Raw genomic sequence first — 57,671 nt, 5'->3', positions numbered from 1 at the left:
AGCACCTCGAAACGGTGACAGTTCTCCATGTAGATGCCGCTGATTTTACCACAGCCGATAATACCAACTTTCATTGTTTTCATACTCTTGCTCCCTTCGCCGTGGATCAAATATAGGGTAGTAAAATCCTGCATAAATATCTTTCAAGTCGGCAGATTTTAGCCCATCGTACAACCTCAACTAGATATGATTACAAATATTCCAAACGTCAAACCTGCCACGGTCAGATTACAGGTAGAATGTCAGCCTCAGGTTTGGTTGTCGGCCATGCCAGTGTAAGCCTCGGCTGCACCTGTTGATCTGCTTTTCGCCAGCTCTTTGCCAGCTGCTGTCCAGAGGAAACCACTGCGCATCATCTCGGTTACCGGCTTCATATCTACGATATCCGCATGATGTCCGAGCGAGTTGTAGAATACACGCCCTGCACCCCAACGCTTCGTCCAGGCTACAGGCATATCGACTGGCCCGTTTGCTGCGTGAGGCCCTGATACGATCGGGAAGCGAGTGGTTGCCAGTACCTCCACAGCGGGATCAACGTGCAGGTAATACTGCTCGCTTTTCACCTGAAAATCCTCGATATGATCAAACAGCGGGCTGGAGCCGCGTTTGATATTGACCATGTATTCCACACCGTCATTTCCCGGATGAGCTACCCACTGTCCACCCGTCATAAACTGCCAGTCTACGTTCGTACGGAACGCATCACACATGCCGCCATGCAGCCCGGCCAGACCTACACCGCTCTGTACAGCTGCCGAGACGTTATTGACGAGCTCTTGCTCAATCTGTCCCATCGTCCATAGAGGTACAATCAGATCCAGACCGCGCAGCTTCTCCGCATCCGCATAGGACTCCAGCGTGTTGGAAACCTCAACCTCAAACTGCTCTTCCTTCAAGATACGCTCAAAAATAGCTGCTACCTGCTCCGGCTCATGTCCATCCCAGCCGCCCCATACAATCAATGCTTTCTTCATCGCTTGATCACTCGCTTTCTGTTTCATTCAATTTGATTTGCGTCGTTCATTATTACATCTCTTCAAGCGTAACCCAGCGACGCTCAGCGACCGAGCGTTCTACCGCTTCCAGTACAGCTTGACACGCAACTCCATCATGGAAGCTTGGCGACGGCTGACGGCCCTCGGAAATTGCCGTAACAAGCTCCAGCATCTCATGTGTGAAGGTGTGCTCAAAGCCGATCGTGTGACCGGCAGGCCACCAGGCTTCGGCATATTTATGCGCAGGATCGGTAGCCAGTACGCGGCGGAAGCCCTGAACATCCTCATCGTCCGTTGTGAAATACACTTCCAGCTCGTTCATCCGTTCAAAATCAAAACGCACACTGCCCAGGCTGCCATTAACCTCAAAAGAATTTGTGCTGCGATGACCCGCCGCAAATCGTGTCGCTTCGAAGCTGCCAAGTGCTCCGCCCGCAAATCTCGCGAGGAATAGCGTAGCATCATCCACCGTTACTTCACCTTTCGGTGCATCTGCACTTGAACTGCCTTTCGCGCTTAGACCTGTCATCTCGGACGCAAGCGGACGTTCTTTGATGAACGTTTCACTCATGCCGATGACTTCCTGAAACTCGCCAACGAGGAAACGGGCCAGATCGATCAGATGTGCTCCAAGATCACCATGTGAGCCAGAGCCGGCGACTTCTTTTTGCAGACGCCATACGAGCGGGAAGTTCGGGTCCAGAATCCAGTCCTGAAGGAAAAACGCACGGAAATGATAGATTTTGCCCAAACGTCCGCTCTCGATCAGATCCTTTGCCAGCTGCACGGCTGGAGAGAAACGATAGTTGAAACCGACCATATGAGTGATGCCCGCTTCTTCGGCGGCCTGCAGCATTTCACGGGAGTCAGCCAGCGAGAGCGCAAGCGGCTTCTCACAGAACAGATGCTTGCCTTGGCGAGCAGCCTCAAGCGCAATCTCTTTATGAGCATCACTTGGAGCATTGATATCAATCAGGTCAATATCATCCCGTTTCACCAGTTCACGCCAATCTGTAACACTCTCGGACCATCCAAACTGGCTTGCCGCCGCCTGCACGCCCTGCTCATTGCGCCCGCAGATGACAGACATTTCGGGCTGCAGTGGAGCAGAGGGGAAAAACATCGGTAAACTGCGATACGCATTGCTATGGGCCTTCCCCATAAATTTGTATCCAACCATTCCTACACGAAGACGTTTTGACATGAACATTTCCTCCTCAAATAGAATGTATAAAATCAATCTCATATCTACATAAGTTGAAGTTGAACTAAAGATTTTACACAATCCACTCCGATGACAGAATAACCTTCCCATCGCTGTTATCCCCAGATTTTTTCGATCCCCTTTTCCAAAGGGAAAAATCCGGTGATGTGTAAAAGAATCGTTCAACTTATCTACATCACGTTTCGACTGGATGAGGCTCGAACAATCAATTCAGTTGGCAGAAGTGTCCTAGGAGACTGCGACACACCAGCAGGATGCATCAATTTGGAGACCGCAATCTCGCCCATCTCGAAAAAAGGAACTCGTACACTGCTTAGTGCCGGAACGGCCATCTCTGCTGCATCGGAATCATCATAACCAACGAAGGCTGGGAAATCCTCGACCCGTACCCCCCGTTCACGCAAGCCATGCATCACCCCGATCGCCATCCGGTCATTCGCTGAAAAGACCGCATCAATCTCATGCAAGCGTTCAGCAATGATTGCTGCTGCCTCGATCCCGCTCCGTCTGCTGTAATTGCCTTCAAGCAGCAAACTCGGATCAAGCTCCATGCCAGCCTGCTGCAGACCCAGACGTACACCTTCCATCCGTTCCTGACTGTTCGAGTAACTGTCTGGTCCGTTCAGAAAAGCAATGCTGCGATAACCCTGATCGGTGAGATGACGTACAGCAAGACGGCTGCCCTCGACATGATCAGCATCCACTTCAGAGAATGACTCCCCTGCAAAATGCTGGTTCATCACGCAAAATGGATGTCCTTCCCGGTCCAGCTGCTGGATTGCAGCCAGCTCATCATGATCGTGCCTCGCACCCAGAATGATACAAGCATCAATCTTCTGTCTTCGGAACAGATCGGTATAATTCATAACTTCACCCGGTGTTTGAAACATGACCAGCAGATCGAGACCGTTGTCTCGCGCTTTGCTTCCAATGCCACTTAACATTTCCGAGAAAAAATAGGCCGAAAACAGATGTGCCTTAGGAACATAGGGCAGCACGACACCCAGATTACCGCTTTTGCTTCTGGCAAAGCTGCGGGCAAGTGCACTGGGCACATAACCTAAACGCTCGGAAGCTTCAAGCACCCTGCGGCGAGTCTCCTCCCTGATCGGTCCAACGCCGTTGAGAACCCTGGATACCGTTGCCTCGGATACCCCTGCAAGCTCAGCCACTTCTCTGCGAGAAGCCATGTCCTTCACTCCCTTCAGATGAACTGAGCAATTATAATCAGCTGTAATATAATTATGTACGCGCGTACATTTTCTCATGGCATGTAACCGTTGTCAATGCAAAAACAACAAAAAGAATGAGGAATTCAGGATTAACCTTTTTCCTCATTCTTGATTTGTCTATAACACAGCTCATAATGGCTTCTATTATAAATGAAACTTTATTGTACAGATAAAGATAAAGATGAGATAGAGATAGAGATAGAGTTTTATGCCTTTGCTGCAGCGCTAGGTTCCTTGGCGGACTGATTAAATTCGGCCTGCTCCTTATCCTTGCTAAGCTTGCGCACACGATCCGACGGTTCAGCCGAAGCTTGAAGCTTGCGAACTTTATGCAAGACCTCCTTATTAGGTAAAAAGTGCTGGGACCGAATAAAACGAATGGTTTTGGTTTTGGCACGCATAACGATGGAATCCGTCTCTGCCCGGTCATCTGCAAGATAACGCACTCCACCAAGGATCTCACCCGGTGTTACTCCCGTAGCGGCAAAAATAACATCCTCTGTCCCGATCATGTCTTCCATCGTTAACACCTTGTATGGATTGTCGATCCCCATCTGCAGGCAGCGCTGGAACTCATCTGCATTGGCAGGCATCAAACGACCTTGAATCTCACCTCCCAGGCAGGATAAAGCTGCTGCTGCGAGCACCCCTTCAGGTGCTCCGCCTGATCCGACATACAGATCGATGCCCGCTTCCGGGAAAGCAGGAGCCATTGCTCCGGCAACGTCGCCATCACTAAGAAACTTGATCCGCACACCCACTTTGCGCAGTGTCTTAATCGTGCTCTCATGCCGTACACGGTCAAGTATCATGACTGTCAGATCGGATATATTTTTGTTCAGGGTAGCGGCCGCCTTTTCCAGTGTCACCTCAACCGGGTCTTCAATGCTGACCTTGCCCACAAGTGCAGGGCCAACAGCCAGCTTCTCCATATACATATCCGGAGCATGCAGCAGATTGCCTTTTCCCGCCACAGCAATGACTGACAACGCGTTATTCAGACCTTTGGCTACAATCTCTGTGCCCTCCAGAGGATCAACGGCCACGTCAACCTCCGGCCCTTCCGCATTGCCTACTTCCTCACCGATGTACAGCATCGGGGCTTCATCCATCTCGCCTTCCCCAATGACAACGGTTCCGCGAATAGACACGGAATCGAACATGGCCCGCATGGCCAAAGTAGCTGCCTCATCCGCACTGTTCTTGTCGCCTCTTCCCATCCACGGGGCTGAAGCTAGTGCTGCCAATTCTGTTACTCGTACAATTTCCAACGCCAGTTCACGTTCCATGCCTGCCACTTCCCTTCTGGTTTTTCACAGCATATCGTGAAGGGCGGCCGAAATCTATCGCAAATCCATATGAAATCAATCTATAATCAGCGCAGCGACAGCATTTTCGCTTCGTTTTACTTATTTTAACATTTATTAATTGAACTATTTTTTCCGTTTCAGAGCATTTCTTTGCAGCTTGATTTTGTTCCTTTCCTCCCCTTCAAACATTAATATTTTTTCCAATTTTACTGGCCATTTTTGTGCCTTTTGTTCGGATGGCAACACTCCTCTCTTCAGTGAAGCACGAACTTCCTCTAACCCAAGAAACATCACATTTTGCATCCACAATCAGAGCTGGGCCTGCCCGAATTCTGAAAAAATCGAAAACGATTTTCGGGAATTCTCATCTGCTTCAATATGTGCTAATAAAATGGAAGTATCGAGTCACTTATGAGCATATTTCAGCCTTACAAAAATGACTGCAAAGAGAATTATTTTTTAGTATTAATCAGGACTTTAGCCTTTGCTAATTTCATAGATACAGTCTATATCGGATATCGAAAAATATGAGTTTACATAATATTAATTACGTTATATTTTTCAGATGATCAAACCATTATTTTCTACAAATTTAAAAATACATCTCACGCATCGATCTCATCCAGCTAAAAAAAGACCAAATCAGCTTCTTCACTGACTTGGTCTTCTATCTATTTCATGTTCATTAAGGTTCAATGCCCCACACTAACTGATCGTTTACATATCCGGTAACCTTATTATGGTTCGTATACTGACTCCCTGATGCCATAAAGGAATAGTCGTCTGCCTGATTGTAATTGGACCAGTTATTTTTGGAGAAGCGTGCCTGAATCTCTGCGCTTCCGCCAGGCTTCAACACTCCGGCACTGCTGGTGAAGCCCAGCTCCACATAATAGTCAGCTCCGGCAGCCTGTGGTGTCATCTTTACAAATATACTGGTGACGTTGGCACTTCCAATACTCGACCAATCCGTCCATAAGGTCTGCGCTTCCTCACCATCGATCGTATAGTAGTACCGTACCTTCACATCGCTAAGTTGAATGTCCGTATCGCCGGAATTAATCAACTTGAACTTGGGAGCAATGCCATTGGTAGAGGCACTTGTATTGCCATTATACGCCTGAATCGTTAACTGAGCGTCTGTTGGAGCAACCACCGAGCTATCCGTTACATTCACTTTGAGTACAGCAGCTTTCCCACCATCAAAATGAAAAGTCAGACTTGACTGGCCCACAGGCAAAGTGGACAGGTAAGACGAGTTAAAAACTACCGCTGATCCCGATGCTGTATAATCCTGACCGGATACAAGATGCACACCACCCTTTGAAATGTTCGTGAGCTGATGCCCGTTCAACGTAAGTGTAATCGTAATATCCTGACCAGCCCCTGCTGCTTTATCAAAGCTTGCACTTTCGGGTGAGATAACTGCGCTTGGATTCGGCTGATTCACCTTCAGATCTGGCAGCTCATCCAGGCTAATCACGTAGTCGCTCTGATAGAGCGTCTTCAGTGTAGCCGGATAATTGAACGCATCGCTCATCAGATGTTCGCCGTACCACGGACAGAAATAGAGCCAGCCCGCTTTTTCCTCCGTCAGATTCTTCACACTTGGAACCGTATCATTTTCTGTCATGGCCACCATTTTCTTGCCATTTGTCAGCTTCACCAGCTGATAGAAAATGGAAGATATCGCATCCTCATTCGGTACACCGGATAAACCGTCATACCGATTGTAGATCGTATTGTATTTGTCATAACCGACCAGATCCACCTGATCATCTCCCGGATACCAGGCTGGAGAAGTGCTGTAAACATAACTGTTGTACGTCCAGATCAGATTGTGCAGGTCATAGGTTTCAGTCAGCTCCGTGTAGAGCATATCCCATAACTTTTTATAAACATCCGCTCCAGCAGAGGCCCACCAGAACCATGCGCCTTCGCCGTTCAATCCTCCGTTCCCTTCTGCCTCATGATACGGACGGAAGATGATGGGCACATCGTTATCCTGTAAAATCTGCAGCTGCTCCGCCAGATCGGCAATCGTCATCATGACATATTGATATTCCTTCGTACCGGGAACAACCGCTTTGGCTGTATCAAAATTTGTCTCGGTCGGTTTATAGGTTGCCTCCTTCCAATCTACGAAATCGCCCAGCTGATACGTAGTAAAGTTGCGTGGTACAGTAATATGCCAGGAAGCCGTTGCAATACCACCACGGTTGTTAACCCAGTCAATCATCCGATTGGTGGTTCCATCCTCCCAGCCGTAGAGCGGATTATAATTCAGGAAGTCGAATCCACGGATTGCGGGATATTTACCCGTCAGATCATGTATCCATTCGAACTCCAGCTCAGCATTTCCATCATTCCCTCCTCCATAAATCTCCTGTTGTCCCGAAATAATGTTGTGTCCATATACCTCCGTCAAGTAGTTCATTAATATTTGCGTTTCCGGTGTAGCCTGAGGGTCGGTCAGTACAGGCTGCACATTCAGCGGATCAAGATCGGCATAATCCACCGTGAACGTATCAAAATAAGCGTAGCCCCAGCCAGCCTTCAGCTGAATCGAGTTGTTACCCTTGTTCAATTTGTGAAAACCAAAGTCATAATCCGACCATGTCGTCGTGTAAGGAAGCATATAGGAGCCTTTGGTCATTCCGTTAACTGCCAAATATTGCAGCCGACCATCCATGCTAAGCTCCTGCATATAACGTGTGGAGATGCTGTACATGCCTGTTTCCGGCACAGTCACGTTTAAAGTAATCGTTCCCGAGCCCTGCATCCAGACGAACCCGCTCCCTGAATATCCGGGCTTGGGCTGTCCATAAATCTCAGAAACCACTTGTAGTTCGGGGCTTAACTCAGCATCCTCGCCTTCAATGGTCAACAGCGGTGCATCCGCATGAGCTGTATCAGGTACTGCTAATGCAAGCAAACCTAGCAGGAGAGTACCCAGCAGCATAGTACCTGTCAGCATCACGGCAACTGTTTTCTGAAGCCTTTTCCTCCATCCCGTATTCATTCCGATCTTCATTTCCATCTCCCTTTCCATATTGAAATGTGAGAGCGAAATGTGCATAAACCTGATCATGATGACGCTTTCAAAGTAAACATACCACGAGCGAGAAAGGTTGTAAATATATGGTTATTTTGATTTCGAAAACGATTCATTTTAGCCCTCGCAGCTCCTAATGCTTCTAGTGTTATGTACAACTAGCTGCCTTCATCTATTTCTGTATTTCATCTGAGCCTCCAACGCAAAAAAAATAATAAAGAATTTCTGCGTTCTGAGCTTGCTTCATCACTCGATTCGCAGAACATTCTCTATTATTCATAATATAACCATAATACAATTACTGGGGTAAAAAATTCAGTTATTTCACATTTGCATAATCAGCAAGCAGACAGCGAGATCGCCTAGACTGCGTTGTTTTCTGATTTTTTGATTAATTAGCGGACTCTATAGCCGTTTCGGTTATCGCTGTGCCGCTTTTCTCTCTTCCACCATATCGCTCACTTGCTTTGTTCACCGCTCTTATAATTCCACCATAGCCTGTGCAGCGGCAAAGGTTACCGCATAGTCCGGTTTCGATCTGCTCCCGAGTAGGGTTCGGGCACTCATCCAGCAGCGCTTTTGTTGAGATAATCATGCCAGGTGTGCAGTAACCACACTGGAATCCCCCCTCTTCTACAAAGGCTTGCTGAATGGGATGCAGCTGTCCCTCCTGCTCGCCGCCCAGCCCTTCGATCGTTGTAATTTCGCAGCCATCACACTGATAAGCCATGACAAGACAGGCATTCACAGGCTCACCATTCAGCAGGATCATACATGCGCCGCACCGTCCAACCTCACAGGACACTTTAGTGCCTGTCAGCTGTAATTCATTTCGCAACATATCGACAAGCCGGGTTCCGGGAGCTACAGACAGCTGTCTGGAATGTCCGTTCACTTCAGCGCTCCATTCCTGTTCAAGTGGCAGGTTTTTCATGATGGCCTCACTCCTTCCGGCAAAAAAACATTAAAGGCTCTGGTCAACTCTTCCCTCGGCACTGGAAGATGGCTAACCCACACCCCTGTAGCCTGATGGATCGCTCCAGTAATCGCAGGAGCCAGCGCTACAGAACCAATCTCACCAATGCCTCTCGGTCCGAATGCATCACCTTCAGGCAAATCCTCAATGGCTTCTACTTCCAGATGTGTGTGAATGTCCTTGATGGTTGGAATCAAATACGTGTCCAGATTGCACGTCACATAGCGGCTGTTCTGCATAACAGCATCCTCGGTCAGCGTAAATCCAAGAGCCATCACACTTCCGCCTTCAATCTGTCCTACGTACCCCATCGGGTTAATGACCGGGCCGGCAGCCACAATATGCCGTGTATCCAGAAGTTTGGTTTCTCCCGTCAGCATATTTACCTCCACCTCCGCGGCTACTGCGGCATACGTATAGAGGTAGTGACCGCCTACAACATGATCGGGTGTGGTAGGATAGTGAAAGGTCGTATCAAATATCCAATCCTTCGCTTCACCACGCTGTACAAGCTCCGCATAAGCAGCCACCAAGCGGGAAGAAGACAAAGATGACGAATCCTCTTCTTTCGTCCATATCCCCCCGGGTCCAGTCATCAGATTATCGGCAGGAATACCTGAAATCTCGGAGGCCACGGCGAGCAGCTTCGAACGGAAGCCATGCTGCACCCGTTGCAGAGCCATCCAGGCCATTGTCGTGGAACGGGAGGCCGTACTGGAGCCGCTATGAGGTACACGATCCGTATCTCCAATGACGATGCTCAGATCAGAGGTGTGGCACTGAAACAGGTCACAGAGCATGATCTCCAGTGTAGCAACGAGACCCTGCCCGAATTCCTCATAGCTGAACGCTACTTCAATCTTACCCTCGGCGTTCAAGGAAAGACGTCCCCCTGCCGGGTCTGGAATACCATACCCCAGCCCTGCACCATGCATTGCGATGGCTGCCCCGACCCCGCGTTTTATCCAGGGTGGACGTGACGTTTCCTCTTCGGGATGAAGATGCTTCTGCCATAGATCGGAGCGATCCAAAGCCTCCCACACTTGAGAAAGTCCATCCGTAGGCAGAATCTGCTGATTCAGCGGCCCCGGATCCTGCTTTTGCCGCAAATTACGTCTACGAAATTCCCATGGGTCCATATTGATCATCTGTGCCAGCCGATCCATCTGCCCTTCCATCGCAAAAATCGCCTGATTGCCGCCAAAACCGCGAAATTCGCCAGATAACCCGTTATTCGTATATACAGAGATTCCCTCTACATCAACGTGCGGAATCACATATGGCCCCATGCAGTGCTCGGTGCAGAAATTCAGCACCGGGGCTCCAAGGGTAGCATAGGCTCCCGTATCTGCGGTAATCCGAACACGGTGCGCCTGCAAAATGCCTTCACGGCTTATGCCCGTCTGCATCTCGATCTTCATCGGATGGCGTTTCAAGCCGGCCCTTACCGATTCCTTACGGGAGTTATGCATCTTGACAGGACGACCGCACTTCAAAGCAAGCAGTGCTCCATAAGGCTGCACATTCAGCTCATCCTTACCTCCAAATGAACCGCCAATAGGGGAAGATACGACCCGAATATGCTCTTCTGGACAGCCGATAATCCGGGCCAACTGCATGCGGTCTTTATATCCATGCTGCGTAGCCGCATATACATTCAAGCGCCCGGCTTCATCTGGTACAAAAAGACCACCCTCTGTTTCCATATATGCATGCATCTGTCTTGGCGTATAATAGGTCTCTGTTACAACATAAGCACAAGAGGCGAAAGCTTGCTCGGCGTCTCCCCGTTTAACCTCTGTGCGGTGCAGAACGTTACCCGGGCCGTGCGGATGCAGCTCAGGCGCATCGGGAGCAAGTGCTGCATCCGTGCTGTCCAGCGGCTCAAGCTCTTCATATTGCACCCGAATGGCAGCCAGAGCCAGCATGGCCCGTTCGGGAGAATCGGCAGCAACAGCGGCAATGGCATCACCGACATACCGAACGAGATCCTCACAGAACACCGGCTGATCCGGTGTGGCGATGCCAAAACGGTTAAGCCCGGGCACATCCTTGGCCGTTAACACGGCATACACACCTTCCATTGCTTCGGCTTCCGAAGTATCGATGGACAGCAATCTTGCATGCGGATAATCACTCCGCAGCACTTTGCCATAAATCATATCAGGTGAGCTCATATCGGTCAGATACTGCAGCTGCCCCGTAACCTTCGGAGGGCCATCCGGCCGCAGGTGCCAACGTTTTCCACTCTGTTCTCGGTTAAGCAGCATGCTCTATCTCTCCCTTCATTGCTCGATAGTTATATTGATCCATTAAGCCACATCTCTCATGCTCCATTAAGCCACAGTTATCGTTTTTCCTTTACGGCATCCCTATGAAAATCTTATGGTTGGAATGCCTGCCACAGCTCAGCTCCAAGCATATTGCCTGCCGCCTGCTTCCTGTAGTCTTCTGTTGCAAAAGCATCGGTGTAGGTTGTAAATTCAGCCATAACCTGAGCAGCAAGCATGGGGGCCTGAGCAGCCTCCGCCGGGCCGGATCGAAGCAGCTGCTCCGACTCTGTCAGTCTCATCGCCAGGCCTGAACCGCCGCCAACCGCAATCGCAATTCGTTCCCAGCGTCCATTTTCCAGATTAATCTCTCCGAACAAAGCGACCGTTACAAGTGAGGCCGTGAATACCTCCCTGCGACCCAGTTTGCGGTAAAAGGCGATCTTACGCTTACGATCTGGCACAGGGCTGCTGCATGCTTGCGAATTAAGTGAGCTGCCTTCTCGATCTCGATGCATCGGAATATGAACCGATACCAGTACATCTTCTTCGCTTCGTCCGCGAATACCGCCATCAAGAAGCCATGCGGTGACAGGCTGCATCTCCATGCCACGGCAGGTCATCCATTGCAGCTCAGCGTCATATACAAGCAGTGCAGGCAGCGTATCCCCGATCCCTGATGCAATATTACCTCCAATGGTTGCCAGGTTTCGTACAGAAGGAGCGGCAATAGCCAGAACGGCTTCGTGCAGAATGGGAAGCTGCTGTACCAAGGGGGATGCTGCACATGCCTTTAATCGGGTCATAGCTCCAATTACAATGTAATCCCCTTGTACAGTGATTTCGCTCATCTCGGGAATGCAGCTCAGACTAACCAGATGTTGAGGCAGAGCTTTCAATTCTGCTTCCCATTGGGTGCGCAGCAACGTGGCTCCAGCGGTATAACACCACGCCCCTTCAAGCTGTTCTCTGATAGATTGCAGTTCCTGTAAACTATGCGGCTGCCATACAAAAGGCTGCGCTCCTGATCCGTATGCTGGTGCTGCCATGGCTTCCCCCTCCTTTCTATATGGGTTGTTTATATGCAATCAACGTTAACGTTGGCTAAAATCCATCATCAAGCCTCTCTCCACATCTGTCCTTCTGCATAATTCAGAATTTGCTTCAACTGCGGCTCCGTATCTGCATCCCAGAAGCTTTCCCGCGACAAGGGGACCTTTACGCCTCTGTATATGGAGTTACGAAGTATTTTGCGAGCACCTTCGTCACCCTGAAGAGATAACAGCGGGCCGAACATGCGGGAGCGAAAAGCAACCGGCGGCTTCGCATCCGCATCGTCGGCAGCCGCCGCATAATCAGCATCAGGATGGGAAGCCAGTGCGTCCAGAACACCATTAATATGCTTTGCCGTTATTAGGGGTTGATCTGCCATCAGCATCAGCACACCCTCTGGCCTGTACTCCATGGCTGTCCAGATACCGCAGCGTATTGAATTAGCCATACCGTCAGCATGATCATCACAGACTGCAATACGCAGTCCGGGTGCAGCAGTATACCTGCCAGTGGCTGTTCGCAGGCATTCTTCTGGCAGCCATTCGAGGTGATCTCCAGGTTTAACAACACAGATAATCTGGTCCAAAGTTGAGCTCAAGGCAGCCTTCAATGTCCAGGCCGCAAGTGCGATTCCATCCGGCATCTTCACCGAGAGTTTATTCCGTCCGAGTCTGCTGCTGTTACCAGCTGCCAGAACGATACCTGTCGTTTGCATAAGCATCGCTCCCTTTTTCAATCATTGCTGTGGAAATCCCGGAGTCTTTCTGAATTTTACGTCGACACGCGATCAGCTCAGCAGCAATACTTATCGCAATCTCTTCCGGCCCATCAGCTCCGATCGACAAACCAACCGGGCTATGCATATGCTTCAGAGGTGGCATCCCATCCAGCAAACGTGTTGTTCGGGTGCGTGAACCCATAATGCCAAGATAGGTATAAGCACGATTCGCCAGAAGGGCCAGCCATTCACGCTCCCGTGGAAATTGGTGACTCATCAGAAGAATATAATCCTGCTCATGAATGTTCAGTTGACCATAAATCTCCTGGGGAAAACCTAACATCAGCTCTGCTTCAGGAAATCGTTCAGCTGTACATAAAGACTCCCGCCAATCTGTTACAAGCACCCGGAACCCGGCCAATCGGGAGAGCTTAGCAACAGGCATAACGTCATTTCCCGCTCCTATGATGATCAAACGCGGCTTAGGTTCATACACCGATGTTAACTTTTGAGGAAGGTTCCACTCATCTCGATCGCTTCTATTCTTTTTGTCGTTTCTATTCTTTCTATCATTTCGATCCTTTTTATCCCTTTTCATCGGAACAAGCGGTCTTCGGCCGGATTCCAGCTTGAAGCATTCATACATAACTGCCTGCCAGTCTTCATCGAAAGACCTGATCAATGAAACCGATGCGCCGGTATCCAAACATAACTGCATCTGCTGCATCATCGTTCGCAGTTCTCCACAGACAGGCTCCAGCAGCACAATGACAAGTCCACCGCAGCCAATCGTTTCTCCCCAGGAGAGATCATCCTCCGGCCGCATATCGTAGGCAACCAGCTCCAGCTGTCCCGTCTCCAGCACACGGCTTACCCGCTCCTGGAGATCACTTTCCAGACAGCCCGGACTGATACTGCCATATACGCAGCCGTCCTCGGTAAGCAGCATCGAAACTCCCTGCTTGCGGTAAGCATGACCCTCAACCTTGATGGCTGTGGCGAGCACGCTTCGTGCTTCCCGCATCGCAATTGCACACAGATCATGCATCTCCATCTGAGCCGCCGCCTTTCCCTGCCATCTTTTTAAGATCGAGCCAACAAACCCACATCAAACAGACTAATATCAAACAGATCTTGTGCGGTCGTTACATTCGCTTCATCAGACGTGCAATGCTTTTATCCGACTCCCGCAGCACAATACTGCGGTCAATCGTTTGTATTTTGCGGTTGCTCAGCACAATGCTGCCATCAATAATGACTGTGTCCACACAGCTTCGGGTTGCCGAATAAACGACACGGGAATATATATCTGTTTCATAGGAAGGGTAAGTGTGAAAATCATCGAGATCCAGCAGAATCATATCCGCCTTTTTGCCTGCTTCAAGACTGCCAATCTCTTTGGACATGCCCAGCACCTCTGCACCACCCATCGTTGCCATGCGCAGTACCGTTCTGGCATCCATCACCGTCGGTCCATGCGGCACCTTCTGAATCAGCGCCGTCATTCGCATCTCCTGAAACATATCCAGATTGTTGTTGCATGGGGCCCCGTCTGCACCAATACCTACGGCAATCTGCCGATTCAGCAGATCGGGAATCTCTGCAATCCCGGAGGAGAGCTTCATGTTTGAACCTGGACAGTGAGTGACCTTGACTCCGCGCTTGCGGATAATTTCCTTCTCTTCCTCACTCAGCCACACACAATGCGCAAGCACCAACCGGGGTGTAGCCAGCCCGATGTGATCGAGATAAACGATGTTGCGCATGCCTCGTTCATGTTCAACGAGTTCAATCTCGCCCCTGTTCTCTGAAGCATGGGTGTGGACCTTGACGTGATATTTATTGGAGAGGTCACGCACCTCCACCAGCAATTCCTCCGTGCAGGATACGACAAACCGTGGACAGAACGCATATTGAATGCGGCCGCCGCCGAATCCGTTCCACTTCTCCAGCAGATCCACGCTTTGCTGCAGCGACTCCGCTGTATTTTCACGCAGAGGTTCAGGCACCTCATCTCCATGATCCATCATTACCTTGCCGGAGATGACCCGAATACCGCTCTGTGCCATGGCTTGAAAAGCAGATTCCGTATGATGCACCGTTTCCATATCCAGAATCGTTGTCGTGCCGCTGGAGATCAATTCACCAAGTCCAAGCATCGCCGAGTAATAAACAGACTCCTCATCATGTGCGGCTTCCAGCGGCCAGATACGCTTGCGCAGCCAATCCATCAGCTCCATATCATCTGCACGTCCGCGAAACAATGTCTGACACAGATGAATATGTGTTTGGATAAAGCCGGGCAACAGCACCTTGCCCCTCGCATCAATCACCTGATCCGCCTGACTCTCTTCAATATTCACTGCAATTTCCTTGATTTTGTTATCTTCTATCAGCAGATCTCCCGTAAATACGTCTTCCTCTGCATTCATCGTGACCAGCTGTGCGCCCTTGAGCAAAATCGTACCCATGCCAATCTCCCCCATCCGGTTCTGTGTTCTCTACTTGGTAATGTTCACTCTCTACGGGATGTCGGAAGACCCGCCTTCATCTAATGACTACAAACCTACAAACCAATAGCCATGCCGTCTCCTCTGGGGTCAGCCGCACCGCTGATTATGCCGTCCGCTCGAATAACGATGCCCTGTGCGTGCCCCATAACTCCATCCCACGGCGCTCTGGCTTCCACTTTATGTCCCCAGCTCGCGAGAGCAGCACACACGTCGTCGTGATACCGATTCTCCACACGCAGCGTATCACTTTGTTCTCCCCAGGTACGTCCATACAGCCAGCGCGGCAGATTAATCGCCTCCTGTATACTCATTCCATAGTCCACTACACCTGTGAGGACAGATAGCTGTGTCTGCGGTTGCCCTTCCCCGCCCTGCGTGCCAAATAGCATATAAGGCTTTCCGTCACGTGTGACCAAAGCAGGCATAAGCGTATGAAAAGTACGTTTACCCGGCTCCAGTACGTTGGCTTCCCTCGAGTCCAGTGAAAAAAACGAACCTCGGTTCTGCATCAAAACTCCTGTATTACCCGGTACATAAGCTGCGCCAAAATCAAAATACAGGCTTTGAATAAAGGAAACCGCATTGCCTTCGGCATCCACCACCGCTGCATACGCAGTATCCTGACCCATTGCTTGGGACAAAAACGGTTGAGCTGTAGTCGGATGTGACTGGATTTCGTTCCATAATTCATCTGCATAGCTTTTGCATAACAGACGATCCAGAGGAATTTCTCTGAAATCAGGATCGGTCAGATACCGATCCCGGTCTCGAAAGGCCTTTTTCACCACTTCCGCCATCAGATGGTAAAATTCAGGGGACGTACGTGCTACGGCAGCCATATCTACCTGCTCCAGCATATTTAACATCATCAGCATGGAGAAGCCCTGTGTGTTAGGCGGCAATTGATGAACCTCATAACCACGATAATTCGTGCTGATTGGCTTCACCCACTCGCCCTGATGCGCCGCAAAATCGCTTGCCGCGAGCATACCTCCATCCTCCTGAATTGCCGTAGTTATCTGTTTAGACAGCTCCCCCGTGTAGAACGCCTCCCGTCCACCCGATTGAAGCTGTCTCAAGGAGGCAGCCAGCTGCTTCTGAATGAGCAGGTCTCCTTCCTGCAGAAGAGTACCCTCCGGGGCAAATACTGTTCGCAGCGGCGTATGTCCCATAATCAGCTCCGCATCCTGCTCCAGCCATAACGACAGATCGCGCGATACCGGGCAGCCTTGGTCTGCATACTGTACGGCCGGTTCAAGCAGCTGCTCCCACGCCAGTCTGCCGTAACGGGACCAGACTGCCCACCATGCATCCACCATCCCCGGTACGGTAATCGCACTAAGCACCCCGCGCCGAGGAATGTCGCTCATGCCCATCTTTTTGAATGTATCTGCATGAAGGCAGGACGCCGAGCGGCCGCTTCCGTTGTACGCCGTAATCTCGCCACTCGCTCCATCGTGAATCAGAAAAAATGCATCGCCGCCTATTCCGGTCATATGTGGATAGACCACACCAAGTGCTGCACTTACCGCCACCGCAGCATCATAGGCATTGCCACCCTGCTGCAGTATAGAGCTTCCAACAGCACTTGCCAGATAATGTGGTGTCGTCACCATGGAGCTTGTTGCCATTGGCATCTGGTTCAGCATAATACTCCCTCCTTCCCTTTCCCTGCATAGACGTCCAGAGCCGCCTGCACCGCTTCGCCTGAGGATACACTACAGCCGTGGCGCCGCAGCACCGCTTCCAGAGCACCCAGCACATGAAGCACGTTTTTACGCTGACAGCTGAACCCCATCGTGCCGATGCGCCAGATTTTCCCTTTTAATGGACCGAACGAACTTGCAATTTCGATACCAAAATCATACAGCAGCATCCTTCTGACGCTTTCCCCGTCGATGCCTTGAGGAATATGAATACAGGTTACCACCGGCAGCTTGCTGGACAGATTACCATACAATTCCAGTCCCATTCCCTCAATGCCTGCCATTAGTGCCTGCTCATTGATTCGATGTCTCTGATAACGCGCCTCCAGTCCTTCCTGAAGCACAATGCGCAGCCCTTCATATAGACCATAAAGCATGGATGTAGCCTCCGTATGATGGTTCAGCCTTGCTGGCCCCCAATAATCCTGCAGCTGACTCAGATCCAGATAATTGCTTGCAATCGTTCGCTCTCCAGCAGGGGTACCATCTGCATCCCGAAGTCCACGTTCGATCGTTTTCCGGCTCATCAGCTGCTGCTCTACACGACTGTTGTAGGTGATCGGCGCCATGCCTGACGGCACGGACAAACATTTCTGTGTTCCACCAATGACGGCGTCGAGGTACCACGCATCCGCCTCGACAGGCGTACCGCCAATGGTTGCAACGGCATCCACCACCAGCAAAATATCCAGTTCCCGGCATACCTTGCCAACGTCAGCCAAAGACTGCATCTGACCCGTTGAGGTTTCGCCGTGCACCACAGCAACGAGCTTTGGCTTGTGCAGATGAATGGCCTTGATGATTTCATCCGGATCGAAGACCCTCCCCCACTCTGTTTCAACCAAAACAACCTCGGCGCCACATCGCTCGGAGATTTCCACAAGCAAATGGCCAAATCTTCCGTAGACTGGCACAAGCACCTTGTCTCCCGGCTGAATCAGACTGACCAGCACCGCTTCAATGCCGGATCGGGACGTACCGTCCACCGGGTAACTCCATACGTTGCTTGTCATATATAGCTCACGAAGCATGGCCATCGTGTCATTCATAAGTGAAGTGAATTCGGGATCGAACTGCCCGAGAACGGGGAAGGACATCGCTCGTAATACACGTGGATCAACTTCAACAGGTCCCGGGGTCATAATGGTCCGCAAGGACGGGGATAACTCTTTATAGACAGCCATCTTCATTCAGCTCCCGTAACCGTATTTGTAGAGCAGTCTGACCAGTACCCGAAAGCCCCGCATCAAATCTTCCTCCGCTGTGAATTCAAGCGGATTATGACTGATTCCGCTGCGGCTCGGTACAAATACCATCGCCGTCGGACAGGCAGGCTGGAAAATCTGCGAATCATGACCGGCACCGCTTGCCATCGTGTGACTGGACAGCTGCTCCTGGAAACAGATTTCCTGAATGTCCTGGATAATCCCGGTATTCATAGCTATAGGGGCAACTGACAGATGCTCTTCCCAATCCACCTCAAGCTGCTGCTCCTCTGCAATCGTTGTAAATGCCTCAAGCATCTGCTTCCAGCATTGCTCTATGCTCTCCTGCTGAATATGCCGAATGTCGAGCGAGAACACGGCCCGCCCTGCCACCACATTGCCCACACCCGGATCGGGAGTAATCTGTCCTACCGTTGCCACAAGCGGCTGCCCTGCCTGCAGCGCAATTCGTCTGACTGCACTGATCATGTCGGCAGCCCCGGCAAGTGCATCCTTCCGCCAGATCATCGGTGTTGTGCCTGCATGATTGGCTTCTCCACCAACCGTCACACTGAACCGCTTCTGGCCTACAATAGCTGATACGATACCGATGGAATGCCCCAGACGTTCAAGCACCTGTCCTTGCTCGATATGAAGCTCGATAAACGCTCCAATCTGGCGCTCGGCTGCCCTATAATGGCTACCAGGTCCAAATCCCGCCTGAGTCATTGCGTCTTCAAACCTCACCCCGGCAGCATCCTGAAGCTCACGCACATCCTGCAGATGAGCTGCACCCGTTATGCTGCGCGAGCCCCAATAGGCAAAGGGGAACCGGCTGCCCTCCTCCTCGCAGAGCGAAACAACCTGGAGCGTACGCCGAGGGGCTCCGAACTGCTGCTGCAAATATTCCAGAGCCAGTATTCCTGCCACTACGCCGTAGGCCCCGTCATATTTGCCGCCGTGTACTACGGAATCAATATGAGAGCCAGTAACGATGGGCAGAGCGTGTGCACTCGCAGCCGAAGAGTCAGGATCAGCCTGCAGTGTGCCAAACAGATTGCCGGACTGGTCGAACTCGGCCGCAAGCCCCTTCTCCTGCATTTTGACAGCGAGAGCCTGCTGTGCATCACACCAGGCCCTGTCATATAACAACCTCGTTACACCGCCCTGTTCATCCGCTCCATAACCAGCCAGCCAATCTAACATGGCTTGCAGTTCTACCTTCTCTACATCCGGAAGACTTATGCCTTTTGCGAGGAAATCGTTTGTATTGAAAGAGGCATATCGCCCGGACTCATTCATAGCGTCTTACCTCCGTCCCTTTACACATAACCCTTCTCATAGCTGTTATTGCTTCATTTCAGATTTCCTGTTATTCCGTGATTTCTTATTTTGTTGTTCTTTATTTTGTTCTTGATCAGCCTCATCAGCTCCCCCGATATGTGCTGTATCCTCCCGGAGCAATCAAGAGCGGAATATGGTAGTGACTTGTCGCATCGGATACAGCAAAACGGATCGGCACCGCAGTCCACAAGCAGCTTGGCGGATTATTTTTGTTACTGTGTGCGAAGTATGGATGCACGTGAAAAAGCAGCTCATATTCACCCGTTTGAAGTTTTCCATCCGCAAACATAGGCTGATCCAGTCGTCCATCTGCATTGGTCAGCATTTCTGCCACCTTGGTGCTGCTTGCCTCTGCTCCTGTTCGTTCTATAAAATACAATTCAATCCTGATCCCCGCAGCAGGCACACCTCTGGACATATCCAGCACATGAGTCGTAATGCGACCGTTATGCTGCTCCATCAGATATCACCTTCTTCCGGGATCTTCTCAGCACGGTTTGTATACGATACGTTCATTGAAGAAAACGGCTTAGAAGAACTCGGCCCGGATTCAATTTCCTGCCCATGTTCTTCGAGCCATTGCTGCAGACGTATCCCGGCTATCTTGAAGACTTCCTTCAATGCCGTCTCAAACTCCTGCCGCGAGGCTCGCCCTTGTCGCTGTCTCATCAAATCAAGAATCGATTCGGTTGTATGTCCCTTCACTGCAACTATAAATGGAAAGCCATATTGGCTTGTGTATGTGCTGTTTAACTGCTGCATCTCCATAAATTGCTCCGGCGTGAGCGAATCAAGACCCGCACCGGCCTGCTCCCGTACCGAACTGCTGCTCATGCTGATCCTTGCCCCCAAGTCGGGGTGCTTGCGAAGCAGCTCCAGCTGTTCTTCATACTCCGAGCCTAGAACTTGCTGTATCATGGTCTGCATCATCTCTTCGAAGGAATCGAAGGGTCTCAGCGGGGCAGAGTGTTCTGCAATCCAGGCTGAATCTTCAAATAAAGAACCAAAGGTCTGTACAAATTGTGATTCAGACCAGCTGTTAACGAGATGAAGAAGATTGTGCATGTTAACCCTCCCGGTCTTTTTATAGCGATGATTTTTCCTTATTTTAAGCACTACCTTGTTCTGCGGCAATATTATTTACGCAAATTTGTTATATAACATAACATAAAACCTGTGGATTGTTATTCATGCACGGGTTAGCGTGTGCTTTTCCTCTTTCAATGTCAATAAACCGCACCTCAAATTGCAAAGTGCGGTTTATTCTGTGGTTGATACATTGTTATACTTCACACGGTCTGATGGGTGAAAAACTTTAATCCTGGTTTTGGTTTCTATCCCACATCATTATTTTTAATCCACCATTTCTGAATCCTTCATTTGTTAGATGCGGGGTCTGGCCGATGCTTTATCACGCACAAACTTACGGAAGGTGAACACCAGCTTCAGTTTGAGCAGATCATTCGTTTTTTTGAAATCCATTTGCAGCAGGCTGCCGATCTTTTCCATACGGTAGGTTACGGTGTTGCGGTGCACAAACAGCTGTTTGGCTGCCTCATTAATTAGTCCATCGTTCTCGATAAAGGATTCCAGCGTGTTCATAAGCACCTGATTCGGATCACCATCTCTGGCGAGTAAAGGCTCCAGCACCTTATTGCAGTAGTTCTCCATAATCTGCTCCGGTACATGCTGAAATACATATGCAAACTCAAGCATTTCAAATTGCAGCGCGCGATCCTTCATTCCAAATCTGTTAGCAAGCTGACGTGTATCCAGACATTCATGATACGCTTCACGCAGCGACACGGGTTCATGTTTCATTTTACTGATCCAGAAACGGGGCCCCGGCGCTCCTTTTGCCTCCTGTGCTGTGAGCACATCCCCGAATCGATTCAGTAGAAAAGCAGATAACTCATCCCCATAATCCCGTCCTGTTGGACAGGTATAGATGGACAGAATGCCTTCATTCATCTGAAAATGCTGGGACGCCGTAAATTGCATCAGCGGATTGTACTGCAGCTCCCGGTGAATCTGCTTGAGGAGTTTACCCTCAGCAAAAACGTTCGGCTCCAGCGTGGTCAGCACACATTGATACGTGCCCTGGAACAAATGCATGCCTTTATTTTCACTTAAAGTGATCAGTTCCTGAATGGTCAATTTCTGATCCACATATTGTGTAAGCAGCGTACGCATCTCATCCTGAACCGTCGGATTTATATGCTCGCGATAGGTCATATCCATGTAAAAGGCAAGCACATCAGCCGCCTGCTGAAACAGCTCCTCCTCCGCTCGCAGAGACAAGGCCGAGTCCGTATATACCAGCAGAAAACCGAACTCCTCATCACTTTGCCTGATCGGTACCCGATGACAGCTGCCCTGATTCCATTTCACGCGATGCATAACCGATTTCCAGGGCCAGCCCTGTGTGACTGCATGCTCCCCCATTCCCTCATTGCCATAGAGCACATGCCCGCGCGAGCCGATAACTGCGATCGGATAATTCAGGATGCTCGACATTTCCGCAAACACGTTGCGGTGGTGCTGCTGCTGCAGTGCAAACTGCATGAGCTTTTTCTGTTTCTGCACCACTTCATGCAGCAACCGGTGACTCCGTTCATGCTCCACCTTAAATAAAGCATTCATCTGATCAGAGAAAGTGAATTGGAACGGAAGCTCCAGCAGTGGTAGGCGAAGCCGATCCGCCTCTTCTATAATTCCGTCGGGAATGGACTGCCAGAAACGTCCGAGTTTAATGCCCAGTCCCGCACACCCACGATCATTCAGGCGCCGCATCAGATGCAGTGCATCCGTCTCGCTATCCTTCATAATAAAAGCGGTTGTAAACAGCATCTCTCCAGACTTGATCCAGTCCGCAATATCAGGAGCGTCCATGACGTTCACGGATTTCATCATGCGCGAAGTCCCTTCTCCGCCCGCCACCAGTTTGGCCTCAGACAGCGGGTATACCTGTAAAGCCTCTTTAACGGTAAGCTGCACGGACAACACCTCCCACATACTTTACATATAGTGTAAAAATCTAAATATAAATCTACTCTTTTTCATTATCATATTTATTCAATACATGCATCAGACAAAGAAATTGAATTTGTTGTTAAGTATTATAACATCATTTTTCGAAAAGAAGCTGACATGAAAAAAAATAAAACCTATGGCCTACAGACCGCATCATCATGCGATCCATGGCATAGGTTCAATAAGTCGATTGAAGCATGCTCATTTTTGAAATAAGCCGCTCCACAGAATAGATGGATAAATACATCCGATTACTCTAGATCTCCATTTTTTCGTGAGTCATCCATAATTTCATTCGGGACAATACATCTTTGACATTGAGCGGTTTGCTCAGATAGTCCGTCGCTCCAGCGGCGATGCTTTTTTCCCGATCTTCCTTCATCGCTTTGGCCGTGAGCACAATAATCGGAATGTCGGTCAAGCCCAGCCGCTCCCGAATCTGGCGAGTTGTTTCATTTCCATCCATCTCCGGCATCATAATGTCCATCAGAATAACATCCGGCTTCAGTCCACCATACTCCAGTAACTCCAGACATTCGGCACCATTCTGCGCGGAGATCACATGCATACCATAATGCTCCAGTGCATTGGCAAGCGCATAGACGTTGCGGATGTCATCATCCACGACAAGAATTCTACACCCACTTATCATTGCTTCCTCAAGCGGTGTGAGCCAAATTTCAGGGCTTTCCTCTGGTGTCTGGGACAATGATGTCGTCGGGGAGGCGGAAGCCAGTGAAGACAAGGTCTGATCTTCTGATGCTGCACTTGTACCTGCCGCTTCGCTCACAAACAATCTGGCATTAGGCTCATGCGATATATCCGAGCCTTCTCTGTACAGCGGGAGGAACAGTGTAAACACACTGCCCTGCCCCGGACGGCTTACTGCCGAGATGGAACCACCCAGCAGTGATGCGAGCGATTGCGAAATAGACAACCCTAGCCCCGTGCCCCCATATTTACGCGCTGTTGCCCCGTCGGCCTGTTTAAAGGCTTCAAACACCTGGAGCAGCTTGCTATCCTCTATCCCAATGCCAGTATCACTCACACTAAAAGCGATGACTTCTGTCGCTTGACCAGCCCGATCGGCATGATCCAGAGTCATTTGAGAGATGGTCAGTGCTACCTCACCCTCACTTGTGAATTTGAACGCATTAGAAAGCAGATTCCGAAGGATTTGATGCAGCCGCATCTCATCCGTTTCGATGGATTCCGGGAGCGGACTTTGCAGCTGAATGCGGAAATCCAGATTTTTCTGCTCGGCGGTCTTCAGGAAATACTGGTTCATTACTTCGGGCAAGGTATCCAGATATACTTCATTAAACTCCACCTCCATCTGGCCTGCCTCCACCTTGGAGAGATCCAGAATATCATTGATGAGATGCAGCAGGTCTTTGCCTGATCTGTGAATAACGGAAGCGTAATTCTGTTCTTCACTGCTCAAGTGATGATGTTTGTTATCAGCCAAAATTTCCGACAAAATCAGCATACTGTTCAGCGGTGTACGAAGCTCATGTGACATGTTTGCGAGAAATTCGGATTTGTAGCCCGAGCTTGTGCGCAATTGATCCGCTGCATTCGCAAGTTCTTTGGCTGAACTCTCGGCAGCACCCTTCTGAGCCTCCAAACGTTCATTCAACATATACAGCTCTTCCGTCTGCATTTGCAGTTCTTCGGTCTGGGATTGCATTTCCTCCGTTTGAAGCTGCAGCTTCTCGGATTGCGCCTGTAACTCTTCATTCAGAACCTGAGATTCATCGTAAAGGTGCTGCAGCTCCATTCGTGTAGCCGTAGAATGCAGAGAGACACCGAATATAACTGTTAATTCATCGATTAATTTCATCGCCTGCTCCTGTAATGGTTTCATGGAAGCAAGCTCAAGAACAGCAATCGTCTTGCCCTCAAACAACACAGGCACAACCGTTAGCGAACTTGCCGATGCAAAGCCAAGGCCAGAAGAAATCCGAATGTAATTTTGAGGTAGATCGTTCATTCGCAGTACACGCTTCTCCACAGCACATTGCCCCACCATGCCTTGACCCGGTGCAAGCGATATTTGTCCAAGTGAACGTCCCTGCTCACCATCTCCTGCATAAGCAGCTACACGCAACAAACGATTTCCTTTCCAGTAATACAGCACACCATATGGAACCTCCAGCAATGCGGCAAGCTCACTCAGAAACAAGCGCGATAACCCTTCGAGTGTCGTTGGATTTTGCAAAAGCGTAGCAATGCCTGTAATCTGATCCTTTACACGGTTCTGCTCCTGTACTTCATCCAGCAGTTTATTGGTTTCATAGCCGAGATCAGCAACTTCATCCCGTGTCCGCACACGTATACGCTGCTTCAGATTTCCACCTTTGGAAATATCACTAATGGTCTGCTTCACTTCCAGCAGTGTTTTCACAATGTTACCGGAGACGATGAAAGCTGCGGCAATAGACATTGCTGCAATCAGGCCCCACAGCGTGTACATGATCGTCAACAAGGTGGAGCTGCGGTTCGCCAGATCGGTCACCCTCGCTTCCGTCAGCATAGTCTCGGTATTGCGAAAGGCCGCAAGCTGAGAGCGAAGCAGATCGATTTCAATTTTACCCGGATCGGATTCAAAAAAAGCGATGACCTTGTCCTGATCTCCTTCTTTCTTGAGCTGTACCGATGGTTCACCGGCAATCTCTATCCAGCGATTAATTTGAGATTTAATGTTTTGCAGACTTTGCTGCTGTGCCGGATTGTCGCTGATAAGTGCAATGAGCTGATTATAATTCGAGTCCCATTCAGACAGCCCCTGAGTATACGGTTCGAGATAGGTTTCATTCCCGGTAAGCATAAATCCGCGCTGCCCGGTTTCCATATCGAGCACATTTTTTTCGATCGCATTTGTCAGATTATGTACATCCAGATCATGGTGACTAATAAAATCATTTTCCTTTTGTAGTACATTAATTTGGGCCGAAAGTACCAGAAGTACCACACCAAATAAAAGCACAACTACAAGATAGCCCAATACAATTTTGGAGCGTATCGTAAATCTTCTCGTTTTAAACAACGCGTAACCCTCCAAATTTAGACGAGTGCTGTATCTGTACATGAATTCAGTTGCATAAGTATTTTATATGCGTGGATACCATCTGACAAGCATAAATATTACGGTGGCATAAGAAAAACGACCCACTTTCGCAGGTCGTACTTTTGAATCATATGTTGGTGGATCCGTATGAAAAAATCAGGCTTTCGGTGCAATCATTTTGGCCGGGTCTACATATTGATCAAACTGCTCTTCTGTAAGCAGTCCTGTTTGTAACGCAGCCGCCTTCAGAGATAACCCTTCCTTATGCGCCAGCTTGGCGATTTTGGCTGCATTCTCGTAACCGATGTACGGATTCAGTGCGGTAACGAGCATGAGGGAGTTATCCAGGTTATGCTTGATCTGATCCAGATTTGGCTCAATGCCTACCGCGCATTTGTCATTAAACGCAACGATAGAATCAGCAAGCAGCTGTACGGATTGCAGGAAATTATAAATGATAACCGGTTTGAACACGTTCAGCTCAAAATTACCCTGGCTCGCAGCGAATCCGATTGCTGCATCATTACCCATGACCTGCGTCACAACCATCGTGATTGCTTCGCTTTGTGTAGGATTCACTTTACCCGGCATAATGGAGCTTCCTGGCTCATTCTCTGGAATACGAATCTCGCCGAGACCACTGCGCGGTCCACTTGCGAGCCAGCGCACGTCGTTGGCAATCTTCATCATATCGGCTGCAAGTGCTTTGACTGCACCATGGGCGTACACCACTTCATCATGGCTTGTCAGTGCATGGAATTTGTTCGGCGCAGATACGAAATCTTTGCCTGTATGTTTACCAATCTCTTTGGCTGTAAGATCACCGAATTCGGGATGTGCATTGATTCCGGTTCCGACAGCAGTTCCGCCAATCGCAAGTTCCTTCATATATTGAACGCTTTCACGAATCATTCGCTCGCTCTTGCCCAGCATCGCTTCCCAGCCGCTGATCTCTTGACCCAGCGTAATCGGTGTTGCATCCTGAAGGTGAGTACGTCCAATTTTGATGATATCCTTAAACGCTTCCACTTTTTCCGCAAAAGTCGCTTTCAACACCGCAATCGCTGGCAACAACTGATCTTCCACAGCTAGAACACCCGCTACGTGGAGCGCTGTCGGGAATGTATCGTTTGAGCTCTGCGACATGTTTACATCATCGTTCGGGTGCAGACGCTCGTCGCTTCCCTTCTGTTCCAGCAGCTGATTACCGAGGTTGGCAATGACTTCATTCACATTCATGTTAGACTGTGTTCCACTGCCCGTCTGCCATACTACGAGCGGGAAATGGTCGTCAATGCGTCCTGCAATAATCTCGTCTGCCGCATAAGCAATAGCGTCTGCCTTTGCCGCTGATAACTTGCCTAATTTATGGTTGCTGGCCGCAGCACTTTTTTTCAAAATAGCAAGAGCGCGCACGACTTCCATTGGCATATGCTCGCGCCCGATCGGGAAATTCTCCTTACTGCGCTGCGTTTGAGCGCCCCACAGCCTGTCGGCTGGTACTTTCATTTCGCCTAACGTATCTCTCTCAATGCGGTATTCCACTTGCTTGTCCTCCTCCAAAAAGTTGGTCTGGGTATCTACAAAGCTTGTGTATCTCGTCATATTATACATGATTTACGAGCAGGTTTTCACCTTTTCGACAAAATTGTAAGCGTAGCGCAAAACGAATTGAACCTCCAGCCCGCTTAGCCTGTGAAACGATGGAAGAGCAATGAAAACTATTTCCGAGCAGCTATCGGATACAAACGGCTGGTCTGCTCGAACAGTTCCCCCGGCTGTAGGCCAACAAGACCGATCTCTTCCGCAGAAACACCTTCTACGTTCGGTGCATTAACCAGATTCATCTGCGGCTCAGGGCAGAAAAACTCATTACAAGCGTTATTGTTCCAGATCATCCAGTGTTTATAGGATGTGCCCACATCGTAAACTAGCTTGTCACCCGTGCGGTGATCTGTTAGCTCCATGTAGTTACGGCCATTTTGCGGCTCCGCTGTGTAGTGATTGTCCATTGCTGCAAAAAACGGACTTACTCCGTTCGCCTTCATCTGCTCTTCGTCTGGTGTAAGCGGTTGAAATTGTCCTGTCGGCAGAGAGCGCTCATTTAATTCACGGCGCTGACCGATCGTCACTTTGGCCGTATAATCCGAAGACTGACTGTCCGGGGCAAAAGGCACTTTAATCGCTGTATGGAATGCAAACAGATTCGGCATGTACTCGGTACCCGTATTGTTCACAATCAACTGCTGCTGAAGACCCTGACTGCTCAAGGAATAACGAAGCGTTACAGTGAAGGTGAACGGCAGATATTTGTAAAATGCGTGTCCTTCCCCGATGCTTTGGCTTAGCGTAACATAACTCTCCTGATCATTGGAGCCATATCCCTCAACCGTCCAAGCCACATCATGCAGAAATCCGTGCAGGTGGTTGCCAGTAGCAGGTTCATTAATCGGCAGCTGATAGACTTTGCCATTCCACGGGAAGCGACCGTCTTCGTACCGGTTTGGCGGGGATAGAATCGGAATACCATACACGGCAGGGGCCGCCAAAAACTCCTTCATATCGTCCTGATTCGGCTCGCGCAGATAGCGATATCCTTTTTCTGTATCCCGGAACGCAACCAGGTTGGCCCCAACACTAGGAATGACCGCCGCTTCAAATGCACCAAATCGCAGCCACACCGCCGGAATGCCTCCAAATTGTTCTTCAAATGCTGTATTCTGTTGTGTCATCGTTATATGTACCTCCTGCATACTAAGGTTATATGATACGGCTCGACTATATCATGACTGCACATAAAATAACAATCTGAGATCGAGAACAAATTAAACATTCCTGAACAATGGATAAAATTGATGACAATTCATCACAACCGCTTGCAAAACAAAAAAGACAGCTGCTCATTCCGCGCTGTCTTGGCCTGCTGCCCGCTCTACCTCCTAAGCCGGGCTTTGACATATCAATCCACATACTTGCCATGCTTCGGCACCGTATCCTCTTCAAAATTGTCATCCAGCTGCCGGAGCGATGTGTACAACATCTCCCCGCTTAACTTATGCCCATGACCGGTCACGGCTACACTTGGCTCCAGCTGCCTGATATTGTGAACAGATTGATGCGCCGCATTCCAATCGGTTGTAAAATAAGCAGGCGGGCCATGCAGCTGTTTGTCCTGAAGCAGAACACTCCAGAGAGATTCCTGCTTCACTGTAACGATGGCATCGCCAGCAATCAGCATGCGATCCGATTCGCGAAATAAAGACACATGCCCGGGTGTATGACCAGGCGTATGCACCCAGCGCCAGCCACTCAGGCCAGGTACAGAATGATCCGAAGGCAAACTAAACACTCGATCATCCAGATTAATCGCTTCGTTCGGATACGTGAAAGATAACCTCGCCATCAATTCTCCTCCAACGGAGGGATCTGCCGGGGGGTAATCTTTCAAACCTGTCAGATACGGAATTTCCAAGGGGTGCGCATATACAGGAACTCCCCAGAACTGCTCCAGCTCAACCACAGTCCCCACATGATCAAAGTGACCATGCGTTAAAATAATAGCCGATGGCGGTCCCTGGAAACGCTCGGATGCCACATGGACAATGTGTTCCGTGAAATTGGGCATGCCTGTGTCCACAAGCACCCAACTCCTGCTTCCCGGCTCTCCAATGAACACGACATTCACAAAAAGGGTACGTAAACTCAGAATATCAGAAGCCGCTTCCTCAAATCAGGTCATTCCAGATGTAATCAGATTGTCAAATGCCATTCACGGTTACCCCCCATCAGGCGAATTGTCTCTGCTTATGTTCATCTCGTAGATTTCCCTTTTCTGGTTCATCTATTCGTAATCAGAATAAAATAGACGGCGCACGCCCTGTTAAGGCATACACCGTCTAGTATAGTCATACAGATCGGACAATAGAACAAGAACATGCCCGGCCTATTAAGCCGGGTATGCATCCAGAGCTGCATCCAGCAATTGATTGTACAGATCATCGTCATTTTCAAGCAGCTCGTCCATTTTCAGCAGCTCTTCCTCATCACCGGATTGCTCCGTAAAATGCAGGCTGTAGTCCCAATCCTTGCCGTTCTTGCTCATAAACGTAATTTCATATACGGACTTATCACCCTCTGTTTTGAACACAGTACTCCCTACAAAGCTTTTTTCGTCCTCACGGCGCATTTCAGCACGAATAATTTCAATACTCACTCTCATACTCTCCTTTTACTCTCTCGTTTGAAGCGATTCTCCTACAGTCACTCATGTAAAGCTTTCGGTGAAATCTTTGGATTTACAACTTTTCTCCAACTTTCTGGTAAAGCTGTTTGGTAATTATTATTGGTTAATTGTACAATATATATCGTAGCAACGTATACATTATTCAATGAAGGACCTTAATGACTCCTTACACTATGGTAATGAGGACTTTGAAAAGCCCGCCAGCTACGTTATTCATATCACATTGGAGGAAAAAATAGCATGAACAATTTTGAATCGAAATTGCAGCAATATGCTGAGCTGGCTGTCAAGGTCGGGGTCAATGTTCACCCTGGACAGACCCTTGTGGTGAACGCGCCGATTACAGCAGCACATTTTGTACGCCTGATTGTCAAAGCCGCATATAACACGGGTGCCAAGCTCGTCAAAGTCAACTGGAGCGATGAGACCGTTACACGTCTTCATTATGATCTGGCTCCGGATGAAGCATTCTCAATTGAACCCAAATGGTTTGCGGGTGAAATGACAGAGCTCGTTGAAGAAGGTGCAGCCATTCTGCACGTCATTGCGGAAAATCCTGACCTGCTCAACGGTGTTGCTCAAGAGCGCATCGTGACCAGTCAGAAAGTGCGCGGCAAAGCGCTGGAGAAATATCGCGCTTATCAGATGGCTGACAAGTTCAGCTGGTCCATTGTGGCTGTTCCATCCCCTGAATGGGCTGCCAAAGTATTCCCGGATCTGCCCGAAGCGCAGCAAGTGGATCGCCTGTGGGACGTTATTTTCAAAACCGTACGCATTGGTGAACAGGATGCTGTCGCAGAATGGAAAACTCACCTGCATAACCTCGATTCCCGCGCCGATCTGCTGAACAGCAAAAAATACAAAAAGCTTCACTACACCGCTCCGGGTACAGACTTGACCATTGAACTTCCGGAAGGCCATATCTGGGTATCTGGCGGCAGTGTGAACGAGCAAGGTCATGTGTTCATTGCTAACATGCCGACAGAGGAAGTCTTTACGGCTCCGCTGAAAACGGGTGTAAATGGTACGGTTCGCAGCACCAAGCCGCTGAGCTACGGCGGGAATCTGATTGATGGCTTCTCCCTTACCTTCAAGGATGGGCGCATTGTCGATTATACAGCCGAGCAAGGTCTGGACGCGCTGAGAAACCTCGTCGAAATGGATGAAGGCGCACACTACCTGGGCGAGGTTGCTCTGGTTCCGCATAAATCCCCGATTTCGGACACCAACATTTTGTTCTACAATACCTTGTTTGATGAAAATGCATCCAATCACCTGGCCATTGGTAATGCCTATGCCTTCTGTCTGGAGGGTGGCAAAACGATGTCCAAGGAAGAGCTGCTTGAACGCGGTATGAACTCCAGTCTGACACATGTCGACTTCATGATTGGTTCGGGCGAGATGAACATCAACGGTGTAACCGCAGAAGGTGCGGAAGAGCCTATCTTCGTGAATGGAAACTGGGCCTTCTAATCAGCCTTAGCATATAAAGAGAGGAGAAATCTCCTCTCTTTTCCTGTGTCTAAATAAGTTGAACTATTTATTTACACGTGAACGGAGAGGACAGAAAAAACCTGAAAAAGCGGAGCGGTCGCCTTTATCTCCGGATTTTACCCTTTGGAAAAGGGAATCCAAAAAATCTGGGGATAACAGCGATTAGAAGGTTGTTCTGTCATTGGAGTGGATTGTGTAAAATCTTTAGTTCAACTTAGATAGATAATCTACCTTGAAAATGATGGAGGGATTTCCATGTTAACTTTTGAACAGAAGCTGGAGCGTTACGCCGAGCTGGCGGTCAAAGTTGGAGCCAACGTGCAGCCAGACCAGATATTTGTCATTAATGCCATGATTGACGCGGCCCCGCTCGTGCAGCTGCTCGTGCGCAAAGGATATGAAGCCGGAGCAAAGCAAGTCATTGTGAAGTATTCCGATGAGACCGTTAACCGCCTTCGATTCGAGCTGGCTCCTGAGGAATCCTTCAATGAACCACCCAAATGGCATGCAGCCGAGATGGAAGAGCTTGCGGCCAACAACGCCGTTTTTCTGACCATTCTATCCTCCAGCCCGGACTTGTTGAAGGGGATTGATCCAGCCAGAATATCGGCGCATCAGCGCGCCTTTGGTCAGGCGATGAGTACATACCGGCAGTACCTGCAGGCAGATAAAATGAGCTGGACCGGCATCGCTTGCCCTTCACCGGATTGGGCCGCCAAAGTGTTCCCGGACCTGCCTGCAGCGGAGCAAATGAATCAGCTGTGGAACGCGATATTTGCGGCTGTGCGCGCTGACGTTGATGATCCCATTGCTGCGTGGGACCAGCACATCGAGCACCTGGAATCCCGAGCTGTCGCGCTCAATAACAAAAAATATAAAGCACTGCATTACCTCTCTCCCGGAACCGATCTGACCGTGGAGCTTCCAGACGGACATATTTGGGCTCAGGCAGGAAGTGTAAACGAGAAGGGTACTCCGTTTGTAGCCAACATTCCAACCGAGGAAGTATACACGGCTCCGGCGAAATTCGGTGTAAATGGCAAAGTGACCAGCACCAAACCGCTGAGTTATGGCGGCAGCATCATTGATCGCTTTACTCTTACGTTCGAGAAGGGACGGATTGTTGATTTTCATGCAGAGGAAGGTCTGGAAACGCTGGAGCGTCTGATCTCCATGGATGAAGGCTCTCATTATCTGGGCGAGGTTGCTCTGGTGCCATTCCACTCCCCCATCTCCGAAAGCGGCATTCTGTATTACACCACGCTGTATGACGAGAACGCATCCTGTCATCTTGCGATCGGCAGCTCTTACGCTTCCAATATGGAAGGAGGCAAAACGATGTCTCCCGAGCAGCTTGCAGCCCGCGGCATGAACGCCAGCATTACACATGTCGATTTCATGATGGGCTCTCCCGAGACAGACATCTACGGCATTACAGCGAATGGTGAGCGTGAGGCTATCTTCCTGAATGGCAATTGGGCTTTCTGATTCCAGATTTGAACAAGCCGCTTGGCAGTACTCTTCAACAGACGATTTTGCAGCCACTTATTGAACAGAGGTTCTTTAATCTCAACTGGTGGTTTGCAGGAACGTCTGTTTTTTATTTTTCAGCAAACCTCAGACAGGGCCAGAACTCCTTATTTTCAGGATGTTAATCAGGTCTAACGGACATTGTAACGTTTCCATAATCTGTTGTAAAATGTAATGATACCAATGTTTGTGGACTGTTGACCAGAAAGGAGAACATCATGGCCAATCGGCTCCAGCTTTTACTTGCTTCAGATTTTCATCAATTAGGACCTGTACTTCAGGAAGAAGTGTATTATGAATATTATAATATGGTATATGGACTGATCGTATATATCATCAAGGAACGAGCAGCAGCAGAGGATGTTATTCAGGAAGCTTTTATCAAAATCATTAAAAACAAACCCCTTTTTGAGGATGAGGTCAAACTTAAAGCCTGGCTCAAGGTCGTTACCCGGAATACCGCAATTAATTATTTAAGAAAAAATAAAAATAACCGTAACCAACTGGACACGGATAGTGTTTTTATAGATATAGAAACGATGAATCAAACCGCTGCTTCGGTTGAAAGCATGGTTGAGACACAGATGATGCAGGAATCCATCGAGCTGTACCTCTCACAATTAAAGCCGGAATACCGCGTGCTGGTGGAGCTTCGCTGGAAGGAAGGTTTCTCTTATCGGGAGATTGCAGAATTGCTGAATACTACGGAAGACATTGTAAAACAACGTTTATTCCGGGCCCGAGGTAGTATCAAGAAGAAATTACATAAGGAATGGGGTGGAAATGTTGACCAAAGGCAGGCAAAATAAGCTTGAAGAACAATGGGATTCAGGCCTGGAGGACGAATATTTTGATGCGGCTTTTGAGCAGGCCTTTGATGAAGCTTTCCAGCAGGCTGTCTCCGCCCCTTCTGTCTCGCGCAACGAATCCATGCACCAATCCTGGCAAAAGGTACAGCAAGAGATCGAAAGACTGGGCGCTCGGAAACGGAGAATGCGTACCTTGAAATTGTCGACTATTGTTGCTGCCTCCGTGATGGTTGGAGCTGTTATCTTCAGTCTACCCTCCGGGACACAAGCCGTATCCCCCATTGTGCAATCTATTAAAAATTGGAGCAATGGCATGAAATCCATCATTGTTGAAGATCAATCGGTACAGCTTGCTCCAGACCCCTCTACCGCCAAAACACCTCCACCGCCCGACAGGGAATTCAGCGCGATTCATGAGGAAGAGGGACAGTTCCCTGCCTTTGAGCTGGATAAACATGTGTTTCGTCCTGTTGCGGTGACAGAACAGGTTGCTCGGGGCGGATTTATGGGAGAATTTATCGTACCCAACGTCATTCCTGCCCGCTTTGACAAAATAAAATATATGCTAATGCTGGATACGGAGAACCCGGTGAATGAAGACGATTACTACGAATCTGACCGGATGAGAATCCGCTATACCGTCACAGGCAAAACGGAAGACGAAGAACTGATGATGTTCGATTATGAATATGTAATGCCTGGGCAGTCTATTGAGAAAACGTCGCTGCGTGAAAGTGAAATTGTGAAGCTCATCGATGGTAGTGAAGCACTAGTATATGTCGGAGAACCCTTCAATTCCATTCAGTGGATGACAGGATCACTCAGTATGAGTCTGTTTGGAACGATAACCCGGGAAGAGATGATTGCGATTGCGAATGATTTCCTGGAGCAAAGCTCTCCCACCAAAGCTAATTAAATTAAAATAAAATACTGTTTGAAGTACGTGTGACCTGATCTGTCACCTTTCCATCATAAGCCGTATGAGTACTAACCACGCGATAATAATAGCCGGCAAGGACATCCCAATCTGAACCTGCATATAGCACACTCGTTTGGGTCTGAGAGGAGGAGCTTGCTTTGTAGGTTACCCACGCTGTTCCTGTCCAGCGCTCTAAGCGATATTGGGCGGAAAGAGTCTTCATGTTCTTGTATGTCATTGTTGTTGTTTTTATGATAGCCTGAAGCCCCTCTCCACGGGTTAAGGTACTCTCTGCTTGAAAGATATGTACGGGGTTGGCAGCTCTAGCTCTGGATTGAATGGAATGATCCTGAGAATCGAGCGGCGGCGGAGCCGTTTTTGCACCGGATATCGCGTTATTCATGGGACTCGCTGTAGCCGAATGGACTTCGGGCAAGACCATAACGGCCAGGGTTGTCAATGCGAGCGCGATGGCTATTTTCGGAATAGGTGATCGGCTTCTTTCTTTACTCCATACACGGTTAGTATTCATCATTTTTCCTCCTCTGCATGCTTCTTTTTATTTTGATGTAATCTATTAAACGAACTAACCAAAGAACTGGTTTCAAAAAAAACAGGACGCACCGATAATACAGCGGTAGCGTCCTCTTACAATTTTCGGGGGACAATGTCCCTGAAACCTAAATGTTTCCAAACCGTATGAAGAACCAAGTAAGGTGTTATTCGTTACCTGATTTGAACGATTTTTTTATGCTCTATAGCATATACCTGATTAGCAACATTTTCGACTAACCGGGCATCATGCGAGATGAAAATAATCGTACCCTCGTAGCTTTTCATCAAATGCTCCAGTGCTTCCATTGCAGGCAGATCAAGAAAATTACCCGGTTCATCCATAAGCAAAATGTTGTATCGCCCCAGCAGTATTTTTGCCAGCTGCAATTTCATGATCTCTCCACCGCTTAATGCCGCCAAAGACTTGCGTACATCATGCTGGGAAAATCCCAGAGATGCCAGTACAGCTCGAATTTCAGGCACCTGATAGTCACAGTTTTCCTGCATAAATTCCATGACTGCATGATGGTGATCAAACGTATATGCATGTTGTGCAAAATAACCAATCTCTGCTTTGGGCGATAGTGTAATGCCGTCTTCATGATTCAAAATCATGTTGAAAAGGGTTGTTTTCCCTGCACCGTTTGGGCCTGTCAGAGCAATCTTCCGGCCAAGCGGAAATTGGAAAGAAGCATTCTCCAAAATGACTTTATTACCGTACGTTTTGTTTATCTCTTTTCCGATGATGGGAAACGGATTGTGCAGCTCTAATGCTTTACTCTGCCGAAAGTGAATCGTGCGAATCGCCTCTGGTGCTTCTATAATTCCCAGCGCTTCGATGCGCTGTTCCATATTTCTGGCGGCTTGATGAAGCTTTTTCTGTTTACTTCCAATCGACTTCTGATGGGCAAGCCGCCCGCCTTGATCGGAGCTGTTTTTCCTTGAAGCACCTTTATCTTTCTGATCCATTTTCTGGGCCTGATTCTTTTTATCCGCAATTGCTTTTTCCAGCCGCTCTCGTTCAGTTATATATTGCTGATACTGAACTTCCTGCTTTTTCTGAATTTCATTTTTCTGGGCTATATAATCAGAGTATCCGCCCCAATACTCGGTAATTTTTCCATCCTTCAGCTCCCAGATTTTATCGACCACCTGATCCAGAAAATACCGATCATGACTGATGACCAGCAGCGCCCCTGTATAAAAAGAGAGCTGATGGATCAGAAAATGGATCCCCTCTGAATCAAGATGACTGGTCGGTTCATCTGCAAAAATGCCATGTACTGACCTCGACAAAGCCTGAGCAATTTTCAGTCGTGTTTCCTGTCCGCCACTCATCTTCTCTCCTCTGCCCTTGTCTACGCCAAGCTTGCCTGCTAACGCATAATCCACTTCTTCCTGAGTCCCGCCCTGCTCCAGCTGCGGAATATAGGCAAAACTTCCGTTTCTTACAATGCTCCCGCAGGATTCAGGCATTTCACCCAGCAGTACTTTTAACAATGTGCTCTTGCCCGCCCCATTGGCTCCAACCAGGCCGATCCGGTCATATTCATAAAGCTCCAGATGTTCTATGTCTAATATGTCACGGCCCGAATATTCCACAAATATCTCATTGGCTTTAATCAATGCATTCATTCAATTTACCTCCCTCTAAAATCGCAGTTTTCACGCTCGCAGGATCACCTGCGATTAAAGAAGGGGATTATATAAAGAAATACCAGTGCATATACCTCATAAGTCTTAGCTCCTTTCTGGATTTTACATGTTGGCAACAAACAAAAAATGCAGATCCAGGCCCACATCAGGCTTGAATCTGCATTACTCACGTATAGAAGGACACGTCAATATAAATACAGCTAAATAAGCTTACCCATATCGCGATCTATGTCTCTCCATACGTAAAATAAGCAAATCAAAAAAGCCCACGATTGTGGAAAAAATCAGCTTTTTGACTGCTTATTATCGAAGACGCATGGAATGAGTCATAGAAACGAGCCTCCTCCTCTTTTGTTGAGTTGAATAATACCATGAGATTCCCCAGGGCGTCAACCCGGAACGAGAACTTGTCGGGGTGCAACAAAAAAGCCGCTAATCGTTAGCGGCTTGTATGCCATAAATCTTTCTTTATAACTAGAGGGCGTTATGCCCCCTCCTCTTCAACCAGCATTTCCATCTTCACTACATTCACACGTGAAATCCGCTTCTGTTCTGTCTCCTGGATCACAAACAGATACCCGCCATATTCAACGGATTGACCAATCTCAGGCGGAATAGCATCCACTCTGGAGTATAACCAGCCGCCAATCGTATCGTAGTCAGCCCGATCCATCTCGATGCCGAAACGTTCACTGACTTCTTCAATGAGCATTAATCCATCAATGGAATATTCCATCTCATTCACTTGCTCAATCGCTGGACGCTCCTGGTCAAATTCATCCTGAATTTCACCAACAATCTCTTCCATGATATCTTCAAGCGTAACCATGCCGGAGGTTCCTCCGTACTCATCGATCAGCACTGCAATCTGTGTCTTGCTGCGCTGCATACGCTTGAGCAGATCACTGATTAATGTCGTATCTGGCACAGCCAGAATCGGACGAATCACGGAGATCGTATCGGTGAGCTGCGAGCGCATCAGATCTTTAATATGAATAAAGCCGATAATATGATCCTTGTCGCCGTTATATACCGGATAACGGGTACGCATGCTTTCACTCGCAATCTCCATATTTTCCAACATGGACTGATTGGCATTGAGACAGATCATTTCTGTTCGCGGAATCATGATTTCACGTGCGGTTGTATCCGTAAAATCAAATATATTATCAACAAGTGCTAATTCAGTGTTATCAATTAAACCGCTCTTATTGCTTTCTTTCATGAGAATACGTATTTCATCTTCACTATGTGCATCGTCCAGTTCGGAAGCAGGTGCCATCCGAAACAGTCTGAGCAATCCGTTCGCCATGCCGTTCAATGCCCAGATGAAGGGAAACATTAGTTTGTAAAAGAACGTTAGCAATGCTGCGGACCACAGTGTAATCGTCTCCGACTTGCGAATTGCCATCGTTTTGGGAGCAAGCTCACCCAATACAATATGCAGAATCGTAATAATAACAAAGGCGATCGCAATGGAAATGCCATGCACATATACCGGACCCAGTCCAAATGCCGTAAATAAAGGCTCTACCAGGTGTGCGATTGCTGGTTCTCCCAGCCACCCGAGTCCAAGTGAAGCTAAGGTAATGCCGAGCTGACATGCAGACAGATAAGCATCCAGATTACGTACAATATTAGAAGCATAGACCGCATTTTTGTTGCCAGCTTCCACTAATGCCTCAATCCGGCTGCCCCGCACTTTCACCATCGCAAATTCTGCCGAAACAAAGAAACCATTCATTAATACCAGTAAACCAATTAAAACCAAATTTAATATACTCGGTAAGGGGTCACTCAAATGTTCTTCCTATTCGCCGTTATTCTTCGGCAAATAGGTCCACCTCCTTCGAAAATGTAGGATATTAGCCATTCTGCCGTTCATATGCAATTTCAACTTCCCAATGCTTCCACCTCCTGCCGTTTGTGCCCAAATAACATGGATATGCTTCTTTTATTATATAATTCTACACTACACAGTCAATCCGTGTCCTATGACACTTAAAAGGCCAAATTAGCACATTTCGTTTACAAAATCAGCGATTACGCTGTTTTTGCTGCACATTTTAATGAATCAGGCAGTTTTCTCTATTTTTTTACCAAATACCTCTTGTGCTACTGTAAGAAAGGCCTGTACAGCAGGAGAAACATACTCCGTATTCGGGAAAGCAAGCGCTATGCTTCTGCAGTTTGATATCGTTAAAGGCCTGATATGAATATTCATCTGATCTTTAAGGAACAATTCAGGACCGATGGTAACGCCGAGTCCCTCTTGTACCATGCTTGCTATCGTGTTGCAATCCTGTACTTCAAAACGAACATTCGGTTGGAAATTCATTTGAGAGAAAATCTCATCGACATGAGCACGGTAGACATCTTTAGGCATAATAAATGATTCTCTTTGGAGTTCTGTCACTTCGATGATTTCTTCGGATTGAAAACGATGGCCAGCAGGAAAAGCAACAACCATTCGATCTTGCATAAGCGTCAACGCGTTTAGTTCCTTGCCTGGCTGCTCTACAACAACGCCCAGATCAATAATTCCCGTTTCAAACCATTCAAGAATTTCCTCGTACGTTCCCTCGAAAAAACTGAACGTGATATTGGGGTATTTCTTTTGAAATGCAGCGATAATTTTAGGCAGCACACATGCTGTAGCACTTGAGAAACTTCCAATTCGAATCGTTCCTGCTTCTATATTGGATGTAAAGGCAACAACCTGCTTGATCTGTTCCATCTGATTTAGAACTTCCTGCATATGGATCAAAATTCGCTGACCTGCCTCTGTAAGAGCAAATCCCTTTTTGCGATCCCGCAGCAATAGCTTGATCCCGAGTTCTGTCTCCAATCCAGCGACTGCATGACTTACAGCAGATTGTGTCATGTTCAGTTTCTCTCCCGCTTTCGTGAAGCTGCCTAGTTCAACCACCGTGGAGAAGATTTCAAATCTCGTTATGCTCATGATCTATCGCTCATCCCAATCATTAAAATTATTAATTTGATTCATATTAACACGAGGGATACACTTATGTAAATTTCATATAGATTGGAGGTCGTTTTTTTGCGACTATTTTCTCCGTACGTGATTAAAGGCTTACATTTGCAAAACCGTGTTGTTATGGCACCCATGTGTCAGTATGCCGTTACCGCAAAAGACGGAAAACCGAATGAGTGGCACTATGTTCATTATCTCAGCAGAGCAATCGGGGGTACGGGTCTGATTATGATTGAAATGACAGATATCGACCCGGATGGACGCATTACGGAGATGGACCTTGGCTTGTGGTCTGACAATCAGATTCCAGCCTTTGCACGCATCATTAAAGGCGTTCAAGCCTATAACAGCAAAGTTGGAATTCAAATCGCACATGCGGGAAGAAAGACTGAATTTGTTGAAACTCCTATTGCACCATCAGCTATTAAATTTCCTGGATCACCTTACCGTATGCCACGTGCACTTGCCACGGAAGAAATTCCGGGCATTATACAGCAATTCGCTGATACCGTTAGGCGTGCCGTAAAAGCAGGCGTAGATGTAATAGAGCTGCATGGCGCTCACGGTTATTTGATTCACCAGTTCCAGTCGCCTCTTACTAACCAACGAGATGATGCTTACGGACAAGACCTGAGTCGCTTCGGAGCAGATGTTATTCAAGCGGTTAAAAGAGAAATGCCGGCGAATATGCCTCTCGTCTTCCGGATATCTGCAGTGGAGTATGTCGAAGGCGGGTACAATATTGAACATGCTATCCGCTTATGCAAGGCTTACAAGAAGGCTGGTGTGGATATATTTCATGTAAGTACAGGAGGCGAAGGCCCGCCAGGATCCAATCAGCCACGTAATTCCCCAGGTTATCAGGTGACCTATGCGGAGCAAATACGCGAAGCTTTGGATGTTCCTGTTATCGCTGTAGGCATGCTTGATGACCCCGTGCAGGCACACTCCGTCATTGAAGGTGGACAAGCAGATATGGTTGCCATCGGAAGAGGCATGCTCCGTGACCCTTATTGGGCTGTACATGCAGGAATCAAGCTTGAACCTCAGAGCCCACTCGTTCCAAAACCCTATCAGGCAGGGTATTCATCTTAATTGACGTTATACAAGAAAGGGAAGTGTATAATCCATATGCTGCAGCGGCCACAAGCGAATGAATTTGATTCGTATTTTACGAAGTATGTCTATAATGTAGGCGACAAGAACATCAACCAATTTCTTCGAGATCAGGAACAAAACATCGTACACTTATATAACACGTTAAGTGAAAAAGAAGCAGAGCATCGTTATGCGCCTGGCAAATGGAGCGCGAAAGAAACACTTGGTCATATTAACGACTCGGAACGTATAATGAGTTACTGGCTGCTCAGTGTTGCTCGAGGAGATCAGACAGACCTTCCTGGCTACGATCAGGAAACTTATGTTAACCATGGTGATTTTAACAAATCCGAGGTTGCAGCGTTGATTGCGGATTTTCAAAGGGCCAGACAATCAACCCTCTCCCTGCTTGACAGCATCTCACCAGCAGCCTGGGTAAGAACTGGAGTTGTTGTTCATAAACGCGTCACAGCAAGGACCATACTCTACATCATTGCTGGACATACAGAACATCATATGAACATAATCAAACACTATGGAAATAGATTGACGTAATCAATCCTCGATTCGATTATCCCTAGGGCTTATATAAAATGAACTGTCGCACATATGGACCCCCCCCACATGCGCGACAGCTCTATATCCGCTCTTTGATGACAAGCTCGACCTGTTCATCTGGTACAGCATGTTTGCAACCAGGTTTCAGCACATCTAACCATGATGGCCTTTTTCAACATGTATGCCGCCAACCCAATACTCATCCTCTCGCAAAGTGCGCCAGTCCACTTCACCATTCAATACCTGAATGCCAAGCTCCGTTACAGACAGCACAGCATTATGAAAAGCCGGTTCATGCTGATTATATTTTGGAAAACGTGCCGCACCAGTCATTCGAAGGAGCGCATAAGGTCCCTTCGACATCCTCTTCAGATGTGCCCAATATTCCAGATCACCCATACCGAGAACAGGCAGCTTGTCTCCCATTTCACGAAATAAAGCAGGGGGACGCTGAATGCCTGTCATTATCGTTTCAAGTGTGGTCTGCTCAATGATGCCCAGACCATTTGTTTCGGATGGCAAACGGGACAGGTGAGCCTTGAACGCAGCGCTGGCAAAAGGCAGAGCCTGTGAACCCTGCTGCATGTATTGCTCGTGATCACGAATGTCAGGAGAGGAATACGCCTCCCAGAACGCTCGGCCCGCCTTCATCTCTTCCTCCTGAATGACATGCCATGTACCGGAGAGCGTCTGCATTTGAGCAGATGTGAGCTGTCCCAGACCTCGGAAATGCTCGATCTGCGGAAACGAATCAATACATAGTAGGTTGATTTTGAATTCCATGAATTTTTTATGACTCAAAAAGTGCAGCAAATACGACAGCATCGTCTGATCATACAAATCATGCTCAAACCACAATACAATCTCTTGTTCTGGCTTGAGTGAAAGCAGCTTGTGTTCCAGCTTATCAATCTGTAAATATTCTTTCTGTGGTATGCCTAGCTCGTCTTCCAGTACAACTGCGCGATGCTGCCGCGCTTTTCGATCGGCCATATCAGAGGATATGGGGCCATACGTGTACAGTTCGCGCCATACAACAATATCTCCCTGAATGCCGCTTTCTCGCAGCCGGTTGGCAGCGTGATCTCCATTCATAATATGCAGCATGCCTTTTCCCCCTTCATAAAGCTCATTAAATGTAGTCGCAAGATTTCGTACGGGTATGGAACGTTTCAACTTTACACGTGCATCGAACAGCCTTTTCTTCAACGCGGATATGTTCACTCCCAGGAACTCCGATATTTCTTGAAGCGTGTATCCTTGAAAATAAAACAGGTCAATCGCAATCTGCATCGTGGATGGCAGCTTGGCTATGGAGCTGCGCAGCGTCCGCTGCAGCTCATTCTGCAGCGCCCTGGCCTCTGGATCATGCTCCTGATCCTCCCCGCGACATACATCGTCTAATTCCTGCATGGGAACAACCGGGTATCTCTTGCGTCTTATCCAGCGGTAACACTGCCTTTCTACGATGACTTTGAACCAGCCAGGGAAAGCTTCAGGCTTTTCCAATTTGATCAGATTGGAAAAAGCCTCGGTAAATGCCTCCTGTACCACATCTTCTGCTCCATGCATATCCTGTAGCTGCTGATAAGCAACGGCAAACGCCATTCCGCGGTATTGTGCAACCAGCTGCTCACAGGCTTCATGCTCTCCCTTCAATGCTCCATCAATCCATAGCTTCAACACCGTAGACTCCCTTCATCTCTAATTCCGCAGCTGCCTGACTACGGCCTGGCCTGTTATTCTTCTCTCGCCTCTTGCCTGTGTTTCATATGTAAGTGCCATTCATTCTCATTCAGGTTACTTTTATTTATATTGTCTGGTTTAGATGCTGGTTTACATGCGATAGAAATGGCAAAAGCCGTCCTGAGCGCAGATTGCACTGCACTCAGAACGGCCCAGCTCCCCGTATGTGTTGGCCGTCAGGCCCATTATATCAGATATCGTATACTACATTTTCAATTGATTACCATCTGCTTGGTGCTTGCGGATAGTTGCCAACAACGCCCGGATATTGATAGAGCAGCGGCTCATCAAAAGTGGCATAGTCAAAGTTAACCATCAGCAGCATAATTCTTCTGCCTGTTTTCGGATCACTAATAATGATGTGGTCACGTCCAGCAGCTTCAATAATTCCTTGGAAAATGCGGGCATTCCATTCTTTATTGCCTTCGTATGTCATGTAGAACGTGCCGAATTTACCGAGATTCAAACGCAGGATGTTCTCAATATATGACTGCTCGAACTGCGGAGCTGTTGTAGGAACAACTGTACCTGTAGGCGTCATTGGGCTTCCGCTGGACACAAGCGGCGGCACACTTGTAGAGCTTGGAGATACCATGCCTGGTGTTGGCGACATCGAAGGCATGTTGTTGCCAACCTTGTAGGATGTTCCTTGAACCTGGGAATTCGCTTGTGCACCCAACACGGCATTGGCTTGTTGACCCATTACGGCCGCATTGGCTTGCTGACCCATCGTTTGAGTTGGTTGATAAGGCTGATTAATCATGTTAATTCCTCCCCGAATTATGAAAATATAAAAGGATTAATACACACTCGGACAATCTTCACCTGTTGGACTAAAGAAACAATGTGCTTTGAAACGTCCCGTATTAGGCTGGTTATACCATGTTTCCGGGCACTCCCCAACGGGTCTGAAAAACCATAACGAGTTACTCGCCGGCCAGAAACGTTCCCCGTTAATGACGCGTTGCGCGAGCCGAATCTCGGATTGTCTCGCCCGCTGGTAGAAGTATCCCTTCTGCGTAGACTCAAAGCCTCCCGGATTCTGAAAGACCATGCGATTAATATCGCGGATGTCGCCAAAATCCAGACAGTCCGCCAGTACACGGTTCACGCCAACATTGCCGACCAGCAGCATGCCTTGATCACCGTCTCCCTCGGCTTCAGCTCTCATCAATCTGGCTAGCAGCCTGACGTCTTCCGTATTGGCCTTAATTACAGCCATTGCCTGATCCCTCCCTTGGTAGCAGCTGTTCATCACCGTACATCGTATTGTGCAGGAGCCCATTCGGTGACACGATTCCAGCTTTTTTCCATAAAAAAAACCCGGAACCTCACTCGAGCGTGAAGTTCCAAGGCTTTTCCTTTCTTAAACTAAAGCGATTATCAACCGCTTCAGTGCTTGTTAAGGCTTCGCTTCAACCCAGTAATCATAGGCATGTACCAGATTGCCTTTGTACGCCTTATATCCAGACAGGAGCTCCGGCAGCTTGTCTAGCTGATTTTCCATCTCCTTGGCCCCTTGTTCGTAAAACGAGATATGCTCACCCTCATGATTCTGTTTCATTTCAACGGAAACGAGCAGTGATTTCCCCAGACGATCAGCAATCTCCATCTCCTGGCTTACAACCGCAGCGATCCCGTTAGAGCCTTCTGCCGTGTTACGGAAAGCCATCAGAGATACATGATCAAGTGTATCAATCATAAATTCGGTTACCGTTACATCTTTACCCGGGAGCGGGAAGGTATCCAGCCATACCGCGAGATCCGCACTGGTTTCCAGGCTGCTGTCCTTCTTCGTCTCTTCCTGGAAATAAGCAATGTTCGACGCCCATTCGGACAGCAATGTATCCCGATTCTCCGCCCATTCAGGCAACGTGTACGGCTCGATATCCAGATGTATACCTACGAACCGCTCGTCCGGTTCGACTTCTGCATTGTAATTTTTCACATAATCAATCAACCGTTTGATCCGCGGACGATTTTCTTTTTTGCCCCAGATCGGGTGGCCCCCCATAGCATGAACTTCTATGCCCTGTGCTTTCGCTCTTTTCACAAAACTGCGATAACTGGAGTATGGCTGATCCAGATCAAGCCGCACATATAACCAATTGATCTTCTGCTGCTTGGCAAACGCCAGAATATGCTCGCCGCCATCATCCGTGACTTGTGAAGCTTCCCAGATGTAGGTGCCGCGAATCTCGGGCGCACTCACAGGGGGATTTACAGGTTTCTCGGGTAATGGCTGCTCCTCCGGCTCCAGTTCTCCCCAATAGGTCAAATCATGAACGGCTGAGCCAGCGTAGGATTGATGCTCACGGAAGGCCGCAGCGACCTCCTGCAGAGCACCTTCCAGTTGGGAAGCTCCTTTACCCGCAAAGCTCGTAAACTCTTCTCCAGGCATCGGTTTGGTATTTACACCCACCGTAACAAAAGTGCCGCTGGCATCTGCCCATTCCATCTCCTGCTCGATCAGACGAATAATTCCGTTACTCCCTTGTGCATTATCACGGTAAGCGAGTAAAGTGACTTGATCTACATTCTGAATAAACCAGTGTGACAGTGCTTCGTTATCTGCATCTTCAACAGTTCGACTACCCTTGACCGTGTAGGAATCCAGCCAGAAAGGCAGATCGACATGCACAGCGATTCCACCATCCTGCTTCGCTTGCTCCAGTACCCGCTTCATGTTGCTGATCCAGGATTGCACCAGAGGTTTTGCATCTTCCTTCCACGCTGGCAGCACGTAGGGCTTCACATCCAGATGCAGCGCATCAAAGCGTTCGCCCGGCTCCACTGCCTGATTATAATCATGAACCCATGAAGCCAGGCGAAGCATAGGACCCTCGCGGCCCTCCACTCCCCAGGAGGGATCACCGCCAAGTGCCTCAATAGCAATGCCTTCACGACCCGCTTTGGCGATAAACGTTTGATATACCTCTTTTGATATATTCATGTCCACATTCACATACAACCGATTAATCTTATGTTTAGCCGCATTGGCCAGAAGTTCATCTCCTGCATTCTTCACAGACTGTGCCTGCCATACCCAGGCAGCCCGTATATCTACGTCATCCGCCTCAGCAGGTGCCTTGATCCCGATCATTATCATTCCTCCGATCAGTATTAAAAGCCAAAATACTTTCCGGGATGTTTTCCCGAACATACACTCCCTCCATTCCTGTTCTGTTGTAAAATCACATTCATTATAGCAACCGACTTATCAAAAACAAATAAGCCCAAGTGCTTAACTTGGGCTTATTTCATTTCGGAGGAACCTGGAGTAGACCATTACGGGGGAGAGTCCCGGTTCTAGTCCTCATATATCATTTTTCGAGTCATGCCCCCGTCAATTACGAGATTAGTCCCAGTGACAAAGGTATTAGCCGGATCGGACAAATACAAACAAGCCCTTGATATATCCGAAGGCACGCCCACGCGGCCAGATGGATGCTGTGCATGGTCCGCATCTGTAAGCTTCGACACATCTCCGGTCTCGATCCAGCCGGGACTGATACAATTGACCCGAATTTGATCTTTCCCGAGTGAGACTGCCATCGCATGGGTTAATGCTGTAATTGCCCCTTTAGATGCGGCATATGCTTCGCTATCCGGCTCCGACATCATTGCACGAGTAGAGGCCATATTGACGATAGCCCCACCATGTTTATTTTTTTTCATATACCGGGCCGCCTCCCGACTTGCCAGAAAGCAGCTCCTGACATTGATATTAAGCACATCGTCCCATTCGTCCACCGTGAGCTCATAGGGAGACTTCCATCTGGAGACACCCGCGTTGTTCACGAGTACATCAATCTGCTTGAATTCCTTCACTGTGGTCTCACACAGATGCTGGATATCCTGCTCCTTGCGAACATCGCAATGCACAAAGATCGCTTCACCGCCCTCATGGCGAATGGAAGCCGCTGCGGCTGCCCCCTCCGCTTCCTGAACATCCGCCAGTACCACTTTGGCCCCGGCAAGCGCGTAGGCTTCAGCCACACTTCTCCCGATCCCCTGCGCAGCTCCTGTGACAACGACAACCTGATCTGTAAATGACATCATAATTCCTCCTCTATTACATTCTCTGTATACTAATATACAAACATGGTTCTGCATTAAGAAACGCTTGTCCTGCAGTTCGCCAAAAAAAGCTCACGCCACTCGGGCGCAAGCTGCTTCATGTTTAACCTCGCAAACGTTCGGTATACAGGCGATTCGTCCGCTCAAATCCGATATACCGGGTTCCTTTGAAGGACAGCCGCCCTTCATCTCCTTCTGCGCACATGCCGTACTCTTCACCGTTCACTTTGAATTCCAGACGATCTCCGCTCTCCACTTCAAACGTGACATAGTACTGCGTTCGCGCTGGAGTCGTGCTGGCAGCATCGGACGACGACTGGCTCATCTTCACCCGTCTGCTGGTAATGCGGGAGTGTACGGTCAGCAGCGGTTCCGCATTGTTGCGTCCCCACCTCCATACTTCTTTGCCCATCGATAACAGCACAATCGCCAGAATCAGGACAAATGCCACCGGAAAGACGGTTCCAAACAAATCAAACATCCAGGATGATTCAATGCCCATGTCTCTCCCCTCCGTTCATACACTTCGGACAGCCGGAGTCTTGACCCGTCTTCAGTAAATATATATGCGGACGAACACAGAACTTGTTAACCTGATGAAATATTTGCAGGGTAAGTATGGAGCTTTGGCTCTACTATGGAATGATTATGCCGATTTATCCAAGGAATCCAGCTTTGGTTCAATCACGATATAGGAGCGGCGGCTGAAAGGCAGCCATGGTTTCCACAGCGATTCCAGTTCACTGACGCTAATCTTGCGGTTATACAGCGGCTCCTCGCAGTTACGTTTGAAATCAAGTGATTCTGCCAGATAGAAATGTGTTTCATCGTATCCAACAACAGGCACAAAGTGCAGAAAACGCCGGTCTGCATGCACTCGTATAAACAGAATGACCGGAACGCCGCGGCTGATCTGCTGTCTTAACGTGTTGATATTACCGTGCAAATATGTACACGAATACCCTAATCTTTTGAAAAAAACAATAATCGCTTTCGGATACACGGTACCATCCAGTAATTTGCGAGGATACCTCCGATACAGCTGCTCTCCTTCCGACTCCATGCCGAAATGTCTCAGCACAAACGCACTGGAAAAAGCAGCGCATTCAACGTTCTTTTGTATCTCCGTCCTGTTCGGTGAAGAGATCCAATAGGAAGCTGGCACGATTGTACTGTACATGCGGTCTTTCTTTGGGATACTGTAATATCGAAAAACGAACCAGAGGATAACCAGCCATGGCACAATATTGGATATCATTTTAACACACACTCCTGCCATTCACTGGACAATAAACTGTACGTCACAATGTTCTCATAATGATCATACAGCCACTGAGCCTGTCTGGATGTGCCTTCGTTGACGAATCCGAGCTTCTCAGGAATCGCTCTGCTTCTGATATTACTCTCTGCACATTGAATAATAACTCGGTTCAACTTCAGATCATTAAACAGATATGTAATCAATCTTTTGATGGCTGTTGTGATAATGCCCTTGCCTTGAGAGGATTCCGACAGGAAATATCCGATGCTCGTTGTTTTGTTTCTCCAATCTATGTAATGCAGACCTATCATGCCAACCAATTCCTGGTTAAACCACACTCCTGCATCGAAACCATTGTTATCCTCGTAATTACATCTCCATAATTCAATTACAGCATCCAGGTCGTTAGGAGATTGTCGTTTATCCACCCATAGCAGCCATTCTCTCAGAAATACTCTGTTCAGATCAATTAAGGAGTACAGCTCATCACGATCTTGAGGTTGTATTAGCTTTAACTGAATCGCATCATTTACTTGAAAAGGTAACATTCAAAACCTCCATTCATCATCGAAATTCATCGGTTCAAGCCGGGTAAGCCTATCATCATTCTGTAAGACATCAGTCACATTAAAACTTCTACCCGTTCGCTCTCACCCACTGCTCAATCTGTTTCGCAGCTTCCTCGGAAGACAGGTCCGTTGTATCCACCGTTGGCATGGCCGGTTCAAAAGCTGTGTCTGCGTTCTGCAGCAGCCAATTCGCAAAATTACGATGATCCTCGATCATCTCCTCGTTCCATCCCCGTGCTGCTAATCGTGTCCGACGTGTGGTGTCATCACAGTGCAAATTGATGTAGAGAATGCGATCAAACCGATCAATATAACTGGAGGAAGCAATATTTTCAGGCACCATCGTTCCACACAGTACGGTCCCTCTTCCACTTAGCGATATGCTGTACGCCACGCGCAGCCAGTTCTCTTTGGCGATCTGCCAATCCACGTTGTCGATGATATCCATATCAAATACGTCAAATTCAGGCAACAGCTTGCGAACATGCGATGACACCGTTGTTTTTCCCGTACCACTTGCTCCTGTGATGACAAATAAAGGTTGTTTACTCATCTGAATTTCCCCCTTGTGTCCTCCTTGGTGTTGTTCTTGTTTTATATAAGAGCCATGTTTTTATCAAAGACTCTCCATCGTTATGTACTGCAATTTTGTTGTGGTAATAACAATCATCCTGGCAAACCTTTAACTTGGCGATCGGAGCAACAGGCTCATGGCAGAGCCATTCATCAAAAGAGATCCCCCTTGGTTTTGGTGCAGTAAATGATTCTCTGGGCAGGAAATAGACCATTCCTTCTGTCCATGGACCGTTTGATATCGTAGATTGATTCAGGGAATAGAAATGATAGTTTTGTTTCCGTCCCCGAATACATCCGTTACGAAAGCTCCCCTTCAGTCTGCTGCGGTTGAAAATAGCATAGAACATCGGCCAGTGTGGATCGGAAGCAGCAAAAACAGCCTTGGTCCATTGGCCGTTATATAAAGTCTGCTCTCTCGGTTCAAAGATACGTATGCCGGTGTGATTTGACCCGTGAAATACATAAAGTCCTTTTAAAGAAACATAAGTCAAATATCGAAATTTAGCATAAGGCAAGTCATATTCAATCAACCCGTCTTCCGTTGCATTTAAAGCTAATTTCTCATACGCTTGCGCCTCCTCCGTGGAAAACTTGATCGCTGGAGCAGGATACAAGAAGATGCGACACAGCCAATCGAGCATATGGACCCCCAACCTTCGTTATTTTATGGTTTGCGTCCATTCCTCAGCCCGTAAACCATACATTACTCTATGTAGGAACCTCCCGTTTAAAAACTCATAATCTCTTAGCTCACCCTCCCGTTGAAAGCCCAGCTTCTCAGGTATTGCACGACTTCTAAAATTGTCCGCAGCAGCACCAATCTCGACTTTGTTTAAGGAAAGCTTCTCAAAGGCATGTTGGACAAACACATTGACCGCTCTCGTAATTAACCCGTTGCCCTCATACTCCTTGCCCAGCCAATAACCAATCTCTGCCTTTTTGTTCATATAATCAATATCACAATATCCAATCGAACCGGCTAACTCACCGCGCAACCAGATTCCTAACCAATACCCCTCCTCTCGCGCATAGCGAAGACGTGTCCGTTCAATAAAGCTTCTTGAATCCTCTTCCGTTAAAGTCATTTCGGGAATTCTGAGCCAGGCTCCAAGGTGCTCCCTGTTTCGATCTATTAATTGATATAACGCAGTTGCGTCACTTGATGCAAATAAAGAAAGATATGCAGTACCTGTATCATCTAAATTGCGTTTAAACATGTTCATCTCTCCTATACATATGACTAAACCTTCCTTCCGTCCACGTCAATCTCAGTACAGCTCTTCTACAATCGCTATACAATGCTCCAGCCTATCACGACTTTCGGTCAGAAGCAGCTGCATTGTGGTGAGCGTTTACTACACCCGCAGTTGCTTTTTCAAATCGATTCGTATGTATGTTTTCTCGTAACTTGTACCATCTTCATTGTAATATACGGCCTGCTTGGTATACGGCTCTGAGATCGCATGGTAGCCGTGCGCCGAGATAAGCTTGATCATTTGGGGATTCTCGACGGGGTCAACACTCACAAATATTTCGCTGAACCCCAGTTGTATTGCTAACTCTTCCCTGTAACGGATTAGCGCTGAACCAGCACCCTGACTGCGATACTTTTCCTTTACATACAGATCACTTAACTTGGGGACCAGCTTGCCCTGCAATTTGAGCACTCCAAAACCCAAAATGACACGATCCTCATCAGCTGATGCTGCAATAGTGAGTATAGCTTCGTTATTCTCCTGCTGTTTCAGGTACGACCTGAATAATTGTTCATTATTGCGAACTGAACAAAGTTTCGCGATGTCTTCAACAGCGACTGATCTTACCATATACCTCATTCCCCAGCACCTCTCACTCCTTAAACGATATTACAGGCACAGTCTCTCCAAAATAACAGCAACCCCGTCATGTTCATTCGTTTCCGTAATTTCTCTGGCTCTGTATTTTAATTCATCAATTGCATTTCCCATCGCCACAGGCCAGCCGCACCGATCAAAAAGCTCTATATCATTGGCATCATCCCCAAACACCATCACATTTTGTAACAAAATCCCCATAGCATCACATATCAACGAAACAGCATGTTCCTTGGAAGCATGGAGGGCTGAAATCTGCGTTAGCTGTCCATCATCAGTAATCAATATGTTAACATCCGCTTGAAACTTGTTTTGAAAGGCAATCTTGTCCATGTTGCCTGTAAAAAGGATTTTGGAAGCTTCCTGCTGCCTGAGCAAGGCCAGAGGCTTGACTAGTGGCTGTCCGTTTACTTTCATTATTGTCTCCGCATCATAGGGCTTCAAGCTCAGCCATTGATCTCTGACTTCCAAACTGATGTCCAGATTCGGATTACATGCCAGACAGTAGTCCAGAACCTCAGCCGTTAACTCCGGTGTAATTCCTATATGAGTGTTAATTCCGGTATGTCTACAATCGATATAAGCGCCATTGTAATACACAAATGAACCCAGCCTGAGCAACTCTTCTGGTAAAAAAGCTTTCACCGCCCTTGGTGGACGCGCAGTCGCAAATATAAATCTGATCCCGCAGCTGGTACAATCCAGAATCGCCTTTATGCTTCGTTCAGACACCTCTTTGTTAGCCTTCAAAAGTGTTCCATCCAGATCAACGACAATTATCGGGAATTCCATAGACGCTCTCCTATCATACTTCTGTACATTTCTAAAAAAAAATTATAGATTCCCTGCTCAAAGTAGCGATATTCTTCATCGGTTAATCTGCGTTTACCATAGGCATCATAAAACACATCTTTGTCCCGCTCTTCCTCAAATGCACTCACTTTAGGCCGAATAGCCAAAGCCACATCATATCGCGGATCACCATAGGCCGCTCCAGCCCAGTCGATCACACCTGTAATCTCGCCGTCACGCACAAGCACATTATCCATCGTAAAGTCACCATGAATTAAAGTCGGCTCGACCCAACCGGGTCTATTCTCTTTCAAATATGTGAGTAATCCCGCATTGCCATCTACTGTGAAATTCGCTAGATTATACTCTGCTTTCGATATCATTGTATCAAGCCAGGTATGCTCTGTATGCTTATGCTGCCAATCCACTGGACATGAACATTCATGCAGCTGTTTCAGACAGCGACCAAAGCTGGCTATTGCTTTATCTCTTTGCTTTTGGTCCGAATAATCGGTCAGAAATTGCCTTAATGTAACACCTTCCATATAATCCATCAACATCCATCTGGCGTTCTGATCTGCATAAAATGAATGCGCTCTCGGAACAGGCAGTGCCGTTTTCTCAAGATGTCTCAATGCTCTATACTCATCGGCCAGCCATTCGTTATACAATTCGTGCTCTGTTTTTTTAATAACATAACTATGACTCGATGTATGCAGAATGGCCACAGAAGATGTATGTCCCTGACGCGGTATAGTGATCTGCTTGACGTTCCCGATAAGCTCCCGTATTTCGGATGGAATATCTGTCAGCTGCATCGTAACAAGAAACCTCCTTCTATGATAACCTTCTTATATGAAGCTGGAAGGAGAACCGGTGAGATGTTGGGTACAATTATATAATGAGCAATCCCACCGAGGCTCACCGCTGTGAAGCAACGTTAGAGATGTATTCGACAGATTTTCGCGAATGTCTATATGAGCGAGAAGTCGTTTTAATGTGAGGCCGAGCAGCGCCCCATGACTTACAATCAAAATATTTTGATCCGAATGTCGTTCAGCCAGATCGGCAAAACATTCTCTGCCCCTTTTTACGACAGCTTCATGTGGTTCAATGCCCAGATCCAGCTTCGACCAGCCATACCCCCATTGATTCACTCGTTCCTGCTCCGTTGTACCCTCGATTTGTCCGCAGTCCATCTCTCTAAGCCGCTCATCCACACGTATTTCGATTCCATTAACTTCACCAATAATCGCCGACGTTTCCATTGCTCTCGACAAATCGCTTGTATAAATATAATGCCACTGCTCAGAACGAATCCGCTCGGACAACAGTTCTGCCTGTCTCCGTCCCTCTGCATTCAGTGGGATATCTGTGTGTCCTTGCGCGCGATATTGCTCATTCCAGTCCGTTACACCATGCCTGATAAGCCCTAATGTCGCCATATGTATTCCTCTTTTCTTAATATCGCTCAGGCATTCCTTCATCTTCCAATTAAATTGAAGCTATCACAGGTTTGGAGGGTTCGTCAATGGATACGTAGAGGGCACTACAATAATGTTTGGCTAACGATTCTGAGAAACCTTATTTCGCTTGAAAACGATGCATCGAAACTCTAACGATTCGTAGTGACGTTATTTGTGAATTTTAGCCCCATTTCCCCATCGCTCAGCCGATATTCGGCCAAATAACGTTTCTGGGAATCGTTACATTTCTGAATGGCACTAAAATGGCTAAATAAGCTCTGTGGGAATCGTTAGCACGAACTAGCGCATGCCGTCACATTATGGGGCTGAGATTGCTCCAAGATAGCTCAAATATTACTCCAAGCTTGCCACCAGTTTGCGACCTTGCCCGCCTTATCTACTCCCCATAAAATTACCTGCCCCAAGTCCCCGAGCCATACCACCACTCACTGCTTTGATCATGCCCCGCACGCACAACACAAATAAACAAACTGCCGTTGGTCGAAGGCTGACGGCAGTTTGTTAGGCGGTTTTTTGCGATTGTAGCTGCTTATTCTCGAGCTAAAGCCATGTGCAGAAACTCCAGCTTTTCGTAATTCTGATCTCGTCTCCATTTTCTTAATTACGCGTACATCATGTCCATATAGCCTCGGGTAACTTCTACACCTTCTGCCGGCTCCGGCTGACCTGTCTCTGCATGTGCAGCCATGCAAGCTCTCACCGCTTCTTCGGTTGTGCAGCGATTGGCATCGTCGCATGTGTAGCATAAGTGCAGCATGTATCTTGTTAAATCATCCGCCTGTGTGAGTTGAGTTTGTTCGTTGGTTCTCATTGTTATCACTCCTTCTTTTGTTGAGTTAAATATAACATCATCTACGCCTTTTGTTTGTGATTTAATTCACAATATAGTGAAAAAATAAATTAAAAATAAAGGGGAAAACCTCCTTTGAGATTCTCCCCATTCTCATTCTTCGTTTCCTTATACTTCATTCCCCTTGCTTACTGAACCACTTTACCGATTGTCCACCCCTGCGCTCACAGAGTTACAGCACCTTCCAATGCTCTCCCCCATCTACCGTTTGCAGCAGCAGCGAGCGCTTCGCATCTGTATTCTCTACCAGAATCCAGCCCAGCTTGGGCGAGGCCATCTGCATCTTCACGATTTCAGGGTAGTCTTCGAAAATCTTCTTCAGAACGCTGCTCTCGGGATATGCTTTCCACGTTTTTCCCGTGTCCACGGTGTAGTACATGATGCCCCTCTGCATCGCCCAGCCTTCGGTTGGACTCAGAAATACAGGCGCAAGATTGCGATTTATACCTGTCTGCTTGTCCAGACTAAAAGAGTACAGCTTCCAGCTTGCTCCCCCATCGGCGGTGAAGAAACCGCTGAATGTCGTGCTTTCCCCGCGAGCACAGGACATCGCCATCCAGGCCGACTTCGCTTCACGACCGAAGAACTGAGGTGCGCCAAGATTGAAGTTGCCACAGCCGCTGAATTTACTTCGATCAAAAAAGGAGGAAACGGTCCTCCACTGCTCTCCGCCATCTGACGTAACATACAGCTTCGGTGTGCCAAACTCAATCGCGCTCAAGAAGCCATGCTTGGCATCGGAGAACGTCATACCGGTCGTATAACCGCGTCTCGAGATTTCCCCGGTGGTCGTTTTGTCCTTCTCGTCGCTCGAAGTCATTCGTTCCCACGTTGTGCCTCCATTATGAGTAAAGTACAGCATTTTATCCTGCTTGCCAATCCCGGTATCTACCGTGGTCAGCACCCAGCCCTTCTCAGGAGAGACAAAGGATATGGCCGTTACTTTATCCGTCTTGGACAAGGAAGAAAGACTCCAGGTTACACCCCCGTTATTCGTTCGAAGCACAATCGTATCTGTGCCCCCCATACCCTCTCGAACAATCCAGCCATGCATACGATCTACAAAATAAATACTTTCACCATACTTCGGATTCGCCGGAAATTGCACATTCTCAGACGGCGATATGTTTGTCCATGTTTTTCCCTGATCCTGAGTGTAATACAGCCTGAGCGCATTACGCGTGACACCCCAGGCCAAGCCGCCGTTATCATTAATTAACTGAAAGTCGGTCAGGCGAGTCTGAATTTGATATTTGGCCATCTCCGCCGCTTCAGCATTATTGCTGGTGGGGGGGACAACCGTAAGGGTCTGACCGATGTTGCCACCGTCTTCCTGCTGATCTGGGGGTTCCGCTGCAGGCGGCTGTTCCGTTTTGGTGCAGCCAGCCAGCAAAATGATCATTCCTATAGACAGCAAAGCTGTCTGCGCTATTTTTTTCCATTGCCAATGCAAGTGGGTTCCACCTCTCTATCCACCAGACAGGCGCGCATGCCTCTGTGATGGCGTTGTATTTACGATTCATCAGAATCCACTGCTCCTATTCTACCACAAACCTCGACATAAAGGCTCACACCAACTTAGTACCTGCCGATTCGTGTATAACATTGCTGATTTTTGTCTTCTGCTCTAAGTGCACAGCTGCTTCTTCTAACATGTTTTTTCACTGGAACTCGAATTTATTTTTACCAACTGCCAAATCATGTGAAAAAAGTTATAGACAAAACTCGCTTTATCCGACTGAATCCCTTAATATGGATGGTAGTATACCCTAAAAGGAGAGGATAAGAACATGACAACCAATGCAGCATTGAAACCCAGCCGTGTCGTTATTATCGGTATGGGTGCAGTAGGAACAACAACGGGATACACCCTGATGCTCAGACAACGCTCGTCCGAGCTCGTATTCGTGGATGTGAATCATGATAAAGCTACCGGCGAAATGCTGGATATGAACCACGGCCTGCCGTTTACCGGAGGGGTTAAGGTATGGGCTGGCGACTATTCGGACTGCAAAGATGCCGACATCATCATCATTACCGCGGGTGCTTCTCAAAAACCAGGCGAAACGCGGATTGACCTGCTGAAAAAAAATGCAAGCATTTTCAAAGATATCATCGACCGGATTACGGAGGTCAACTCTCACGGAATTCTGCTGATTGCGACCAACCCTGTCGATATCTTATCCTATACATCCTGGAAACAAAGCGGCTGGCCGGCTTCCCGCGTGATCGGCTCTGGTACACTGCTGGACAGCGCACGGTTCCGTTATCTTATTGGTAAAAATAAAGGCATTGATCCACGCAGCATTCATGCTCATATTATCGGTGAACACGGCGATTCCGAAGTACCTGTCTGGAGTCTTGCCAACGTTGCGGGAACAGACCTGGAACTTGACGAAGAAACCCAGCAAGAGATTTTTAACAGCACCAAAAATGCAGCTTACGAGATTATTAATGCAAAAGGAGCCACTTCTTATGCAATCGCTCTCGCTCTCGACCGGATTGTAGCTGCAATTCTGGGCAATGAAGGCTCCGTTCTGAACGTATCCACACTGCTTGAAGATTACAACGGTGTTTCTGATGTGTATCTGGGTGTGCCTTGTGTCGTGGATCGTCATGGAGTACGTGAAATTTTACCGCTGCCATTAAATGAGACAGAGAAAACAGCCTTCCAGGCTTCTGCAAACAAATTGAAAGAACAAATTGCCGGACTGGAATAAGTTTGCGTTCATCCTTACGAATTCAATAAAAAAAGATCATGCAAACACTCCGCATTAGAGTTTTGCATGATCTTTTTTTAATAGTGCGCCCGGCACGGGCGATAACTTGGCGGTGAAAGTCCGCTACAGGCTTGGCAGTAGGAACTGTTAGCCAAGGGCAAGGGTGTCCGTCGCG

Annotated in this window: 51 protein-coding genes (1 of these 51 running past the window's edge); 7 read left to right on the top strand and 44 right to left on the bottom strand. The window is 48.0% G+C overall.

Annotated features, from left to right (window positions below):
- The 23 genes from HNR77_RS14210 to HNR77_RS14100 all read right to left on the bottom strand — a co-directional run.
- Positions 1–83 carry the start of a Gfo/Idh/MocA family protein gene (locus HNR77_RS14210; RefSeq protein WP_184185327.1) on the bottom strand. The gene continues 1,024 nt to the left of window position 1, outside the view, so 83 of the gene's 1,107 nt are visible here — the first part of the coding sequence; it begins with the start codon at positions 81–83; its stop codon lies off the left edge, out of view.
- Between the two features lie 165 nt (positions 84–248).
- Entirely contained in the window at positions 249–974 is a 726-nt protein-coding gene (locus HNR77_RS14205) for a ThuA domain-containing protein (protein WP_145403655.1), read from the bottom strand.
- A gap of 52 nt (positions 975–1,026) precedes the next feature.
- Entirely contained in the window at positions 1,027–2,199 is a 1,173-nt protein-coding gene (locus HNR77_RS14200; RefSeq protein WP_184185324.1) for a Gfo/Idh/MocA family protein, read from the bottom strand.
- Between the two features lie 191 nt (positions 2,200–2,390).
- A complete protein-coding gene (locus HNR77_RS14195; protein WP_184185321.1) occupies positions 2,391–3,410 on the bottom strand; it encodes a LacI family DNA-binding transcriptional regulator in 1,020 nt (339 codons plus the stop codon).
- Between the two features lie 248 nt (positions 3,411–3,658).
- Complete coding sequence (gene glpX, locus HNR77_RS14190; protein WP_184185318.1) at positions 3,659–4,741, bottom strand: class II fructose-bisphosphatase; 1,083 nt, start codon at positions 4,739–4,741, stop codon at positions 3,659–3,661.
- Positions 4,742–5,447: 706 nt separating this feature from the next.
- The gene (locus HNR77_RS14185; RefSeq protein ID WP_397366847.1) at positions 5,448–7,784 is read right to left on the bottom strand and encodes a glycosyl hydrolase; all 2,337 of its coding nucleotides are present in this window, start codon (positions 7,782–7,784) and stop codon (positions 5,448–5,450) included.
- A 424-nt stretch (positions 7,785–8,208) separates the two neighbouring features.
- On the bottom strand, positions 8,209–8,751 hold the full coding sequence (locus HNR77_RS14180; RefSeq protein WP_184185315.1) for a (2Fe-2S)-binding protein: 543 nt from the start codon (positions 8,749–8,751) through the stop codon (positions 8,209–8,211).
- Entirely contained in the window at positions 8,748–11,063 is a 2,316-nt protein-coding gene (gene pucD / locus HNR77_RS14175) for a xanthine dehydrogenase subunit D (protein ID WP_184185312.1), read from the bottom strand. The genes HNR77_RS14180 and pucD overlap by 4 nt, the downstream gene beginning before the upstream one ends.
- A gap of 113 nt (positions 11,064–11,176) precedes the next feature.
- Entirely contained in the window at positions 11,177–12,112 is a 936-nt protein-coding gene (locus tag HNR77_RS14170; protein WP_184185310.1) for an FAD binding domain-containing protein, read from the bottom strand.
- Positions 12,113–12,180: 68 nt separating this feature from the next.
- Positions 12,181–12,831, bottom strand: a complete 651-nt coding sequence (locus tag HNR77_RS14165; RefSeq protein ID WP_184185307.1) for a nucleotidyltransferase family protein — start codon at positions 12,829–12,831, stop codon at positions 12,181–12,183.
- Positions 12,797–13,888, bottom strand: a complete 1,092-nt coding sequence (locus tag HNR77_RS14160; protein WP_184185304.1) for an XdhC family protein — start codon at positions 13,886–13,888, stop codon at positions 12,797–12,799. The genes HNR77_RS14165 and HNR77_RS14160 overlap by 35 nt, the downstream gene beginning before the upstream one ends.
- Before the next feature lie 91 nt (positions 13,889–13,979).
- Positions 13,980–15,305: a 5'-deoxyadenosine deaminase gene (locus HNR77_RS14155; protein WP_184185300.1), complete on the bottom strand. Its 1,326-nt coding sequence runs from the start codon at positions 15,303–15,305 to the stop codon at positions 13,980–13,982.
- 95 nt (positions 15,306–15,400) lie between these two features.
- A complete protein-coding gene (gene ggt / locus HNR77_RS14150) occupies positions 15,401–16,996 on the bottom strand; it encodes a gamma-glutamyltransferase (RefSeq protein WP_184185297.1) in 1,596 nt (531 codons plus the stop codon).
- Positions 16,990–18,237, bottom strand: a complete 1,248-nt coding sequence (locus tag HNR77_RS14145) for a pyridoxal-phosphate-dependent aminotransferase family protein (protein ID WP_184185294.1) — start codon at positions 18,235–18,237, stop codon at positions 16,990–16,992. The genes ggt and HNR77_RS14145 overlap by 7 nt, the downstream gene beginning before the upstream one ends.
- 6 nt (positions 18,238–18,243) lie before the next feature.
- The gene (locus tag HNR77_RS14140; RefSeq protein ID WP_184185291.1) at positions 18,244–19,560 is read right to left on the bottom strand and encodes a Zn-dependent hydrolase; all 1,317 of its coding nucleotides are present in this window, start codon (positions 19,558–19,560) and stop codon (positions 18,244–18,246) included.
- Positions 19,561–19,684: 124 nt separating this feature from the next.
- Positions 19,685–20,062 (bottom strand): hydroxyisourate hydrolase, encoded by a 378-nt coding sequence (gene uraH, locus HNR77_RS14135; RefSeq protein ID WP_184185289.1) that lies wholly within the window; start codon positions 20,060–20,062, stop codon positions 19,685–19,687.
- Entirely contained in the window at positions 20,062–20,667 is a 606-nt protein-coding gene (gene uraD / locus HNR77_RS14130) for a 2-oxo-4-hydroxy-4-carboxy-5-ureidoimidazoline decarboxylase (RefSeq protein WP_184185286.1), read from the bottom strand. The genes uraH and uraD overlap by 1 nt, the downstream gene beginning before the upstream one ends.
- Positions 20,668–20,985: 318 nt before the next feature.
- Positions 20,986–22,599, bottom strand: coding sequence for a PucR family transcriptional regulator (locus HNR77_RS14125; RefSeq protein WP_184185282.1), 1,614 nt, complete (start codon positions 22,597–22,599; stop codon positions 20,986–20,988).
- 292 nt (positions 22,600–22,891) lie between these two features.
- Entirely contained in the window at positions 22,892–25,684 is a 2,793-nt protein-coding gene (locus HNR77_RS14120; RefSeq protein ID WP_260410574.1) for a CHASE3 domain-containing protein, read from the bottom strand.
- 177 nt (positions 25,685–25,861) lie between these two features.
- Positions 25,862–27,250 carry a class II fumarate hydratase gene (gene fumC / locus HNR77_RS14115; protein ID WP_111273343.1) on the bottom strand — a complete coding sequence of 463 codons (1,389 nt, stop codon included), beginning with the start codon at positions 27,248–27,250 and terminating at the stop codon, positions 25,862–25,864.
- Positions 27,251–27,426: 176 nt separating this feature from the next.
- A complete protein-coding gene (locus tag HNR77_RS14110; RefSeq protein WP_184185276.1) occupies positions 27,427–28,437 on the bottom strand; it encodes an aldose 1-epimerase in 1,011 nt (336 codons plus the stop codon).
- A 227-nt stretch (positions 28,438–28,664) separates the two neighbouring features.
- Positions 28,665–29,414 (bottom strand): MBL fold metallo-hydrolase, encoded by a 750-nt coding sequence (locus tag HNR77_RS14105; protein WP_311768627.1) that lies wholly within the window; start codon positions 29,412–29,414, stop codon positions 28,665–28,667.
- A gap of 237 nt (positions 29,415–29,651) precedes the next feature.
- Positions 29,652–29,918 carry a hypothetical protein gene (locus tag HNR77_RS14100; RefSeq protein ID WP_184185273.1) on the bottom strand — a complete coding sequence of 89 codons (267 nt, stop codon included), beginning with the start codon at positions 29,916–29,918 and terminating at the stop codon, positions 29,652–29,654.
- A 270-nt stretch (positions 29,919–30,188) separates the two neighbouring features.
- Between HNR77_RS14100 and HNR77_RS14095 the strand changes: the two genes are divergently transcribed.
- The 4 genes from HNR77_RS14095 (at position 30,189) to HNR77_RS14080 (ending at position 34,697) form a co-directional block, all read left to right on the top strand.
- Positions 30,189–31,421 carry an aminopeptidase gene (locus HNR77_RS14095; RefSeq protein ID WP_184185270.1) on the top strand — a complete coding sequence of 411 codons (1,233 nt, stop codon included), beginning with the start codon at positions 30,189–30,191 and terminating at the stop codon, positions 31,419–31,421.
- A 276-nt stretch (positions 31,422–31,697) separates the two neighbouring features.
- On the top strand, positions 31,698–32,930 hold the full coding sequence (locus HNR77_RS14090; RefSeq protein WP_184185267.1) for an aminopeptidase: 1,233 nt from the start codon (positions 31,698–31,700) through the stop codon (positions 32,928–32,930).
- A gap of 260 nt (positions 32,931–33,190) precedes the next feature.
- Positions 33,191–33,781: an RNA polymerase sigma factor gene (locus HNR77_RS14085; RefSeq protein WP_184185264.1), complete on the top strand. Its 591-nt coding sequence runs from the start codon at positions 33,191–33,193 to the stop codon at positions 33,779–33,781.
- A complete protein-coding gene (locus HNR77_RS14080) occupies positions 33,759–34,697 on the top strand; it encodes a DUF4367 domain-containing protein (protein WP_184185261.1) in 939 nt (312 codons plus the stop codon). The genes HNR77_RS14085 and HNR77_RS14080 overlap by 23 nt, the downstream gene beginning before the upstream one ends.
- A 1-nt stretch (position 34,698) precedes the next feature.
- On the opposite strand, the gene HNR77_RS14075 is transcribed toward HNR77_RS14080, so the two are convergent.
- From HNR77_RS14075 to HNR77_RS14060, 4 genes are all read right to left on the bottom strand, one after another.
- Positions 34,699–35,232: a hypothetical protein gene (locus HNR77_RS14075; protein ID WP_184185258.1), complete on the bottom strand. Its 534-nt coding sequence runs from the start codon at positions 35,230–35,232 to the stop codon at positions 34,699–34,701.
- A 194-nt stretch (positions 35,233–35,426) separates the two neighbouring features.
- Entirely contained in the window at positions 35,427–36,890 is a 1,464-nt protein-coding gene (locus tag HNR77_RS14070) for an Msr family ABC-F type ribosomal protection protein (protein WP_184185255.1), read from the bottom strand.
- A 505-nt stretch (positions 36,891–37,395) separates the two neighbouring features.
- Positions 37,396–38,712, bottom strand: coding sequence for a hemolysin family protein (locus tag HNR77_RS14065; RefSeq protein ID WP_184185252.1), 1,317 nt, complete (start codon positions 38,710–38,712; stop codon positions 37,396–37,398).
- Positions 38,713–38,985: 273 nt separating this feature from the next.
- Positions 38,986–39,873, bottom strand: coding sequence for a LysR family transcriptional regulator (locus tag HNR77_RS14060; protein ID WP_184185249.1), 888 nt, complete (start codon positions 39,871–39,873; stop codon positions 38,986–38,988).
- Between the two features lie 99 nt (positions 39,874–39,972).
- Between HNR77_RS14060 and HNR77_RS14055 the strand changes: the two genes are divergently transcribed.
- Both HNR77_RS14055 and HNR77_RS14050 read left to right on the top strand, forming a co-directional pair.
- Positions 39,973–41,001 (top strand): NADH:flavin oxidoreductase/NADH oxidase, encoded by a 1,029-nt coding sequence (locus HNR77_RS14055; protein WP_397366791.1) that lies wholly within the window; start codon positions 39,973–39,975, stop codon positions 40,999–41,001.
- 36 nt (positions 41,002–41,037) lie between these two features.
- Positions 41,038–41,559, top strand: coding sequence for a DinB family protein (locus HNR77_RS14050; protein ID WP_184185242.1), 522 nt, complete (start codon positions 41,038–41,040; stop codon positions 41,557–41,559).
- 156 nt (positions 41,560–41,715) lie between these two features.
- Here HNR77_RS14050 and HNR77_RS14045 read toward each other — a convergent pair whose 3' ends face one another.
- From HNR77_RS14045 to HNR77_RS13965, 17 genes are all read right to left on the bottom strand, one after another.
- On the bottom strand, positions 41,716–43,245 hold the full coding sequence (locus HNR77_RS14045; protein WP_184185240.1) for a sigma-70 family RNA polymerase sigma factor: 1,530 nt from the start codon (positions 43,243–43,245) through the stop codon (positions 41,716–41,718).
- Between the two features lie 283 nt (positions 43,246–43,528).
- On the bottom strand, positions 43,529–43,930 hold the full coding sequence (gene gerQ, locus HNR77_RS14040; RefSeq protein WP_397366845.1) for a spore coat protein GerQ: 402 nt from the start codon (positions 43,928–43,930) through the stop codon (positions 43,529–43,531).
- A 177-nt stretch (positions 43,931–44,107) separates the two neighbouring features.
- Positions 44,108–44,530 carry a cell wall hydrolase gene (locus HNR77_RS14035; protein ID WP_184185234.1) on the bottom strand — a complete coding sequence of 141 codons (423 nt, stop codon included), beginning with the start codon at positions 44,528–44,530 and terminating at the stop codon, positions 44,108–44,110.
- A 180-nt stretch (positions 44,531–44,710) separates the two neighbouring features.
- Positions 44,711–46,411 (bottom strand): hypothetical protein, encoded by a 1,701-nt coding sequence (locus tag HNR77_RS14030; RefSeq protein ID WP_184185231.1) that lies wholly within the window; start codon positions 46,409–46,411, stop codon positions 44,711–44,713.
- A gap of 206 nt (positions 46,412–46,617) precedes the next feature.
- The gene (locus tag HNR77_RS14025) at positions 46,618–47,367 is read right to left on the bottom strand and encodes an SDR family NAD(P)-dependent oxidoreductase (protein ID WP_184185228.1); all 750 of its coding nucleotides are present in this window, start codon (positions 47,365–47,367) and stop codon (positions 46,618–46,620) included.
- A 124-nt stretch (positions 47,368–47,491) separates the two neighbouring features.
- On the bottom strand, positions 47,492–47,890 hold the full coding sequence (locus HNR77_RS14020) for a DUF2500 domain-containing protein (protein WP_184185225.1): 399 nt from the start codon (positions 47,888–47,890) through the stop codon (positions 47,492–47,494).
- Between the two features lie 144 nt (positions 47,891–48,034).
- Positions 48,035–48,646, bottom strand: a complete 612-nt coding sequence (locus HNR77_RS14015) for a C39 family peptidase (protein ID WP_184185222.1) — start codon at positions 48,644–48,646, stop codon at positions 48,035–48,037.
- Positions 48,643–49,197, bottom strand: coding sequence for a GNAT family N-acetyltransferase (locus tag HNR77_RS14010; RefSeq protein ID WP_184185219.1), 555 nt, complete (start codon positions 49,195–49,197; stop codon positions 48,643–48,645). The genes HNR77_RS14015 and HNR77_RS14010 overlap by 4 nt, the downstream gene beginning before the upstream one ends.
- Before the next feature lie 88 nt (positions 49,198–49,285).
- The gene (locus HNR77_RS14005; protein WP_184185216.1) at positions 49,286–49,771 is read right to left on the bottom strand and encodes an AAA family ATPase; all 486 of its coding nucleotides are present in this window, start codon (positions 49,769–49,771) and stop codon (positions 49,286–49,288) included.
- Positions 49,764–50,435 (bottom strand): hypothetical protein, encoded by a 672-nt coding sequence (locus HNR77_RS14000; protein ID WP_184185213.1) that lies wholly within the window; start codon positions 50,433–50,435, stop codon positions 49,764–49,766. Before HNR77_RS14000 ends, HNR77_RS14005 begins: the two co-directional genes overlap by 8 nt.
- An 18-nt stretch (positions 50,436–50,453) precedes the next feature.
- Positions 50,454–51,011 carry a GNAT family N-acetyltransferase gene (locus HNR77_RS13995; RefSeq protein WP_184185210.1) on the bottom strand — a complete coding sequence of 186 codons (558 nt, stop codon included), beginning with the start codon at positions 51,009–51,011 and terminating at the stop codon, positions 50,454–50,456.
- 138 nt (positions 51,012–51,149) lie between these two features.
- A complete protein-coding gene (locus HNR77_RS13990) occupies positions 51,150–51,620 on the bottom strand; it encodes a GNAT family N-acetyltransferase (RefSeq protein ID WP_260410573.1) in 471 nt (156 codons plus the stop codon).
- 39 nt (positions 51,621–51,659) lie between these two features.
- Entirely contained in the window at positions 51,660–52,439 is a 780-nt protein-coding gene (locus tag HNR77_RS13985) for a Cof-type HAD-IIB family hydrolase (RefSeq protein WP_184185204.1), read from the bottom strand.
- The gene (locus HNR77_RS13980; RefSeq protein WP_184185202.1) at positions 52,424–53,257 is read right to left on the bottom strand and encodes a phosphotransferase family protein; all 834 of its coding nucleotides are present in this window, start codon (positions 53,255–53,257) and stop codon (positions 52,424–52,426) included. Before HNR77_RS13980 ends, HNR77_RS13985 begins: the two co-directional genes overlap by 16 nt.
- Positions 53,258–53,290: 33 nt before the next feature.
- Positions 53,291–53,884, bottom strand: a complete 594-nt coding sequence (locus HNR77_RS13975; RefSeq protein ID WP_184185199.1) for a histidine phosphatase family protein — start codon at positions 53,882–53,884, stop codon at positions 53,291–53,293.
- A gap of 643 nt (positions 53,885–54,527) precedes the next feature.
- The gene (locus HNR77_RS13970; protein ID WP_184185196.1) at positions 54,528–54,737 is read right to left on the bottom strand and encodes a hypothetical protein; all 210 of its coding nucleotides are present in this window, start codon (positions 54,735–54,737) and stop codon (positions 54,528–54,530) included.
- 211 nt (positions 54,738–54,948) lie between these two features.
- A complete protein-coding gene (locus tag HNR77_RS13965; RefSeq protein WP_184185193.1) occupies positions 54,949–56,229 on the bottom strand; it encodes a WD40/YVTN/BNR-like repeat-containing protein in 1,281 nt (426 codons plus the stop codon).
- Between the two features lie 337 nt (positions 56,230–56,566).
- Here HNR77_RS13965 and HNR77_RS13960 point away from each other — a divergent pair, with 337 nt between their 5' ends.
- A complete protein-coding gene (locus tag HNR77_RS13960) occupies positions 56,567–57,496 on the top strand; it encodes an L-lactate dehydrogenase (protein ID WP_111273308.1) in 930 nt (309 codons plus the stop codon).
- The last annotated feature ends 175 nt before the right edge of the window (positions 57,497–57,671 follow it).

It is taken from the genome of Paenibacillus sp. JGP012, from assembly GCF_014203995.1.
GTDB classification, from domain to species: domain Bacteria; phylum Bacillota; class Bacilli; order Paenibacillales; family Paenibacillaceae; genus Paenibacillus; species Paenibacillus silvae.
This window is presented reverse-complemented; position numbering and strand designations above follow the sequence as displayed.

Excerpts from the sequence above, each read along its gene's own strand:
- HNR77_RS14030 (WP_184185231.1), bottom strand. The coding sequence starts at position 46,411 with ATGATCGGGATCAAGGCACCTGCTGAGGCGGATGACGTAGATATACGG.
- pucD (WP_184185312.1), bottom strand. The coding sequence starts at position 11,063 with ATGCTGCTTAACCGAGAACAGAGTGGAAAACGTTGGCACCTGCGGCCG.
- HNR77_RS14145 (WP_184185294.1), bottom strand. The coding sequence starts at position 18,237 with ATGGCTGTCTATAAAGAGTTATCCCCGTCCTTGCGGACCATTATGACC.
- HNR77_RS14170 (WP_184185310.1), bottom strand. The coding sequence starts at position 12,112 with ATGGCAGCACCAGCATACGGATCAGGAGCGCAGCCTTTTGTATGGCAG.
- HNR77_RS13975 (WP_184185199.1), bottom strand. The coding sequence starts at position 53,884 with ATGGCGACATTAGGGCTTATCAGGCATGGTGTAACGGACTGGAATGAG.
- HNR77_RS14010 (WP_184185219.1), bottom strand. The coding sequence starts at position 49,197 with ATGTTACCTTTTCAAGTAAATGATGCGATTCAGTTAAAGCTAATACAA.
- HNR77_RS14160 (WP_184185304.1), bottom strand. The coding sequence starts at position 13,888 with ATGGAGATGCATGATCTGTGTGCAATTGCGATGCGGGAAGCACGAAGC.
- HNR77_RS13980 (WP_184185202.1), bottom strand. The coding sequence starts at position 53,257 with ATGCAGCTGACAGATATTCCATCCGAAATACGGGAGCTTATCGGGAAC.
- HNR77_RS14070 (WP_184185255.1), bottom strand. The coding sequence starts at position 36,890 with ATGAATGCATTGATTAAAGCCAATGAGATATTTGTGGAATATTCGGGC.
- HNR77_RS14200 (WP_184185324.1), bottom strand. The coding sequence starts at position 2,199 with ATGTCAAAACGTCTTCGTGTAGGAATGGTTGGATACAAATTTATGGGG.
- HNR77_RS14025 (WP_184185228.1), bottom strand. The coding sequence starts at position 47,367 with ATGTCATTTACAGATCAGGTTGTCGTTGTCACAGGAGCTGCGCAGGGG.
- HNR77_RS13990 (WP_260410573.1), bottom strand. The coding sequence starts at position 51,620 with ATGGTAAGATCAGTCGCTGTTGAAGACATCGCGAAACTTTGTTCAGTT.
- HNR77_RS13960 (WP_111273308.1), top strand. The coding sequence starts at position 56,567 with ATGACAACCAATGCAGCATTGAAACCCAGCCGTGTCGTTATTATCGGT.
- HNR77_RS14020 (WP_184185225.1), bottom strand. The coding sequence starts at position 47,890 with ATGGGCATTGAATCATCCTGGATGTTTGATTTGTTTGGAACCGTCTTT.
- HNR77_RS14140 (WP_184185291.1), bottom strand. The coding sequence starts at position 19,560 with ATGAATGAGTCCGGGCGATATGCCTCTTTCAATACAAACGATTTCCTC.
- HNR77_RS14155 (WP_184185300.1), bottom strand. The coding sequence starts at position 15,305 with ATGGGTACGATTTTGCTCAAGGGCGCACAGCTGGTCACGATGAATGCA.
- HNR77_RS14035 (WP_184185234.1), bottom strand. The coding sequence starts at position 44,530 with ATGGCTGTAATTAAGGCCAATACGGAAGACGTCAGGCTGCTAGCCAGA.
- uraD (WP_184185286.1), bottom strand. The coding sequence starts at position 20,667 with ATGCACAATCTTCTTCATCTCGTTAACAGCTGGTCTGAATCACAATTT.
- HNR77_RS14165 (WP_184185307.1), bottom strand. The coding sequence starts at position 12,831 with ATGCAAACGACAGGTATCGTTCTGGCAGCTGGTAACAGCAGCAGACTC.
- HNR77_RS13995 (WP_184185210.1), bottom strand. The coding sequence starts at position 51,011 with ATGTTTAAACGCAATTTAGATGATACAGGTACTGCATATCTTTCTTTA.
- HNR77_RS14060 (WP_184185249.1), bottom strand. The coding sequence starts at position 39,873 with ATGAGCATAACGAGATTTGAAATCTTCTCCACGGTGGTTGAACTAGGC.
- HNR77_RS14000 (WP_184185213.1), bottom strand. The coding sequence starts at position 50,435 with ATGCTCGATTGGCTGTGTCGCATCTTCTTGTATCCTGCTCCAGCGATC.
- HNR77_RS14005 (WP_184185216.1), bottom strand. The coding sequence starts at position 49,771 with ATGAGTAAACAACCTTTATTTGTCATCACAGGAGCAAGTGGTACGGGA.
- HNR77_RS14085 (WP_184185264.1), top strand. The coding sequence starts at position 33,191 with ATGGCCAATCGGCTCCAGCTTTTACTTGCTTCAGATTTTCATCAATTA.
- ggt (WP_184185297.1), bottom strand. The coding sequence starts at position 16,996 with ATGCTGAACCAGATGCCAATGGCAACAAGCTCCATGGTGACGACACCA.
- HNR77_RS14075 (WP_184185258.1), bottom strand. The coding sequence starts at position 35,232 with ATGAATACTAACCGTGTATGGAGTAAAGAAAGAAGCCGATCACCTATT.
- glpX (WP_184185318.1), bottom strand. The coding sequence starts at position 4,741 with ATGGAACGTGAACTGGCGTTGGAAATTGTACGAGTAACAGAATTGGCA.
- gerQ (WP_397366845.1), bottom strand. The coding sequence starts at position 43,930 with ATGCCTTCGATGTCGCCAACACCAGGCATGGTATCTCCAAGCTCTACA.
- uraH (WP_184185289.1), bottom strand. The coding sequence starts at position 20,062 with ATGGAGCAGCATAACGGTCGCATTACGACTCATGTGCTGGATATGTCC.
- HNR77_RS14110 (WP_184185276.1), bottom strand. The coding sequence starts at position 28,437 with ATGACACAACAGAATACAGCATTTGAAGAACAATTTGGAGGCATTCCG.
- HNR77_RS13985 (WP_184185204.1), bottom strand. The coding sequence starts at position 52,439 with ATGGAATTCCCGATAATTGTCGTTGATCTGGATGGAACACTTTTGAAG.
- HNR77_RS14205 (WP_145403655.1), bottom strand. The coding sequence starts at position 974 with ATGAAGAAAGCATTGATTGTATGGGGCGGCTGGGATGGACATGAGCCG.
- HNR77_RS14095 (WP_184185270.1), top strand. The coding sequence starts at position 30,189 with ATGAACAATTTTGAATCGAAATTGCAGCAATATGCTGAGCTGGCTGTC.
- HNR77_RS14050 (WP_184185242.1), top strand. The coding sequence starts at position 41,038 with ATGCTGCAGCGGCCACAAGCGAATGAATTTGATTCGTATTTTACGAAG.
- HNR77_RS14015 (WP_184185222.1), bottom strand. The coding sequence starts at position 48,646 with ATGATATCCAATATTGTGCCATGGCTGGTTATCCTCTGGTTCGTTTTT.
- HNR77_RS14090 (WP_184185267.1), top strand. The coding sequence starts at position 31,698 with ATGTTAACTTTTGAACAGAAGCTGGAGCGTTACGCCGAGCTGGCGGTC.
- HNR77_RS14185 (WP_397366847.1), bottom strand. The coding sequence starts at position 7,784 with ATGAATACGGGATGGAGGAAAAGGCTTCAGAAAACAGTTGCCGTGATG.
- HNR77_RS14195 (WP_184185321.1), bottom strand. The coding sequence starts at position 3,410 with ATGGCTTCTCGCAGAGAAGTGGCTGAGCTTGCAGGGGTATCCGAGGCA.
- HNR77_RS14180 (WP_184185315.1), bottom strand. The coding sequence starts at position 8,751 with ATGAAAAACCTGCCACTTGAACAGGAATGGAGCGCTGAAGTGAACGGA.
- HNR77_RS13970 (WP_184185196.1), bottom strand. The coding sequence starts at position 54,737 with ATGAGAACCAACGAACAAACTCAACTCACACAGGCGGATGATTTAACA.